Origin of the sequence: Xanthomonas hortorum pv. cynarae (assembly GCF_002939985.1) — a bacterium.
Lineage (GTDB): Bacteria > Pseudomonadota > Gammaproteobacteria > Xanthomonadales > Xanthomonadaceae > Xanthomonas > Xanthomonas hortorum_D.
Map to the genome: position 1 here is coordinate 1 of NZ_MDFM01000037.1, position 41418 is coordinate 41418.

Here is a 41418-nt window from a genome sequence, read left to right on the forward strand (position 1 = left end):
CACTTGGCGGTGAAGTCGCTCAAGTCAGGTCGCCTGGGCCACTTCACAACCGTTGGTGTTGCGAATCGGAGTTGAAGCCGCCGGGCCATTTGTAATGCCGGTTTCTAATGCTCCTATGGTTATGCGGCTTTTTTCATCTTTAAAGTCATATGATTTTTGTAAAATGCAATCAGACGCGACACGATTGCCTGAGGAAAATAGTATTGACATAAGCTCAGGTGTGGAAAAAGCGCCGGCATCATTATCTTTCTCCAGTCCGCTTCAATACCCGGTCTACATGGATTGACCTATAAGTAGGTGTATGTTATACAGCCGCTACAGGGGGAAATTTCCAGGGAGATTAGGATGAAAAATTTGTTCAAAATTGCCTGTTTAAGCTTTAGCTTTATTTCATTTAATTCAACTGCTCAAGTGCGACATGTGACAGCTGAGAGTGAAGAGACTAAAGCTTACTCAAAGAGCGCGATGATATCGACTGCTGAGGCGGCTAGGCGAATTAACATTCAAGAAAACTCGGAGAAAGATTTGGCTGCGCTGACTCGCCGCTACAGCGGACGCCTTGCGGGCGCATATTGGGAGGAGACTCCTGAGTTTCGATTCGTTATTAGATTGAAGGGGAGCGAGAAAGCGTCTCCTGCAAAAATTTCAACGTCCTTTGGCGAAGTGCCTGTAATTATAAGGCTCGGCGCTAGCAAGACTGCAGAAGAAGTGAGGCAAATAATCAGCAGCAATCAGGAGGCCTTGTTTAAAAGCTTACCCGGATTGCAAGGCAATTTATATGATGAGAAAACAGGTCAAATAGTTTTATACGTTTCTGTTCCAGAGTCGGAAAAGGCTGGTATAAAGAAGGAGATTCCAGCTCTCGAGAAGGTACTTGGAAATCCGGTGCGAATTGAGTTCCTGCCCGGACCTTTACGTCAAGCGGCTTATTTACGTGGCGGAAATATACTTCAGGGCTCTGACGGAAGTCAATGTACTAGCGGATTCATGGTCAGAGAAACTGCGACAAAGACGTTAGGTGTATTAACGGCTGGTCATTGCCCAGACACTATGGTTTATTATAATTGGGTTCCAGCTGGGCAGGCTGGACAGGTTGTTGCAATCTTGGATTTTAAAAAAGAGATATACGATGCTGGTCACGATTTGCAGTGGCATGGTTATCCGGGCATTGGTTACACAGCATCTTCATCAATAACTGGTTCGAATGTTTATTCGACAGGCATCCAAGCTATCCAGTATTCAGGCACCGCTAGCGTTGGTCAGCGCCTTTGCCATCGCGGTGTAAATACGGGATTTTCTTGTGGGGTTGTTTCGGCTACAAGTTTTGGATTCCCTCCGAAATCTTGTAATGGTCAAGATTGTGATAGCTCGGCGTACATGGCAATGGTCGGAGACGAATTGGCATGCTTCGGCGGTGACAGTGGTGGTCCTGTTTGGAGTGGATTTACTGCATATGGCATCGTCAAATCCGCTGCTTTTTCTGGTGCTAATCCCGGGCAGTGCGGATTACTCGTATATATGCGGATCGGAAAAATTCTCGACTCTGGACTACGCCTCTTCTAGCAGCATTTGCATTAAATTTTCTATTTTTTTGTCGATCAAAATAGGATCATCATTCGGATAATACAGTGATTTGATCTAAGATTATTTTTTACAAGATCTAAAGTCTGTTGAGCTATAACCCAACAGTACGCGCCTATCGTAACGGATTGTTGGGCCATCTCTTCGCACCCGCTCTTGCAGCCCCTCCTGGTGCACGCGTGCAATGAGTGAGACGCGTCCCACAAATCCAACGCTCGCAGCGCTGGGGTTGGCGCTAACCTTGAAGTACTTGGCCTGGCGCAGCTTGGCAAACATCTTGGCGCATTTGATGCGTCCGGACCTCTGCCGCAGCTGCTGCTTGCGCGGCGCGTATGGCGTGCCATCGGGCGCCTGCTGCTTGCCGATGTGCTGGCTTTGCGAGCGCCTCAACTCCGTTCCGATCTTGCGGGCCAGTATGCGACGTTCGCCCGGCAGTAGTGGCGAGGCCCAGTTCTCCAGCGCGGTCAGCTCATCCATGTGGGATCGATCACCGGCTCGGGCGCATGGGTGATGTCGTAGCCGCCGCCATCCTTCGCGGTCACGACCACGCATTCGGGCAGCGCTACTTGATCGACAGATTCACGGCTCCGGTGCGTGCAGATCGATCCAGCCCTGCAGCGCGCTCAGCTACGCGGCGGTGGCGTGGCAGCTGGTGTAGTGGTCGGCTACGGTACCGGCAATCCCGTGTCGACCAGGACGGTCAGACCGTTGTTTTGCCAGTGCGCCGCTGCACCCGTTGCACTTGGCTAGATCTGCAGTAGCAGACCCGGCTGCTCGTCCACCGGCAAGCCCGGTCTGCACGCCCATTCGGTGCTAGTTGCCCTGGAAAGCGAGTGCTAGCGTCAAGATGCGCGCATCGGCATGGTCGGCGGCGGCGCTCTCCCGCTATGCTCGCCAGCTTCCACTATCGGCGGGACGATCCATGCAGCGCTTATTCGGGCAGTTGCCAGACGGTGTCGAGGTCCACGCGCTTACGCTGCGCAGCGAGGCTGGGCTGGAGGCGGAAGTGCTCACCTATGGCGGCATCCTGCATGCGCTGCGGCTGACCACGGCGCAAGGCGTCGTGCCGCTGCTGCTGGCCTTGCCGGACCTGCCTGCTTACGCCGCCGACGGCGATAGCCTCAACATCCTGGTCGGCCGCTTCGGCAATCGCATCGCCGGGGCGCGTTACACATTGGATGGCGTCACTCACACGCTGGCGGCCAACGAGGGGCGCAACCAGCTGCACGGTGGCCTACGCGGCTTCGGGCGGCGTGTGTGGCGCGTGCTGGAGCAGGCGCCGGATCAGGTGCTGCTCGGCTACGACTCGCCTGATGGCGAAGAAGGCTATCCCGGCAATCTGCAGGTGCGTGCGCGGCTGCAGCTGGAGGGACGCAAGCTGCAGCTGGACTTCGAGGCGCAGTGCGATGCCGCTACCCCGTTGAACCTCACCCATCACCCATATTTCAACCTGTCCGGCGACCCGCATCACCGTGCCGCCCAGCAGGTGCTGCGCGTGCCGGCCGATCGTTATCTGCCGGTGGATGCGGAATCGATTCCAACCGGCGAGATCGCTTCGGTCGCCGGTACGCCGTTCGATTTCCGCATTGCTGCCGCGTTGTCCGACAACACTGATCCATCGCATCCGCAAGTGGTGCTAGGCAAAGGCTACGACCAATGCCTGGTGCTGGCAGCCGACGCCGATTGCGTTGCCGAGCTGTATTCGCCGCACAGTGGCGTGGCGCTACGCATCACCAGCGATGCACCGGCGGTGCAACTCTACGAAGGCCAGCATCTGGACGCACATCATCCCGGCCTGGGCCGCGGCGTGTGTCTGGAGCCGCAGGACTACCCGGATGCGCCCAATCACCCCAACTTCCCGTCGACAATCCTGCGGCCAGGCGAGATCTACCGCCGCCGCATCGCCTATCACTTCGCCAGCGCTGGCCCGGATCAGCCCTGGGCCACGGTGAGCGCTGCGCTGGATGCCTGAGCGCGGGTACCGCAACCACGTTGAGGCCAGGACGCTCCTGAAGCCAACGCCATCAGCGCGGCCCCAGCACCAGCTCGATCACGAACTTGCTGCCGAAGAACGACAGCACCAGCAGCACCATCGCGGTCAGCGTCCAGTGCACCGCCTTAGTGCCGCGCCAGCCATTGCGCCAGCGGCCGATCAGCAGCGCCCCGAACACGATCCACGACAGGATGCTGAGCACGGTCTTGTGCAACAGCCGCTGCGCCAGAAAATCCTGCACGAACAGCAGGCCGGTCAGCAGGGTCAGACTCAGCAGCACGAAGCCCACCGTGATCGTGCGGAACAGCAGCGTCTCCAGCTCGGTCAACGGCGGCAGCGCACGTAGCCAGGTGTGGAAGTCGCGTCGGCGCAGTGCGCGCTCCTGCAACCACAGCATGATCGCCAGCAGCGCAGCGATCCCCAGCGTGGCGTAGGCCAGTAGCGCCATCCACGCGTGCAGCTCCAGGCGCCAGCCCAGATCCGAACTCGGCTCGTGACCGTAAGCGTGATAGCAGGCCAGCAGAATCGCCGACAGCGGAAACACCACCACGCCCACCGCCGCCATGCGCCCGCGCCCGCCGAACACCGCCGTCAGCGCGGCCATGCCCAGCCCGCACAGCGATAGTGCCGCGAAGAAGTGCATGTCCGGCCCGCCGGCGGTGCGGAATGCCACCAGCACGTGGTACCCGGCATGCAGCGCCACTGCCGCCAGCGCCGGTATCAGCCAGCGTGCAGGCGCCTGGTTGCCATCGCGCAGCACCGAACGGGTGAGCAGCGCGGTGGCCAACAGATACAGGGCGAACGCGATGAGAACGATTGTCATCGTGGAAGTTTCGCACACTGGGGGCTGGCGCCGGAATCGGGAATCGGGAATCGGGAATCGGGAATCGGGAATCGGGAATCGGGAATCGGAAGAGCGGGCCTGCCCAGCCGGGCAGGGCGGCCGATTGGCCTGTGCCGCTATAATCGACGCCCGTTTCCCCTCACGCGGTCCTTTGCGCATGTTCGAGTCCCTTACCCAACGTCTCTCCGGCACCATGGAGCGCCTGCGCGGCCGCGGCCGCCTGACCGAGGAGAACATCCGCGAAGCCACCCGTGAAGTGCGCATCGCATTGCTCGAAGCCGACGTGGCGCTGCCGGTGGTACAGGCGCTGATCGAACGCATCAAGGTGCGTGCGGTCGGTCAGGAGGTGCTCAAGTCGCTGACCCCGGGCCAGGCGCTGATCAAGATCGTCCGCGACGAACTGACCGCGGTCATGGGCGCGGCCGCCACCGACCTTAACCTCAACGTGCCGGCGCCGGCGATCATCCTGATGGCGGGCCTGCAGGGTGCGGGCAAGACCACCACGGTCGGCAAGCTCGCCAAGCACCTGAAGGAAAAGCGTAAGAAAAAGGTCATGGTGGTCTCGGCCGACGTCTATCGCCCGGCTGCGATCGAGCAGCTCAAGACCCTGGCCGAACAGGTCGGCGTGCTGTTCTTCGCCTCCGACGCCTCGCAGAAGCCGGTGGACATCGTGCGCGCCGCCATCAGCGACGCGCGCAAGTCCTTCGTCGACGTGCTGCTAGTCGATACCGCCGGTCGCCTGGCGATCGATGCGGCGATGATGGACGAGATCAAGGCGCTGCACGCCGCGGTCAACCCCACCGAAACCCTGTTCGTGGTCGATGCGATGACCGGCCAGGACGCGGCCAACACCGCCAAGGCCTTCGGCGAAGCGCTGCCGCTGACCGGCGTGGTGCTGACCAAGACCGATGGCGACGCCCGTGGCGGTGCCGCGCTGAGCGTGCGCTACATCACCGGCAAGCCGATCAAGTTCGTCGGCACCGGCGAAAAGACCGACGGCCTGGACGTGTTCCATCCCGACCGCGTCGCCAGCCGCATCCTGGACATGGGCGATGTGCTGTCGCTGGTGGAGCAGGTCGAGCAGAGCGTCGATCAGGAAAAGGCTGCCAAGCTCGCCGCCAAGGTCGCCAAGGGCAAGAAGTTCGACCTCAACGACATGAAGGAACAGCTCGAGCAGATGCAGAACATGGGCGGCATCCATGGGCTGATGGACAAACTGCCGGGCATGGGCCAGATCCCGGACAACGTCAAGCAGCAGGTCACCGGCAAGGAAGTGCCGCGCATGATCGCGATCATCAATTCGATGACCAAAAAAGAGCGCCGCAACCCGGCGCTGCTCAACGGCTCGCGCCGCTCGCGCATCGCGCGCGGCTCGGGCATGCAGCCGGCCGACGTCAACAAGCTGATGAAGCAGTATCAGCAGATGGAAAAGATGATGGGCAAGCTGGCCGGCGGCGGCATGAAAGGCCTGATGCGCAACATGAAGGGCATGATGGGCGCCATGGGCGGCCGCGGCGGCATGCCGTTCCGCTGAGTTCAGTAATGCGCTGACGCGGCCGCCGTGCCGCCGCACTGGGCCTGCACTGGCAATGCAGGGCATCGCGCAGATGCAGCTGCGATTGCGTGGATGCAGTCAAACGCCCAGGTCAAACGCTGAGTTGGTCGAGCGCGCGGTGCCCTCACCGCTCGCGGGACACGCCGTGAACCCGTCCCTGGGGGCTCGGTGGCGGCATCCATGCCGCCACACGGTCCCGCAATCGGCGAGGACACCGCACCAGAGAGTGAGTCGGTTGCTTTGAGAACCGACCATCTTGACTGGTCATTGCCCGCCCACCGTCGCGGGACCTTACGCGGCATGGATGCCGCGTAAGAGCCTACATGGACGTACTTGCGGCGTGTCCCGCGATGGTGGGCCGGCAAGGGCCCTGCAGCCATGCCGCAGATCAGCCGGCCTGCATTAGACTGACGTGAAGTAGTTTTGTAGGCGGCTCTTCGTCGAGGTAACCATGACCGATAACCGCATGTATTTCGCAAACGATGAAGACGCTGCACTGCAGGCGGCCTACGCCGCAGCGCGCGACACCTTCAAGTTTTTCTGGCGCGAACTGTCCTGGGAATATCGCCGCATCGTGCCGGGCCTGGAGATGGCGGCAGTGAAACTGCCTTTCGCCACCGATGCTTCCGCGACTGATGCGCCTTCGCACGAGCATATTTGGATCTCCGACGTGCAGTTCGATGGCGAGCAGGTCTCCGGCAGCCTGCTCAACGATCCGGAATGGATCGCAGGACTCACTGCCGGTGACGCCGTGTCTGCACCGATCACCGACCTGGAAGACTGGATGTACGTAGTCGATGGCCAGGTCTACGGCGGCCATACCATTGCAGCGATGCGTCGCACGATGTCGCAGGACGAACGCGCCGAGCACGACGCTGCGTGGGGCCTGGACTTCGGTGAGCCGAGCGTAGTGCGCCTTGTGCCTGCACCTGTGCCGGAGCGCAAAAGCGGCTTGTTCGGCAAGATGTTCGGTAGCAAGCCGGCTCAGGTCGCTGCAACGGAACAGACTCCGTCCGAGCGCGAGCATCCGATGAGCGAGAACATGGGCGCAAAGTTCGGCGAAGGCCTGCGCGATCAGCCGGACATGGTGCATTTCCGCGACGACGCCGGTTGGACGCTGTTGCAGCGCGATGCCTTGGCGGGCAACTATCAACCGGTGTCATTGTTGCTGAAGCACGGCGCGGATGCGTCGCTGCGCACGCCATCGGGCAAGACGGCATTGGATCTGGCTCGACAGATGCAATGGCCCAGAATCGTGCAGCTTCTCGAAGGCGATCACTGAGGTGTCGGTGACACCGTCGCTTGCGTCGGATGGCCCGTACGCAAACGTCGCGCGTTTTTGCCGGCGTTTTGGCTTAGGCGCTCCCATTCTGCTCAGCCCCATGGCCGGCGCCTGCCCGGTGCCGTTGTCGACGGCGGTTGCTGAAGCCGGTGGCATGGGCGCGATGGGTGCGGTGTTGTCGCAGCCGCAGGAGATCATGGCGTGGATGACGGCGTTTCGTGAAGCAAGTGCCGGACCCGCGCAGATCAATCTATGGATTCCCGATCCTGCACCGGTACGCAACGCAGATGCGGAAGCGCGCATGCGGGAATTTCTATCGCAGTGGGGGCCGCCAGTTTCTGCAGCCGCTGGCGACGCAACGCAAGCCGACTTCGACGCACAGTTCGATGCCTTGCTCGCCGCGGGTCCTGCAGTCGCCTCATCGATCATGGGGCTGTTCCGGCCCGATCAGGTTGCGCGTTTGAAGGCTGCCGGCATCGCCTGGTTCGCCTGCGCCACCACACTGGACGAAGCGCTTGCGGCACAGGCAGCAGGTGCCGAGGCGGTGGTCGCACAAGGTGCCGAAGCCGGTGGGCATCGTGGCGCCTTCGATGCCAGTCAGGCCGAGCGCCAGACGACCGGATTGTTCGCCTTGTTACCGCGATTGGTCGATCACCTGCACATCCCGGTGATCGCCGCAGGCGGCATCGCCAGCGCACGCGGCATTGCTGCGGCGCTCACACTGGGCGCAAGTGCAGTGCAGATCGGTACCGGCCTGCTGCGTACGCCCGAGGCTGCGCTGCCGAGCGCCTGGGCCGAGGCACTGACGCAGGCCGAACCGGAACAGACCCAGCCGACCCGTGCATTCTCCGGCCGGCTGGGTCGTGCGCTGATCACGCCATATCTGCGTGCCGCCAGTGCTGCAGATGCGCCGCCGCCAGTGCCGTATCCGGTGCAGCGCGCGCTGACCGCGCCGATGCGCCAGGCCGCCGCGCGCGACAACCGCCTGGATGCCATGCAGGCCTGGGCCGGGCAATCGGCCTGGATGGCGCCCGCGCAGCCCGCCGCGCAGGTGGTAACGCAGTGGTGGGCGAACGCGCAGGCGCTGTTATGTCGGTGATCTTCTGCAATGGCGTGCCCGCCAGCGCGGCGCAGCTCGGGGCTGCCGCGCTGATCAACTACGGCCACTTCACCACGCTACAGGTGCGCAGCAGTGCCGCGCTCGGGCTGGATCTGCATCTGCAGCGCCTACAGCAGGGCAGTAGCGCGCTGTTCGGCATGGAGCTGGCGCAGGAGGCAGTGCGTCTGCAAATGCACGCCGCGCTGGAAGCCTCGGCAATGGCCGATGCCAGCCTGCGCGTCACCGTGTTCGCGCAGGATTACGACTTTCGCGATCCCTTGCGCGAGGTCGCGCTGGACGTGCTGGTTGCGGTGTCGCCGCCAGCGGACATGCCCGAGACCGGGCTGCGTGTGCAGGTGACCAGCTATGTACGCGATCAGCCCGAGCTCAAGCATGTCGGGACATTTCCGCTGTTGCGGCTGCGCCGGCTGGCCATGAATACCGATCACGACGATGTCGTGTTGCAGGATCCGCAGGGCAGGGTGCTGGAAGGCGCGTTCTGGAATCTGGGTTTGTGGGAGCGCGGCGGCGTGGTCTGGCCGCAGGGCCCGGCCTTGCTGGGAACGCGTCAGCAATTGCTGCAGACCGGGCTGGAAACGCTGGGGATCAGCCAGATTCGGCGGCCGGTGCAACTGGACGAACTGGATCGTTTCGATGGCGCCTTCGCCTGCAATGCGCGCGGGCAGCAGGCGATCGTGGCGATGGGGCCGGCCCGCTGGGGCCCTCATGCAGCGCAGCTGCCGTTACTGGAGCAGGCCCTGCAAACCCATGCCTGGCAAGCGATCTGAGACTTGTCGCTGGACGGTCAGCGGGTGGGTTGGCTTCGCCGCCGGGGCCCGCTATAATCGGCGGCTTACCGCGCCACTCTGGCGACTGGGCAACTCAGGAAAACGACACCATGGTCAAGATTCGACTGACCCGCGGCGGCGCCAAGAAGCGTCCGTTCTACCACATCATCGTGACCGACGTGCGCAGCGCGCGCGACGGCCGCAACATCGAGCGTCTGGGTTACTACAACCCGGTTGCCCAGGGCGCAGAACCGCGCGTCGTGCTGGACATCGCGCGCGTCGACCATTGGGTCGGCCAGGGCGCACAGCTGACCGACAAGGTGCGTAACCTGTATCGCGAAGCATCCAAGCCTCAGGCCGCTGCGGCCTGATTTGGGAGGGCCGAGCGCATCGCTCGGCCTAGCTGACGCAGATGAAACAGACCGAGCGCCGTATCCTGCTGGGCAGGGTTGCCGGCGCTTTCGGTGTCAAGGGCGAACTCAAGATCGAGTCCTGGACCGAGCCGCGTAGCGCAATCTTCCGGTACCAACCGTGGATTCTGCGTACGCCCTCGGGTGAGGAGTCGACACTGAGCGGAGCGCGCGGGCGCGATCAGGGCAAGCATCTGGTCGCAACATTCCCAAGTGTTTCCGATCGCGACACCGTCGAAGCCATGCACGGGATCGAGATTTATGTCTCGCGCAGCGTGCTGCCGCCACCCAAGCCCGATGAATATTATTGGGTGGATCTGGAAGAGTTGCAGGTGGAAACCGTCGAGGGCGTCAAGCTCGGCACGGTGTCGCATTTGTTCTCCACCGGTTCCAACGACGTGATGGTGGTGCGCGGCGATCGCGAGCGGCTGGTGCCGTTCGTGCTGCCGGATTTCGTCAAGTCGGTCGACTTTGAAGCCAACTTGATCGTGGTGGACTGGGATCCGGATTTCTGATCGGAATGGCGCATCGCGCCGCTCCGCTCTTGCTTTACCCATTCCCCACTCCCGATTCCCGACTCCCCAGTGCGCATCGACGTCATCAGCCTGTTTCCCGAGTTCATCGCGCAATGCGCGGCGTTCGGCGTGATCGGGCGGGCGCAGGAGCGTGGCTTGCTGGAACTGCAGGGCTGGAATCCGCGCGACCATGCGCAGGGTAACTACCGCCGTGTGGACGATCGTCCGTTCGGTGGTGGGCCCGGCATGGTGATGTTGATCGAGCCGTTGCGGGCCTGTCTGGCTGCGGTGCAAGCTGCAGACACGCGTCCTGCACCGGTGATCTACCTCAGCCCGCAGGGGCGGCCGCTCACCCAGCCGCTCGCCCGCGAGTTGGTGCAGTTGCCACGTATGGTGTTGGTGTGCGGGCGCTACGAAGGCGTGGACGAGCGGTTTCTGGCGCAGGCGGTGGATATGGAAATCTCCATCGGCGACTACGTGTTGTCCGGTGGCGAGTTGGGTGCAGCGGTGCTGGTGGATGTGGTGACGCGGTTGCAGGAAGGCGTGTTGAATGACGCCGAATCTGCGGCCCAGGACAGTTTCGAAGGCCCGCAAGGCTTGCTGGACTGCCCGCACTACAGCCATCCATCGACCCACGACTGGGGCGATGTACCGGACGTGCTGCGCTCGGGCAATCACGCTGCAATTGCGCGCTGGCGTCGGCAGCAGTCGCTGGGCCGGACCTGGCTGCGTCGCCCGGATCTGCTCGACGAGGCCGGGTTGGACAAGAACGATCGCCGCTTGCTGGAGGAGTTTCGTCGCGAACTCGCCTCAGACGACGATAAACCAGGCGACGACAAATAAGGGCTCACCCCTAGCTCTTGCAACATTGATTGGGGTACAATATGCGGCTTGCTGGCCAGCCTTGCGTCTGGCCCTCCTACGAACCTCGAGCAATCGCCGTGCGGCGACTGCCGGTCCAATATCACCAGACACGCGGTGCCCATCATGAGCAAACTCAACAAGACCATCCTGGCTGACTTCGAAGCCGCCCAGATTCAGCGCCAGCTGCCGGAATTCAACCAGGGCGACACCGTTGTGGTGAACGTCAAGGTGAAGGAAGGCAATCGCGAGCGCGTGCAGGCCTATGAGGGCGTCGTGATCGGTACCAAGAATGCCGGCCTGAACTCCGCGTTCACCGTCCGCAAGATCTCGCACGGCTTCGGCGTCGAGCGCGTGTTCCAGACCCACAGCGCCATCATCGACTCGGTCGAAGTGAAGCGCCGCGGTAAGGTCCGCGCCGGCAAGCTGTACTACCTGCGTGGTCTGGAAGGCAAGGCTGCCCGCATCAAGGAAGATCTGGCCGCCGCTGCGCAGGCCAAGGCTGCTCGCCAGGCTGCTGCCAAGGCTCAGTAAGTCACACTGGCAGGTTGTTTCTGCCACTGCCAAACGGCCGCCTTCGGGCGGCCGTTTGCGTTATGGGAATCGGAATTCGGGAATCTGCAGGTGGTGATCCCACAACGTTCGCGGGAACGTGTGGGCGCGCGAGCGTCTGTTCTCCGCACAGCCAGTCGATATCAGCGCTGGCGAGGCCTCGGCAATTCCGTCAACGGTGCCGTATCGGCGACCGGCGAGGCCGGGTGTGCCGGAACCTCCGCAGCGGCCGCTAGCTCCGCCGGATCTGCAGGCGTGGTCAACATGCGCGCCTTGCGCCAGCCGCCCCAGCGGTAATACGCCAGCGACAGCAGCATCGAGCAGACCGAACTGATCGGAAGACTCCACCAGATGCCGTCGGCTCCCAGATGCGGGATCAAGGCGTTCGCCAGCGGCACGCGCACACCCCATAGACCGAATGCCAGGATCAGCAGCGGCGGGATCACCGCGCCGGTCGCGCGCACCACGCCGGAAATGACGAAGCTCACGCCAAACAGCAGGAACGACCAGATGCCGATGTGATTGAGATGCCGCGCCACTTCCAGCGTCGGGCTGTCGGTCGGCAGGAACAGCGCGAGCGTCCAGTGATCGAACAGGATCAGCAGCACGATCAGAATGCCGGTCATCAAAAAGTTGGCGACGATGCCGGTGCGTGCGGTCGCATCGACGCGGTTCCAGAGACCGGCACCCACATTCTGCGCCGCCATCGTGGAGCAGGCAGCGCCCAGTGCCATCGCCGGCATCTGCACATACGTCCATAGCTGCAGCGCTGCGCCGTAAGCGGCTGCAGTGTCGGTGCCGAAGCCGTTGACCAGCGTCATCATCGCGATCATGGACAGCGAGATCAGCACCATCTGCAGGCCCATCGGCACGCCTTTGACGATAAGCGCGCGCAGGATCGTCGGTGAGATCCGAAACAGCTGCAGGTCGCCGCGCCCCAACCACAGAACATGGCGTTTCTTGCGTAAATACAGCAACAAACCGCCGAGTGCGACCACCTGCGCCAGCAGCGTGGCCCAGGCCGCACCAGCAATGCCGAGTGCCGGAAACGGGCCGAGACCGAAAATCAGCAATGGGTTGAACACGATGTCCAGCACCACCGACACCAGCAAGAAGCGGAACGGTGTGCGCGCATCGCCGGTGCCGCGCAGTGCCGCCGACAAAAACGCGAACACATAGATCAGCGGCATCGCCAGGAAGATGACGCGTAGGTACTCCTCGGCCAATGTCTGCGATGCCGGCGGCGTGCCCATTGCGGTCAATAGATGCGGGGCCAGAAACCAGCCGAAGACCGCAATCGCTGCCGACAGGCCGCCGAAGAAACTGGCGCTGGTGCCCATGACCTTGCGTGCCTGCGCGATGTCGCGCGCGCCCATCGCCTGGCCGATCAGGATGGTCGAGGCCATGCCGATGCCGAACACCGAGCCGATCAGGAAGAACATGATGCTGTTGGCGTTGGCTGCGGCAGTCAGTGCCGCCTCGCCGAGGTAGCGGCCCACCCAGATCGCATTGATCGAGCCGTTGAGCGACTGGGCGATATTGCCTGCCAGGATCGGCAGTGCGAACAGCAGCAGATTCTTGCCGATCGGGCCTTCGGTCAGGACAGCGGATTTGGGCATCGCAGACACGCCGTGGTGCGGAAGCTGCGAACACTAGCATTGGCGTGTGTGCCGCGTGCGGTCGCCTGGCGAATCTCAACAGCCGCAGAAGAGCGAGCTCGCCATGCCGATATTACGGGGCACCACACGCGCTATGCAGCTCTGCCTGTATCAGTCAGCCAGGGCCGGGCAGGCGGGCTGGGTCTGGCCGGCGGTGGCGCTTGAGTTCCAGCGCGGTTGCCCAGATATTTCTCGCTCGATGCAGCCGGTTGCACCGCGCCGATGCAGCGAGATGACCACACCGGCATGCATCCCATGTACCCAACGGCAAGCACAACGCGATGACTCAATTGGTGGAACAAGCGACGACGGTCAGGCTGGATGTGTGGCTGTGGGCAGCACGCTTCTTCAAGACCCGCAGCCTGGCCAAGACGGCGGTGGACAACGGCAAGGTGGATGTCGCCGGCCAGCGGCCCAAGCCGTCGCGTGCGGTACGCCAGGGCGAGCAGTTGCGCATCGACCGTGGCGGTGAAATCTTCGAGATCACGGTTGCCGCGCTCAGCGACCTGCGCGGACCGGCACCGGTGGCGCAGGCGCTGTACGTGGAAAGCGATGCCTCACGCGAGGGACGCACCCAGTGGCGGCTGCAGCGCGTGGCCGAACGCACTGGCTATCGTGCACCTATCGGCAAACCGGACAAGCGTGCACGTCGGCTGATCACTGCGTTGGGCGATATCGACGCGTTGTAGCGAGGTGTGGCTGTCGTGCTGTGTCTGGAATGATGGAAACACAAACGCCCCGGTGATTCGGGGCGTTTGTGTTAATGCGGTCATCTACCTGTGTTGCGCTTGACGCGTGGAAACCAACATCGCCGCAACCGCAACCGCAACCGCAATCCGAGATCGAGGGCTTGCTCGATGCAAGCTTCTCGATGCCACGTTGATTGGGCGGCAAAAGTAGCCAGCAATCGTCAGTCGCGCGCGGGTCGCGCATTCGCAATAGCACGCGTGGCAAGTGCCGCCCCGAGCAACGACGGCACCCGCCTGGTGGCGAGTGCTGTCGTCCTTATCGCCGCTGTTACGCCAGATCGAAACGGTCCAGCTGCATCACCTTGGTCCAGGCAGCGACGAAGTCGTGCACGAACTTTTCCTGTGCATCGGCGCTGGCGTAGACCTCGGCGACCGCACGCAGGATGGAGTTGGAGCCGAACACCAAGTCCACACGCGTGCCGGTCCACTTCTGTTCGCCGGTGCTGCGGTCGCGGCCTTCGTAGAGGTCCTTCGCTTCGGAGGTGGCTTTCCACTCGGTGCGCATGTCGAGCAGGTTGGCGAAGAAGTCGTTGCTCAGCACGCCGGGACGGGTGGTGAACACGCCATTCTTCGAGTCGCCGACATTGGCGCCGAGTACGCGCAGGCCGCCGACCAGCACGGTCAACTCGGGCGCGGTCAAAGTGAGCAACTGCGCCTTGTCGATCAGCAGCGCTTCGGCCGGCACCGCGTAGCTGCGCTTGGCGAAGTTGCGGAAGCCATCGGCCACCGGCTCGAGCACGGCAAACGATTCGACATCGGTCTGCTCCTGCGAGGCGTCGGTGCGGCCCGGCGCGAACGGCACGGTGACGCTGTGGCCCGCCGCGTGTGCGGCGCGTTCGACCGCGGCGTTACCGGCCAGCACGATCAGGTCGGCCAGCGAGATCTGCTTGCCGCCGGCATGCGCGCTGTTGAACTCGGCCTGGATGCGCTCCAGCGTGCCCAACACCTGCGCCAGCTGCTCGGGTTGGTTGGCCTGCCAGTCCTTCTGCGGTGCTAGGCGGAGACGCGCACCGTTGGCGCCGCCGCGCTTGTCCGAGCCGCGGAAGGTCGATGCCGATGCCCACGCGGTGGAGACCAGCTGCGCCACGCTCAGGCCGGAGTTGAGAATGGTCTGCTTGAGGGTAGCGGCGTCCTGCGCATCGACCAGCGGGTGGTCGACGGCGGGCACCGGGTCCTGCCACAGCAGTTCTTCGCTCGGCACCTCGGTCCCCAGGTAACGCGAACGCGGACCCATGTCGCGGTGGGTCAGCTTGAACCAGGCGCGGGCGAAGGCGTCGGCGAACTGGTCGGGGTGTTCGTGGAAGCGACGCGAGATCGCTTCGTAGGCCGGGTCGAAGCGCAGCGCCAGATCGGTGGTCAGCATGGTCGGCCGGTGCTTCTTCGAGGCATCGTGCGCATCGGGAATGATGGGGTCGGCATTCTTGGCCACCCACTGGTGCGCGCCGGCCGGGCTCTTGCTCAGTTCCCACTCGAACTTGAACAGGTGATCGAAGAAGTCGTTGCTCCACTGCGCCGGGGTGGTGGTCCAGGTGACTTCCAGGCCGCTGGTGATGGTGTCTGCGCCCTTGCCGGTGCCGTAGCTGTTGTGCCAGCCCAGGCCCTGGCTTTCCAGATCGCTGGCTTCCGGCTCGGCGGCCACGTTGTCGGCCGGGCCGGCGCCGTGGGTCTTGCCGAAGGTATGGCCGCCAGCGATCAGGGCCACGGTCTCTTCGTCGTTCATCGCCATGCGCGCGAAGGTGTCGCGGATGTCGCGCGCGGAGGCCACCGGGTCGGGCTTGCCGTCCGGGCCTTCCGGATTGACGTAGATCAGGCCCATCTGCACGGCGGCCAACGGGTTTTCCAGATCGCGGGTGTGCGGCACTTCGCTGTCGTCGTCCTTCACCAGCACGCCGTGCGCTTCGTCCACGCCCGGCGAGCCGCGCGAGTAGCGGTCGTCGCCGCCCAGCCACTTGGTTTCGCGGCCCCAGTACAGGTCCTGATCTGGCTCCCAGGTGTCTTCGCGGCCGCCGGCAAAACCGAAGGTCTTGAAGCCCATGCTTTCCAGCGCGACGTTGCCGGTGAGGATCATCAGATCGGCCCAGGAAATCGCCTGGCCGTACTTCTGCTTGATCGGCCACAGCAGGCGGCGCGCCTTGTCCAGGCTGACGTTGTCCGGCCAGCTGTTGAGCGGTGCGAAGCGCTGCTGGCCGCGACCACCGCCGCCACGGCCATCGCCGATGCGATAGGTGCCGGCGCTATGCCAGGCCATGCGCACGAACAGCGGACCGTAATGGCCGAAGTCGGCCGGCCACCAGTCCTGCGAATCGGTCATCAGCGCGCGCAGTTCCTGTTTGAGCGCAGCAAGATCGATGCGCTTGAACGCCTCGGCGTAATTGAAGGTCTGGCCCAGCGGGTTGGACTTGCTCGAATGCTGGCTGAGCAGATCCACACGTAGCTGCTTGGGCCACCAATCGCGGTTGGTGGTTCCGGTACCGACGACGGCGTGATTGAACGGGCACTTTGCTTCGGTTGTCATGGCAATACCTGTGTGCGTGAGCACTTGGGGAGCTGTGTGCCGAAACTGCGGACACGTGCTGGTGGAGTCGAAGTGGTGGGCAATGCGTCAGCTATGGTGATCGATCGAAGGCGCACATGCGGCCGTGGGGTCATCGAGCATCGGTGCCGCGTGTGCCGATGCTAGCGCCTGCCCGCAGGGGCCGGTATAGGCCGGTATCCGGAATGTGACTGGCGGAGCTGCGCATCAGGCGGACTCATCGTGGCGGCGTGTGCACACGATAAGGAGCATCGATCGGTTGGGGAATTCGAATTATTCAACCATATCGATAGCGTGCCGCTATGGTTGAGGAGGAGACACCTGGGCGGAACCCAGGCGCACGGCAGCGACCTGTCAGCGCTTGCCGAACAGGCTGCTGCCGAGTTTCATGACATCGCCCAGGCCCAGCTTTCCGTCGCCATCCTGATCCAGCACGCTGCTCAGCAGGCCGCTGACGCCGCTATTGCTGCCGACTTGCTGGCGTTCCTGTGCCAAGGCCGGGCCGAGCTGACTGCTGGCCGTCGTCGTGCCACTGAGGAAGCGCTTGGCCAGATACGCCATCACGATGGGCGCCAACAGTTGCAGCAGTTGGCTGGCCTTGCCGGTTTCCAGTCCAGTGGCCTTGCCCAGGCCCGCAGCCGCTTGCGGTGCCTTGTCGCCGAACAGATGACTCACGATGCCGGCGCCATTGCCCTGCGCACCACTGGCCGAGCCGCCCAGCAGCGAGCCGAGCAGGCTGCCGATGTCCGGGCTGCCGGCGTGGTCGCGCTGCAGGGCGCCCAACAAGGCATCGGTGCCGCCGGGCTGCTGGCTGTTGCGGCCCAGTGCGCCCATCAACAAGGGCAGGGCGGTCTGCACCGCCGATTGCGCCTGCTCGGGCGCGATGCCGAGCCGGCTGGCGAGTTGCTGCAACTGCGGGCCCTGCAGTTGTGCGGCCAGTTGATCGGTCAACGAGGCGGACGTGGTCATCGGTGTGCTCTCCGGTTGGACAAAACGTCGAGGCAGGGTGCGCCTGTCGCGGCAGCAGAGCAAACCGCGGGGCGTGCGTCACCGTGCAGCATGATGTCGCGCGAGCCGGCGCTATTGCAGGGCAGCGTTCAAGCAAATACTCAAACCTGCAACTGTAATGGTTTAGCCGGGCCGCACGCGTCGGTCATGCAGCCATGCCGTTACGAATACCCAATCCCTGCAAAACAGCATTCGACCGACCACCCAACCCTGCCGCCGCAACGGATCCGCAAGCGCCGCTGTTACGAATCCCAAATCCCGACTCTCCAATCCCCGCACTCACAGCAACGCCTTCAGCCGATACAGCGCCTCCAGCGCCTGCTTGGGCGTGAGTTCGTCCGGGTCCAGCGCCTGCAGTGCTTCTTGCGCAGCAGAGGAGGGCGCGGTGAACAGGCCGAACTGCTGCGGCGCATCCAATGCGGCCGGGGCCATCTGCGCGACATGGCTTTCGCCGCCGCGTTGTTCCAGTTCGGCCAGACGATGACGCGCCTGGGTGACCGCAGCCTTGGGCAAGCCGGCCAGCGCAGCGACCTGCAGGCCGAAGCTGCGATTGGCCGGGCCGTCCTTGACCGCATGCATGAACACCAGGCGTTCGCCGTGTTCGACCGCATCCAGATGCACGTTCGCAATGCCGCTGGCGCCGCCGGCATGCGATTCGTCGGCCAGTGCGGTGAGCTCGAAGTAATGCGTGGCAAACAGCGTGTAGCAGCGATTGGTATGCGCCAGGTGGCGCGCAACCGCGTCGGCCAGCGCCAGGCCGTCGTAGGTGGAAGTGCCGCGGCCGATCTCGTCCATCAGCACCAGCGATTGCGGCGTGGCGTGATGCAGGATGTAGCTGGTTTCGGCCATTTCCACCATGAAGGTGGATTGCCCGCGGGCCAGATCGTCGCCGGCACCGATGCGGGTGAGGATGCGGTCGATCGGCCCGATCACTGCACGGCTGGCCGGCACATAGCTGCCGATATGCGCCAGCAACACGATCAACGCGTTCTGGCGCATGTAGGTCGATTTACCGCCCATGTTCGGGCCGGTGATGACCAGCATGCGGCGGTCGGTGTGCAGGTCCAGATCGTTGGGTTCGAACGGTTGGTCGCGCACCGCTTCCACCACCGGGTGGCGACCGCGTTCGATGCGCAGGCACGGTGCGCTGTCCAGTTCCGGTTGCGACCAATCCAGCGCTTGCGCGCGTTCCGCGAACCCGGCCAGCACATCCAGTTCGCTCAATGCGCTGGCGCAGCGCTTGAGGCCTTCAAGCTCGCCACCGAGTGCGTCGAGCAGACCTTCGTAAAGCAGTTTTTCGCGCGACAACGAGCGCTCGCGCGCCGACAGCACCTTGTCCTCGAAGCTCTTGAGTTCTTCGGTGATGTAGCGCTCGGCGTTGGTCAGCGTCTGCCGGCGGCTGTAGTGCAGCGGAGCCTTCTCGGCCTGGCCCTTGCTGATCTCGATGTAGTAGCCATGCACGCGGTTGTAGCCGACCTTGAGCGTGGCGATGCCGCTGCTGGCGCGTTCGCGCTGTTCCAGGTCGATCAGGAATTGATCGGCATTGGTGGACAGCCGGCGCAACTCGTCCAGATCGGCGTCGTAACCGGTGGCGATGACGCCGCCGTCGCTGAGTTTGAGCGGCGGTTGTTCGGCCACTGCGCTGATCAGCAGATGCGCGGTGGCATCGTGTTCGCCGAGTTCTGCGTACAACGTCTGCAGGCGCGGCGAATCCAGTGGCGCGAGGATGGTGCGCACCTTCGGCAGTAGCGCCAGGCCATCGCGCAAGGTGGAAAAATCGCGCGGGCGTGCCGAGCGCAGCGCCACGCGTGTGAGGATGCGTTCCAGATCGCCAAGCGCGCGGAAGGCCTCGCGCACGTCGGCATCGGCGCCGGTGTCGATCAGGCTGCCGACCGCGTGGTGGCGCTGCACCAACACCTCGCGCAGCCGCAGCGGACGGTGCAGCCAACGCCGCAGCAGGCGCCCGCCCATCGGCGTGATCGTGCTGTCCAGCACACCGAGCAAGGTGTTGCGGGTGTCGCCATCGACGCGCGTGTCCAGTTCCAGATGCCGGCGCGTGGCCGCGTTCATCGAGATCGCTTCGCTGGCCACTTCCATCGCGATGGAGGTCAGATGCGGCAGGCGCTGCTTCTGGGTTTCTTCGACATAGCCGAGCAGCGCGCCGGCCGCCGCAGTGGCACACGGTTTGTCGTCGATGCCGAAGCCGGACAGGTCGTGCAACTTGAAGAACGCCAGCAGCTGACGACGGCCGCTATCGGCGTCGAACAACCACGGTGGCCGACGCCGCACGCCGACGCGGCCGCGCAGGAATTCCGGCCAGTTGTCTTCTTCGGGCACCAGCAGCTCGGCCGGTTCCAGGCGCGCGATTTCCGCTTCCAGCGCATCCACGCTGTCCACTTCATTGACCAGAAAACGCCCGCCGGCCAGATCGGCCCAGGCCAGACCGTAGCCTTGCTTGCTGCGCGAGATCGCCATCAACAGCGTGTCGCGGCGCTCGTCCAGCAGCGCCTCGTCGGTGACCGTGCCGGGCGTGACGATGCGCACCACCTTGCGTTCGACCAGGCCCTTGGCCAGCGCCGGGTCGCCGATCTGCTCGCAGATCGCCACCGACTCGCCCAACGCCACCAGCCGCGCCAGATAGCCTTCGTAGGCATGCACCGGCACGCCGGCCATCGGAATCGGCGCACCACCGGAACTGCCGCGCTGGGTCAGCGTGATATCGAGCAGCCGCGCGGCCTTGCGCGCATCGTCGTAGAACAGCTCGTAGAAATCGCCCATACGAAAGAACAGCAGCAGGTCGGGGTAGTCCGACTTGGCGGCGAAGAATTGCTTCATCAGCGGGGTGTGCTCGACTGCTCCGCTGGTGGCCTTGGATTTGTCTTTTGAATCAGTGTTTTGCAAGAAACGTCCTTCCAGGGTGTGCGGTCGATCAGGGCGGTCGCTGCGACAAGCGAGTTCCGTGTTGCGCCGCTGTTGCGGCGCCGTTGACGGCATCAATCGACGGTGCGACGCAGGGGGGGAGAGCCCAGAGCAGCGTGTTGCATTGGAGCGGCAGACTGCGCGGCCCGGATGCAAGTTTAAGCGCACCGGCTTAAAAATCCTCGTGCCCGGCCGACAATGCGCCACGCGCGGTGCGGCGAACGACTCATGGCGGTGGTGTGCGAGCAGAAATTTCGTGTGTTTGCGATAGCGCTGATGCGTGTAGCTGCGCATGGACCGTACGTGTTACTTGGAGTAATTCATGCATCTTCTACGTCCCCTTGCCGTCGGTCTGCTGACGGCCGCGTTGTTCACCGCCTGCAAGCCGGCGCCGCCTGCCGAAAACAAGGCGGCAACCTCAACACTCGGGCAGACGGCTGAACAGGCAGCCAAGGCCTTCGACGTTGCTTGACGCGCAGTGGCAACACCAGCTCAAGCAGGCCCCGGAGTTCGCGAGCACCATCGGCGACAAGCGCTACAACGATCGCTGGAGCGACTACTCGCTACAGGCCGTGCCCGCAGAGCGCAGCGCCGTAGCGAGTCTGCTCAGGCAGTTCGAAGCGGTGGATGCCGCAGCGCTGGACCAACAACGTCAACTCAGCCTGCAGATGATGCTCGGCCAGCTGCGCGACACGCTGGACGGTATCGACCTGAAGACCTACGAGATGCCTCTGGACCGATGCAAGGCATCCATCTCACGCTTGCCGGCTACAGCGACAGCTTTCCCTTCGACACCGCCAAGGACTACCAGGACTACATCAAACGACTGCAGACGCTTCCTGCGGTGGTCGATCAAGTCATCGAAGTCTCGCGGCAGGGCGCCAAGGATGGCCTGATGCCGCCGCGCTATCTGCTTGAGCGCGTGCCCGAGCAGATTGACGGAATCGTGGCTCAGCGTGGCGCGCAGAACCCATTTGCCTCGCCATTGGAAAAACTCGACGGCGTGGTGCCCGCCGATCAGCGCGATGCGCTCAGGAAGCAGCTGCTTGAAGTGATCGACCAGCAGGTTCGCCCGGCCTACGCCAAGCTGTCCGCGTTCGTGCGCAATGAATACGCCCCCCAAGGACGTACGCAGGAGGGGGTGTGGTCGCTTCCTGATGGCGAGAAACTCTACCAATACTTGGTGCGCACCCAGACCACCACCGATCTGACGCCTGAACAAATCCACCAGATCGGGCTGCAGGAGGTTGCGCGCATCGAAGCCGAGATGACCGTCATTGCCAAGGCGCAGGGTTATGCGGACCTGGCCAGCTTCCGCAAGGCGGTGGCAGCCGATAAGCGCCGCTTCGCGACCTCCAGTGAGCAGCTACTGGAGCAATACCGTCACTACGTCGCGGGAATGCAGCGGGAGCTCCCAAACCTATTCGAGCAGGTGCCGAAAAAGCCCCTGGAAGTTGAGCCGATGCCGGCATTCCAGGGCAAATACCCACCCGCCCGCTACCTGCAAAGCAACAAGCCGGGCGTGCTGAGAGTCAATATCAGCGACGTCGCTCACCGTACGCTGATCAACGTTGAAACTATGGCTTATCACGAGGGAGTGCCAGGCCATCACCTGCAGGTCTCGCTTGCACAGACGCTACCATTGCCGCCATTCCGCCAGCAGGGTGGGTATAACGCCTACGGCGAGGGTTGGGCACTGTATGCCGAGCGCTTGGGCAAGGACGTCGGGCTCTACAAAGATCCCTATAGCGACTACGGCCGGCTATCGGCTGATCTATTGCGCGCCAATCGATTGGTGTTGGATACCGGCGTGCACTACAAGCGCTGGAATCGTCAGCAGATGGTGGACTTCTTCCACGCGCATCCATCCGACGACGAGGCGAGCATGCAGTTCGAAATCGACCGCTACATCGTGTGGCCAGGCCAGTCGTTGGGATACAAGGTGGGGCAACTGCAATTCATGGCGCTGCGTGCGGAAGCAGAAAAAGAACTAGGCGATCGTTTCGACTTGCGCGCATTCCATACTGCGGTGCTCGGTGATGGCGACATGCCGCTGGTGATGCTGCAGCAGCATGTGCGCCAATGGATCGCGAAGGTCAAAGCGCATCAGGTGGCAAAATAGGTGAGCCCAGTGTGCTCTTGCGTGGCAGCTTGCGGCACATGCTGATCGCAGTCGCATGGAGGGCGAACGGCGAAATGGTGCAGTTACCTGAGTAAACCAGGGCTGACGTCGGGCCGATATGTACCGACGCAAATCCCAGAGAAATCATTGATTGCTTGAGTCAAAAAGCCGAGCGTGCGGCAGCCGTTGCTTCTTCCACCAGCGCTGCATTCTGCTGCGTGGTTTCGTCCATCCGGGTGACAGTGAGGTTGACCTGTTCGCTACCGGCCGACTGCTCCTGGGATGCGGCGGAAATCTCGCCCATGATGTCGGTGACGCGCTGCACGCTGGCGACGATCTCGGCCATCGTGGTGCCGGCGTTGTGCACCAGTGCTGAGCCTTCGGCGACGCGCTCGACTGAATCGTCGATCAGGCTCTTGATCTCCTTGGCCGCAGCCGCGGAGGGTTGGGCGACCTTGCTGACGATGTCGCCGCTCTGCGAGGCGACGCCGACTGCACAGTGTTCTTGCAGCCGCCACGCTACAGTCACCAACCCACCATTACGTACGACACGCCGCATGGACAACCGCAATCAGGAATGGATGCAGGCCGTCACCGACGCACTCAGCGATCTGCTCGCCGCGCGCGTGGCGCAGGCCACGCTACTGGAAGCCATGCTGGTCTCGCATCCAGATCCGGTCGCCCTGAGAAAAGCATGGGACGAACTGTCGTCTCAGCGCATCGCAGTCGTTGCACAGAACAAGGCAGTCGCCTCGGTGGAACGGCCAATGGATGAATACACGCTGGAACAATTCCAGGCCTGGGAAGAAAAATTTCGCCGCTACTTTCCGCGTGATGTGGATCTGCGATAGGTGCACGATCTAGCGTTTTCGCTGTCGTCAAAAATGAAGGCGAAAGACGGCGCGCCGTGCATTTCCTTGACGCCTGCTTGCTTGCGCCGATGGTGGAAGCTCTACACAACCCGCCAAGATCGTTGAGGTTCAAATGGAACCGCCGAGTTGAAGCGTGTCGTCGGCTTGAGCTTGGTGAAACCACGCAAGGTGGGGATCTCGTGCCGCGCTTTGTCCAGTGCTGGATCGCTCAACGCATACCGCCGCGATAGCAGATGCATCCGCAACATCGCCGCTAGTGCGTACGGCTGCCTGCCTGGGCGTTCTGATACCTGGGGGTGGGGCTCGGGCAGCTCGATCACTTGCTGCTACGCCACGATCTATGGACTCCCAGCAAGTCAGTGCCAGCCAAAATGAGAAGTCTACGGTCAATGTTGATGACAAAACTTGACAGGCGTTAGCCCGCTCAAGCTGTCGTGCGGTCTTTATTGGTTGTCGTTGGCCAGCCATTGTGTGTCTTGTTCGCAGAGCTCGCGTCACGTGCGGAAAATGCATGGACTGCGAGCGCCAACACGACAGACTGGGCCGGGGCACGGCCGTCAAGCCACGAACGCTTGCGGCTTGCTTCGCATGCGCTTCAACGCCGGCCGTGCTGGGGGCAGCCCGTGTGCGTGCACAGCCGTCTATTGCTTTGGAGTGACGACTCTTCGCTGTTGGAAAAGCTAAGATCGAAGCTTGTGCAAAGTCGGAGGCGCTAATGATCGATCGTCGTACTTTTCTTGCCACGGGTGTGGTCGCCGCTACTGCCAGCTTCAGTGCATCGGCAGCTCGCATCGCGCAGGCGCCGCGCGCCAACGGGCCGGCACCGTGGGGTGCGCTGCCCAGCAAGCGACAGCTGCGGTGGCATCGGTTGGAGCAATACGCCTTCGTGCATTTTGCGATGAATACCTTCACCGACAAGGAATGGGGCTACGGCGACGAGGATCCGCGCAAATTCGATCCCAGCGATTTTTCACCCGATCAGATTGTTGCTGCTGCCAAGGCCGGCAATCTGAAAGGGCTTATTTTCACGGCCAAGCACCACGATGGGTTCTGTCTTTGGCCGACGCGCTTGACCGAGCATTGCATTCGCAACTCGCCCTACAAGAACGGCAAGGGTGACATCGTCGGCGAAATGGCAGCGGCGTGTCGACGCGCCGGCCTGGCGTTCGGCATCTACCTCTCGCCCTGGGATCGCAATCACGCCGAGTATGGGCGTCCTGGCTATCTCGACTATTTCCGTAAGCAGATCGTCGAGCTCTGCACCGGCTACGGCGACTTGTTCGAGTTCTGGTTCGACGGCGCCAACGGCGGCGACGGTTACTACGGTGGAGCGCGCGAATCGCGCAAGATCGATGCGCCCGCGTACTACAACTGGCCACGGATGATCGAGCTGGTACATCAGCATCAGCCGATGGCCTGTACCTTCGACCCGCTCGGCGCCGATATCCGCTGGGGCGGCAACGAGGACGGTATCGCCGGCGATCCATCCTGGCCGACCATGCCCAATGCCCCGTATACCCAGGAAAACGGCAATTCCGGCGTGCGCGGGGGGGCGCTGTGGTGGCCGGCCGAAACCAACACCTCGATCCGCCCGGGCTGGTTCTACCACGCCGATGAAGACGGCAAGGTGCGTAGCCCGGAGAATCTGGTGCGCTATTTCGACACCTCCGTCGCGCGCGGCACCAACATGAACCTCAATCTGCCGCCCGACCGACGCGGCCGCATCCCCGACCACGATGTGGCGGTGCTGCAGAGTTTCGGCGACGCGATCCGCGCCAGCTTCGCCATCGATCTGGCCAAGGGCGCCAGGGCCAGTGCCAGCGCATCGCGTGGCCCTGGGTTCGAGCCGGCGCGCGTGCTCGACCGCCAGCCGGACAGCTACTGGTCTACGCCTGACGACGTCACCACGCCGACGCTGACGCTGGAGCTGTCGGCGGTGCACAGCTTCGACTTGATCCGGCTGCGCGAATACCTGCCGCTGGGTGTGCGCGTCACCCGCTTCGCGGTCGAAGCCGAGGTCGATGGGCAATGGCGGCGGCTGGCCGAAGCGCAATGCATCGGTGCACAGCGCATCGTGCGGCTGGATCGCCCGGTTGCCGCACGTCGCGTGCGCCTGGTGGTGCTTGAGGCGCCGGTGTGCCCGGCGATCAGCGAATTCGCGCTGTTCCGTGCCGTTGCGTCAGTGCCGGTCGCGCGGCCGACGGCGAACGCGCCGGATGTGTTGTCCTCCGCTGGCTGGCGCATCGTCGAGGCCAGCGCGCCCGGCGCGGACAAGTTGCTCGACGACGATGCCAGCACGATCTGGATCACGCCCGCGCCCACGCCCGGCCATCCCGCGCAGGCGACCATCGACCTCGGCGCGCTGCGTCAGGTTGCCGGTTTCAGCCTGACGCCCTCGCGAACGGTGATGAACGGTGCGGCGCCACCGAAGGGTTATCGCGCCGAGACCAGCGAAGATGGCCAGCGCTGGCAGCCGGCCGGCGCTGGCGAGTTGTCCAATATCGCCTATGCGCTCTCGACCCAGCGTTTGAATTTCCCTGAGGTGCGCCAGATCCGCTATCTGCGGTTGTCGTTCGCGGAGACGGCGGTGCCTGCCGAGCGGCTGGCTATCGCAGGTATCGGTGCGTTCTCGCGCTTGCGATGAGCGCTTGTGCTCCCGCGCGGCCATGCGCCGCGAGGGGAAGCATCCGGGGTGACGGAGTTTGGCGGGATTGAGACGCGTCAAGCGAAGCGATGGAGCCAGAAATCGCCGCATTCAGACCACGTGGCGAACCTGCATTGTGAACCGCCTTGTCCAGAGCTTCCCAGGCGTGTCCAAATTGCTCGGTTTGCGTTATTGCGCACCGCTTGCATGGTGACGCGCAACCGCGCAGTCGCTTTTGTTGGCCGCTCTAAGTCGGAAGCGCCCACCCTGAGCGCAAGACCTCCAGCAGCACCGGCCGGGCGTCGCTGTCCGCGCCGCCGCTTGCAGCTCCTGCCCATGCAATCGCAAGCGCGGCAAGAAAGATGTCGCGGCCGGTCAACGCTGCCCGCGCCTGACCAGAGCGCTGTGCAGCCTCAAGAAAAACGCTTGAGGCCTCGACCATGGAGGTGCACGTCGGCATCAACACCGAACTGGGTTGGGACCATGCGGCACGGAGCGGTTCCGGGAGGCCTTCGTAGGCGTTCATCCAGGTTCCCAGCGCTTCAATCCATCGCTGCAGCGCACGCCCCGGGTCACGCTCTTCGGCGGTAATGGCGGTGCGCACTTGCTCAAGGTTGGCGTAATGCGTTTCGAGTAGCGCTGCCAGCAGGGCGTCGCGGGTAGGGAAGTGGCGATACAACGTCCCCGGGCCAACGCCTGCTCGCTTGGCAATGCTGTCCATCGATACGTCGATGCCTTCCTCGGCAAAGGCTTCGCCTGCCACCTCAAGAATGTGGGTCTTGTTGCGTTGGGCATCGGCTCGGGGAGGGCGTGGCTGAACGTCGGGGGGCATGGTCGGCAGGTCTGGCGCTTGATATCCGGAGTGTATCTCCATATATTTCTCGCAACAAACGGAGGGGCTCTCCTTTTGCGGGCGCTGTGCAACACAAGGCGTTGCAAACGAAAGATGGCCACGTTCGTCGACTCGCTGGCTAGTCGCCGGCCGACTCACGCACCACAGCCACAGGGTGAGAAACGCATGCGCACGTCCAAGACGATGATCATTGGCCTGCATCTGGGCAATGGGTACGGGTCCCAACCAGGGGCCTGGCGCATGCCGTGGGTCGACCCGACCAACTACATCAGCTTCGATGCCCGCGTGCGCCAGGCGCAAGCCGCCGAGCGGGGGAAATTCCAGTTCATCTTCCTGCCGGATGGCCCGAGTGCCGTTGCCGATATCGACAACGAAGCGCCGCACTTCAATCTGGACGTGATGATGACCCTGGCTGCGGTGGCGCGCGGCACCGAGCGTATCGGTCTGGTGGCCACCGGCTCAACGACGTTCAACGAACCGTTCAATCTTGCACGGCAATTCAAGGCGCTGGACATCATGAGTCATGGGCGTGCCGGCTGGAACGCGGTGACCTCCAGTGGCGAGGATGTCGCTGCGAACTACGGGCGAACACTTCCATCCAGCGCTGAGCGTTACGCACGCGCGCACGAGGTCGTGCAACTGGTGCAGGCCTTGTGGGGCAGTTGGGGAAAGGACGCCTGGCTGCACGACCAGGCCGCTGGGCGGTTTGCCGACGCCGCGCAAATTGCGCCGATCAACCTGCAGGGCAAGTTCGTCGGGTCCCGTGGGCCGTTGTATATCCCACCCTCCGAGCAGGGACAGCCGGTGATCTTCCATGCGGGCGGCGGCCCGAACGCGCTGAAGCTGGCCGGACGCTATGCCAGTGCCGTGATCGGTGCCAGTTTCAGTATCGAAGACGCTCGGGCGCAGCGTGCGGCGTTCCGTCATGCCGCCGAGCAGGCCGGCCGCGATCCGGACGAGATCAAGTTCATTCCAGGGCTGATGACGACAATTGCGCCGGATCGCCGCGCGGCATTGGATCGCCGGATCGCACTGACCGCGCAGACGTTTCCTCAGCGGCTGGGTTACCTGCAACAGATGCTCGGGGTGCGTCTGGATCCCACTGCGCTCGACCGGCCGCTGTCGCCGGCGCAACTGGCTGCGGCACGCCCGTCATCGCAGGATCCTCGCTCGCCAAAGGCGTTGCAGATCGCGCGTGAGGGCTGGAGCCTGCGCGACATTCTGGCGCATGGCGTCATCGATTATCACCCGGTGATTGTGGGCCCGGCGGTCGAGGCGGCCGATCACATGCAGGCCTGGTTCGAGGCAGATGCGGCCGATGGCTTCTGGATTTCGCCGGATATCAACGACGACGGCATCGACGCCTTTGTCGATGGCGTCGTCCCGATCCTGCAAGCGCGCGGTCTGTTTCATCGCGATTACCGGGGCCGCACGCTTCGCGACCATCTGGGCGCATCTGCCCAGTACGGCCGCGATCCACGCATCACTGCTTGAGCAACAAAACCCCATCTATTTTTTTGAATGGAGCGAACATGAAAATCGGCATCATTGGCGCAGGCAACATCGGTGGCACGTTGGCGCGCAAATTCGTAGCAGCAGGGCACATCGTCAAACTGGCTGGATCCAAAGGCCCCGACAGCATTCGCGAATTGGCCGAAAAGATCGGCGCCGAGCCTGTCACCGCTGCAGCGGCGGTCGAGGACGTGGAGGTGATCGTGTTGTCGATCCCGTTTGTCAAGATTCCCGAGGTTGCCGGCCTGTTCTCCACCGTGCCTGCGGAGGTGGTGGTGATCGATACGTCGAACTACTACCCGCAGCTTGGCACCCGGATCCCGGAAGTCGAGGACGGCAAGCTGGAAAGCGTCTGGTCGAGCGAGCAACTCGGCCGGCCCATCATCAAGGCGTTCAATGCCGTGCTCGCCAAGACGCTGGCCGAGCGCGGCAAGCCGGCAGGCACGGAGAACCGGATTGCCATCCCGGTGGCGGGCGACAGCCTGGCCGGCAAGGCGATCGCGCAGCAGCTGCTGGACGATGCCGGGTTCGACTCGGTCGATGCGGGGAATCTCGCAGATTCATGGCGGCTGCAGCCCGGCACGCCTGCGTATTGCACCGAGCTTTCGGTTGCCGCATTGGCGTCAGCGCTCAAGGCTGCGGTAAAAGGCGATGCACCGCGTCATCGCGACGCCTTGATGGCGAAGTTCTTCGGCGGCGACGCACCGCCAAGTCATGAGACGATCGTTGCGCGCAATCGCGCAGTGAGTGCGGCGCGCTGACTCCGATGCGCAGAAGCGGTATCTGCGTCCCAGGCTCACGTTAGAGTTGATGAGCCACTGTCGTCAGCACAGCGGGAGCGCGGTGCTGACGACTCGACCGTTCTGCCACCGTCTTAAAACGTGACCGCAGAAAGCATTCCCAGCATCTCGTCGTAGCTGCCGTTGGCGGCAGCATCGCGAAGGAATTTGGCACGTTCCACGACGATTTCCTTCGGTGTGGGTTCTGCATGCAAAAGCGCCAGTGCTTCGTCGAGGAATTCGTCCAGGGGCATGGCGTGCTCGTCGTTGCCTTGGCCATACAACTTGGTGCGAACGCCCGGCGGTACCAGCTCGATGACTTGCACGTTGCTGTCGGCCAGTTGCACCCGCAAGCCTTCGGTGAAGGAGTGCACGGCGGCCTTGCTGGCGCTGTAGCTCATCGCGGCCGGGAACGGCACAAAGCCCAATGCGGAACTGACGTTGATGATGACGCTGTCAGTGTTGCCGGCAAGTTGCGGCAAGAATGCATAGGTCATGCGGATGGTGCCGAGCAGGTTGATGGCGATCGCCTCTTCGGCGGCCTTCAAGGAGTCTGGCTTGAACACGTTCTCGCTCGGCATGATGCCGGCATTGTTGATCACGACATTCAAGCCGGGATAGCGCTCGGCCGCCACGCGGCTTGCCCGGACCACAGAGTCGGCGTCTGCGACATCGATTTCGAGTGCGTCAAGGCCCGGATGCTCGGCGGTGATCTGATCCAGCAGCGGCTTCTTTCGTCCGGAAACGATGACCCTGTTGCCAGCCTGCTGGAGCCGGAGCGCCAGCCCAAGTCCGATGCCGGAGGTCGAGCCGGTGATGAGGATGGTATTGCCGCTGTTCTTCACGGATGTCTCCTGGTTGCGGAAAGGGGTAAAATCAAAACGGACAGTCATCCGCTTCCCAAAACATTGGCGGACAATTGTCCGTTTGTCAACGAGTTCATTAAAGGGTTGGGGTGTGGAGAAGCTAAAGCGATCTGATGCAGTGCAGAACCGGGAGCGCCTGCTGTCCGTCGCGCTTGCGGAATTGGTGCGCTCTGCCGATGTTCCACTGAGCGCAATTGCCAAGAAGGCGGGTGTCGGGCAGGGGACTTTCTACCGGCACTTCCCGACCCGGGAGGCCTTGGTGATCGAGGTCTATCGCCACGAAATGCTGCAGGTCACCGGTGTAGCCGAGCAACTGCTGAAGACGCTCCCGCCGGAGCAAGCGCTCCGCGAATGGATGAACCGCCTGGCCGAATACGCCATCACCAAGGCGGGTCTGGCGGATGCACTGCGGACAGTTGCCAACGCGAAAGAATGCGCGGGCAACGCAGGCTATGCGCCCGTGATCGCTGCCGCGCAACTGCTGCTCGATGCCAATGAGAAGGCCGGGACGATCCGTCCGGGGATCACCACAGACAAGTTCTTCCTGGCCATTGCGGGGATCTGGCAGATAGACGCCACCGAGAACTGGCAGCCCCGCCTGACCTGGCTGATGGAGACGGTCATGGAGGGGTTGTGCGCGGGAGCGCCGGGCCGGCCCGCAAGCGGATAACGGCGTTAGGCTTGCAGCCTGGAAACGTGCAGCGCCACGTGTGTTAGTGCTCCAACTTGCCCTGCTTGAGCTTTTGCCACATGTCTTCGGCTTGCTGGGACAAGCTGCCGATGTGCCGTATCAGACAGATCTCCATGCTGATATCCCACTGCGTGTGTCCGGGCGCTGCATGGACGAGCCGCCCCTTGGCGATCTCCTCTTCCACCAGCGTGCGCGGCAGCCAGGCCACCCCGCCACCGGAGCGGCACATGGCCAGCAAGGTCGCGGCAAGATCGGAGGTGAGTGCAGGCGTTAGACGTGCTTCCACGTCCTTGAACGCCGGATGCCCGGCGATGATGCGGCCCAGCCCGGAATCTGCGCTGTAAGACAGCAAGGGCATTGTATCGGTGGAATCGAGCGACCAGCGTGGGTGGCCGTCGCCATTTTCCTTCGGTGCACTGAAGGGTTGCAGCACATCGCTGCCCACCACAACTCGCTCGAAGTGTTCGGGATTCAGCCCAAGCGGCATGCGCGGATGATGGTGGCACAGCAGGAATTGCGCTGCCCCTTGCAGCATCAGTTTTTCGCACGCCCTGAGCGTGTCGGAGACCAGCTGAAACGCGCCGATGCCGGTGTTCGATTCGATGCGTCTTACAAAGGCCGGAAAGAAGGTGAAGGAGAGAACATGTGTGGCAAGGAATGCCAACGCAGGCCGCTGTTGTCCCGCGACCTCAAGCGCTTCCTGCCGCGCGGCGTAAATCGCCGCGGCCAATCCGGATGCTTTGCGAACGAAGGCTTCTCCAGCCGGTGTCATCAGCACCTCTTTGCGCGAACGCGTAAACAGCGGCGTGCCCAACCATTCTTCGAGGGAATGAATACGCCGACTGAAGGCCGGCTGGGTGACGAAGCGACGCTGTGCCGCGCGCGAAAAATTGAGGATGTCAGCCAACGCCAGGCAGTCTTCGAGCCATGTCAGTTCCATGATGCCGATTGTGCATCAAGCGCATAAAAAAGGCATTGGCAGCGCTTGGGGAGTGCCCCTTACGCTCTGACTCGAGCTTGCAACGCCTCGACACGCAGGTCGTCCAGCAAGCGGCAAATCCGGTGAATTCGCATGTCGACGGGAGCGGGCGATCATGCAGAAAAGAAGTGGCATGAGAGGGGTGTTGAGCCAACTCTATGTGCAGGTCTTGATCGCCATCGTCATTGGTGGCCTGGTGGGCTATGTCTGGCCGCACCTGGGCGTGGTCATGCAACCTGTTGCAGAGGGTTTCATCAAGCTGATCAAGATGCTGTTGGCACCTATCATCTTTGGAACGGTCGTGGTCGGGATCGCCAAGATGGGAAGTGTCAGAGAGGTCGGAAAAACCGGCATCAAGGCGCTGATTTATTTCGAGGTCGTCTCGACACTGGCGCTGGCGATCGGTCTTGTCGTGGTGAACATCATCCGGCCGGGCGATGGCATGAACATCGATGCCGCCTCGATCGACAGCAGCGCGATTGGCCAGTATGTGGATCGTGCAAAAGACGACGCGGGCATGGTGGATTTTGTGTTGAACATCATTCCCACCACGTTGGTGGATGCCTTTGCCAAGGGCAACATGCTGCAGGTCATTCTGGTGTCGGTGCTGTTTGCAGTAGGGCTGTTGCAGCTGGGCGAGCGTGGCAAGCCGCTGGTCGATCTCATCGATAACGGGCTGCAGGCGCTGTTCAAGATGATCAACATGGTGATGCGGCTCGCGCCGCTGGGTGCCGGGGCAGGCATCGCTTTCACGATCGGCAAGTATGGCCTGGCCACCCTGTGGTCGCTTGGGCATTTGATGTTGGCCGTCTACGTGACCTCGGCACTGTTCGTTTTCGTGGTGCTGGGAGCGATTGCACGGTGGACCGGCTTTCCGCTGCTGCGCCTTCTCCGCTTCATCAAGGACGAACTGCTTGTCACGTTCGGAACCTGTTCGACCGAAGCCGTTCTGCCGCGCATGATGATGAAGCTCGAACTTGCCGGCGTGCGCAAATCGACGGTTGGCCTGGTTCTGCCCACTGGATACACCTTCAATGCGGATGGCACCTGTATCTATCTGACCATGGCGGCCATTTTCGTCGCGCAAGCGACCAATACACCGCTGCCGGTCTATCAACAAATCGCACTGCTTGGGGTGTTGCTACTGACCTCGAAGGGATCCGCTGGTGTCGCTGGCGCGGGTTTTGTCGCGTTGGCCGCAACGCTTTCCACCATCGACACGGTGCCTGTTGCAGGGCTGGTGCTTCTGCTGGGCGTCGATCGCTTCATGAATGAGGCCAGGGCGGTGGTCAATCTGATCGGCAACAGTGTTGCCACGCTTGCGATCGCCAAGTGGGATGGCGCGCTGGATATCTCCAAGACCCGGGAAATCATTCGTCGTCAACAGGCGGGCGAGCCAATGCCTGTCGCGGCCTCTTCAACCGATCCATAACTCACTACACCTCGCGGGAGACTACCCAATGCGTATCATCGATGTCGTCGAAATCACCAAGCCGATTTCCTCGCCGATCCGTAACGCCTACATCGACTTTTCCAAGATGACCGCCAGTCTGGTAGCGGTGGTCACCGATCAGGTGCGCGACGGCCGTCGGGTCGTCGGCTACGGCTTCAACTCCAATGGGCGCTATGGACAGGGCGGACTGATACGCGAGCGGTTTCGCGATCGCATTCTGGAAGCCGAGAGCGCTGCGTTGTGCAACGACGCCGGCGACAATCTGGATCCTTCCAGGGTCTGGACGGCGATGATGTCCAACGAGAAGCCGGGCGGTCATGGCGAGCGCTCCGTGGCGGTGGGCACGCTGGATATGGCGATCTGGGATGCCACCGCCAAGATTGCCGGCATGCCGCTGTTTCGTTATCTGGCGCAGATGAAAGGCCGGCAAGCCAATCCGCGCGTCTTTGTCTATGCAGCCGGTGGCTACTATTACCCTGGCAAGGACAACAGCGCCCTGCGCAAAGAGATGCGTGGCTATCTGGATCGCGGTTACAACGTGGTCAAGATGAAAATCGGTGGCGCCTCCATCGACGAGGACCGCGGCCGGATCGAGTCGGTGCTTGAGGAAATTGGCGGCCAGGCGCGTCTGGCGGTCGATGCGAACGGCCGCTTCGATCTGGAGACCGGCATCGCCTATGCCAAGATGCTGCGCGACTACCCGCTGTTCTGGTACGAAGAAGTCGGTGATCCGCTCGACTATGCGCTACAAGCCAGCCTGAGCGAATTTTATCCAGGGCCGATGGCCACAGGCGAAAACCTGTTCTCCCACCAGGATGCACGCAACTTGCTGCGCTACGGCGGCATGCGCCCGGATCGCGACTATCTGCAGTTCGACTGCGCGCTGTCGTACGGCCTGGTGGAATATCTCCGCACGCTGGAGGTGCTCGAGCAGTTCGGTTGGTCGCCCGCGCGTTGCATCCCGCACGGTGGTCATCAGATGTCGCTCAACATTGCTGCAGGGTTGGGCTTGGGTGGCAACGAGAGTTATCCGGATCTGTTTCAGCCGTATGGCGGGTTTCCGGATGGCGTAAAAGTTCAAGACGGGCACATCGTGATGCCGGAATTGCCGGGCATCGGTTTCGAGGGCAAGTCCGACCTGATCAAGGTCATGCGCGAGCTCGCCGAGTAAGGACTGAGCCAGCCTCGCCCCGTGACCCACGGGGCGAGTTGAGTCAGGTGACTGCTGCGCGTGGTTTGGTCGCTTGGGCAGTCACGCGCAGGGTCGCCGGAGTCAGGCCCTGAGCAGTCGCTTGCAAGATGATGTCGCCGGGCTTTTTAGTTGCCTGTAGCAACGCCATGCACAAGCCATTGAACGCTTTGCGCTGCGGTGCCTTGTCGTCCTCATGGCTACTGGGGTCGCCGTTGCCGACGCCGATCAGTTTGCCTGCGCCGCGTAAAGAGAATTGCACCGGCGTATCGGCGGTGGGAACGACGCGGCCCTGTGCATCGACAATTTCGACCTTTACCACTGCCACATCTTCGGCATCGGCGCGCAATGCCTTGCGATCGCAACTCAAGCGGATCGCAGCCGGCTTGCCGACTGTCTCGCGACGTTCGGTGAGCACCAGCTTGCCGCCGCGATAGCCGCGCGCTTCGATCACGCCCGGTGCGTATGCCACGCGCCATTCCACATGCCCGTAGGCCGGCACGTGTTGCAGGCCCTGGCTGACGCCATTGACCAGCAGTTCCACCGCGTCGAGATTGGTATGGCACCAGACGGCGACGCGGCCCTTGTCGTCGGGCTGCAGCAGGCCGTCCCAGTTCCAGTGCGGAAACAGATGCAGCACTGGTTCGTTGGTCCACTGCGCGCGGTAGTACCAGTAGTTGTCTTTTGGAAACCCGCAGCTGTCTAGCACACCGAATTGCGAGGCGACATTCGGCCAGCGGTTATACGGTGTGGGTTCGCCGCGGTAGTCGAAGCCGGTCCAGATAAAGCCGCCGGCGATGTACGGACGTTGTGCGACGTAGCTCCACCAGGCTTCGGCAGTGCTCGCCCACCACGGGTGGTCCAGGTCGTAGGCGCGGGTATAGCCGCGTGCATCGTCGCGCTGGTAGTTGCCGCGCACCGACACGGTACTGCCGGTTTCGCTGCCGTAGATCGGAATGTTCGGGTATTGCGCGTGGAAGCCGTCCATCTGGCTGGTGCGGTAGTTGAAACCGACCACATCGACGACCTGGCCAACACCATCGCCAAAGCCCTTGTCCATGGCAAAGGTGGTGGGGCGGGTGGGGTCGAGTTGACGCACGCGTTGCTGCATGCGGCTCACGATACGTGCGCCGCGCTCGGTGACCTGTTGCGGTTCTTCGTTGCCGAGCGACCACAGGATCACGCTGGGATGATTGCGCCCGCGCCGTACCATCGTCTCCAGTTCGCCCATCGCTTCAGGGTCGCTGGACATGCGCCGGGTTTCTTCGATCACGAACATGCCCAGGCGATCGCATAGCGCGAGCAGTTCGGGCGTAGCCGGATTGTGCGAGCTGCGATAGGCGTTGCAGCCCATCGATTTGAGTTGGCGCAGGCGCCACTCGTGCAGGCTGTCCGGGATGGCGGTGCCAACGCCGGCGTGATCCTGGTGATTGTTGGTGCCGTGCAGCTTGAGCGGTGCACCGTTCAATAGAAAGCCGCGCTGCGCATCGAAGACAATGCTGCGTACGCCGAACGGCGTCACTAGCGCATCGACCGCGTTGCCGTCGCTGTGCACGCTGGTGGTGAGGCCGTAGAGCTGCGGGGTATCGATCGACCACAGCGCGGCCTGGCCGAGCGGCACGGTTTGTTCGACAACCTGCACCTGGCCCGGTGCAACGGTGACCGCTGCACTGACCGCTTCTGCGACGACGCGCCCATCCGGTGCTGTCACGCGCGCTTGCACGTTGCACTGGCGCGGTGCGGTGCCGTCGTTGCGGACTTCGGTGGACACCTGCGCGGTTGCGTTGTCGCCTTGTACGGTGCTGCGCACGAACACGCCGTCTTGTGGCAGATGCAGCGGGTCGGTCTTTTGCAGCCACAGATGGCGATAGATGCCGGCGCCTTCGTAGAACCAGCCTTCGCCCAGCGTGGCATCTAAGCGCACGGCAATGAGGTTGGGCTTGCCGTAGTCGAGCACTTCGCTGAGGTCGACCTCGAAGCCGCAATAGCCGCTGGCATTGCGCCCGACGATGTGGCCGTTGCAGAACACGATGCAGTCGCGGAACACGCCGTCGAACACCAGGCTGATGCGCTTGCCCAAATCGCTTGCGGGAATCTGCAGCGTGCGGCGATACCAACCCACGCTGTGTTCCGGAAAGCTCGTGCCCAGCGGTTTGTAGCCGTGCGCGGCGGCCGGGTCTTCTTCTGTGATCGTGGCCGAGATGGGTTCCTGGCGGAAGGGCAGGGTGACGGCCCAATCGTGCGGCAGATCCAGCAGTTCCCAGGCACTGTCGTCGAAAGCGAGTTGCGCGGCGGTCGCGGTGTCCTTGCCAGCCTTGGCGAAGGTGCGCTGGAAGGTACCGAACTCGAAGTCGCGCGACGCATCGCTGGCGTGGCCGAGATGAAAGCGCCAACCGAAGTCGAATAGCAGGCGTTCGCGCGGTGCCAGCGTTGCATCGCCAAGCGCGCCAAGCGGCATGGCGTTCTTATCTACGGCTGGCGCTGCACCGGCGATGGCGGGCACTAACGCGCCGGCTGCGCCGACGGGGAGAGCGGCGCTCACACCGCTTGCCAGCATGCCGCGCAGCAGCTCGCGGCGATTGATGCCGGTCATGGCTGCGTCCTCTTGCTGGCGTCGGCAGCTTGGTCTTGTTCGGTCGAAGCAGGCTTGCCTGTTGCCGGCTTGCGCGATGCAGGCACGCCCGTATACGGGTGGCGCATGAAATCGATCGCCGGCAACACCTCGTTGTCATGCTTGAAGTCGAAGAAGCTGGCGTTTTCCCACGACGAGCCGGTGCCCCAGCGCGTCTTGCAGCTGCTGCTGGTCCATGCCGGTTCCCAATACACCACGCCGGCGCCGCCAGTGTCGATGACCAGCTGGGTGAGATCGATCATGTACTTGGACTGGCCTTGCGGTGTGGCCGGGTAACCGGCAATCAGCGAGTCTTGGCCGAGCAGATTGTGCGAGGTGTCTCCGGACTCCAGCGTCCACGGATACGCGGTTTCCACCACCACCACGTCGGCATCAAAGCGGCCGCGCAGGCGCTTGATGGTCTTGCCCAGCTCGGCCATCGATTGGGTCGACCATTTGCGGTAGTAGCTGATGCCGATCAGATCGTAATCGGTAACGCCGGCCTTGGTGGCGGCGGCAAACCACGGTTCCACATTCTCCGGCTGGGCGATATGCAGCATCACCCGTGGCTTGATGGTGGAGCGTACGCTGATATCGCGCACGGCCTTGATGCCGGCATTGAACAGTTTGGCGTTGCGTTGCCAGTCGATGGGGCGCTTCTTGTCCCAGGGAATGCTGTCCATCAGATCGGAATTGCTTTCGTTGCCCACCTGCACCAGTTCCGGCATCAGGCCGGCACGGTCGAGCGCGCTCAGCGTGTCGTAGGTGAAGCCATACAACGTGCGCGCCAGCTCATCGGTGTCGGTGATGCTGGCCCAGGCCTTGGGAATCAGCTGTTTTTCGCCATCGGCCCAATCGTCGGAATAGTGCAGGTCCAGCAAGACCTGCATGCCTTGCGCGCGTGCACGCGCGATGGTCTTCTTGACGTCGGACAGGTCGCTGTAGCGGGTCCAGCGTGCGTCGTTCCACAGCCGCACACGCACCAGATTGGCACCGTGCGCGTGGAAGAGTTCGAACGGGTCTTTGACCACGCCGTTCTCGCGGTATTGCACACCGCACTCTTCCATCTCGTTGACGTAGGACAGGTCCGCACCGAGATACAACGTGGCGGGGGCCGGGGCGGCGTGTGCGAAGGTGGAGATGGCCAGCGCCAGTAGCGCGGGCGTCCAGAGACGGCGTGTAGAGCGCATGCAATTCCTCGACAGAAAAACGTGGAACGGGTGACAGCATGCCGCACGCAGCGGTGCTGACGTGCGGACGGTGCGCGGAATCAGAGCGTCGATAACCGATCCGATTCCACGCACCGACCGCACCTGTGTAACGGTCACGCAGCAAGGGTGTCGGCCGCGCTTAGAACTTGTAGCTGGCCTCCAGCGCATACCGACGACCGAACACCTGGTAGCCACCGTCGTCCTGATTGGCCAGGCGATTGGGCTTGTTGTCGGTGTAGGCGCGCAGCGGTTCGTTGGTGAGATTGCCGGCCTGGAAGCGGAAGCTGAGCTGCTTGCTGTACTGCCAGTTCAGACTCAGATCCACCGTGCCTTCGCTCTGCAAGCGCGCAAGACGCGCCGCATTCCAGCCGTACACCACGGTGTAGGGGCTGTGGTACTTGTAACCCACACGCGCCTCGAAGCTGCCGTTGCTGTACCAAAGATCGAAGGTGCCGGTCTTGCGCGCCAGGCCGCTCAGCGGCAACGGATTGTCGACCGGCGAGAATTCCTTGAGGTTGGAATCGACCAGCGAGAAGTTGGAATAGACGCCGAAGTTTTCCATGTGCGGGATGAAGTAGAACGGCGTCTGGAATGTGAGCTCCACACCGTTGATATGCCCGCCGCCGCCATTGAACGGCGCGCTGACCAGGTAATCCAGGCCGTTGATCACTTCACGGTCGGTGCGGTAGCCGATGCTGGAATCCACTTCCTTGCGGTAGACCGCAATCGCCGCGAGCGCTTCCTTGTGGAAGTACCACTCGTAGGACACATCGACCTGGGTGGCCTTGAACGGATCCAGCTGCGGGTTGCCGCCGCTGCCGGTGAGCTGGCCAACGGTGACGGTGGGGTCGTCCAGGCGACGGCCGGTGCGCAACTCGTCCAGCGGCGGACGCGCGATGACCTTGGCCACTGCGAAACGCAGGATGCGTTGATCGTCGATCAGGAAGTTGACGGTGGCGCTGGGCAGGACGTCGGTGTATTCCTTGCTGTCGGTGCTGGCCTGCACGGTGTTGCCGACCGAATCGAAGCCGTCGCTGGTGGTCTTGGTGTTGACCAGGCGCACGCCGATATTGCCGGTGACATCGGTGCCGAACACCTGCGAGCTGAACACGGCTTTGGCGAAGGCTTCGCGCACGTCTTCCTTGACGTTCCAGTGGTCGAGCAGTTGTTCGTCGAGCGTGCTCGGATCGAAGCCGCCGAAGCCGATCTCGGCGATGGCGTCCATGTTGCCGCCGGTCAGCGTGGGCACGTTCAAGTCCGGCATGGTCACCGGATAGATCAGGCCCTGATACGCCGAAATCGGTTGGTCGTAGCCGGATTGATTGCTGATGAAGCGGCGGTTCTGCTTTTCGCGACGCGCGGCGCGTACGCCGAATTCCAGCGAGGTGAAGGCCGCTGCATCGATCGCGCGGCTGGCGTTGAGCGCGAGTGCGGCAATCTTGTCGCGCAGCGCCTGCGGCTCGGTCTGGCCGGCGATGCCGTATTCGGGCGTGTCCGAGCTGGTGCTGATGGTGGGGGTGACGCTGCGGCGGAAATCGAACGAGACGGTGTCCGGATTGCTGCCGAAGCGCACCGCCTGCCAGGTGTTGTCGCGCTTGGCCTGCGAGAACGACAGGTCGCTGCCCAGCGTCCACACATCGCCGTTCCACTTGGCGTTCAAACCACCGGCGGTGAGCGTCTTGACCTCGTTGTAGTGGCTGACCACATGGTCGACCTGCAGGTTCGAGTTGGCCAGCGTACCGGCGACCACATCGCCATCGACGATGGTGTAGGACGAGCCCGGCGTGGTGTACGGATTGGCACCGGTCGAAAAGGTGCTGAAAGCCAGACCGTTGAACCAGTTCTGCAACTGGTCTTCGTCGATTTCGATCCGCGAATACAGGCCGTCGAACTTCAACTCGAAGTTGCCCGAGCGCCATTGCACGGTGCCCATCGCACCGGTGCGGGTCTGGTCGGTCAGCTTGAGCTGGTCGGCCGCGCCGAATGGCGTGGGATCCACGGTGCCGTCGCCATCCACATCGCGCGAGGTGGTGGCATCGGTGTAGCCCCAGCTGCCGATCGAGGAGTTGGAGTTCTTCTGCTTCTGATAAGTGGCGCCCAGCGCAACCGCCAGGTTGTCGTTGATCTTGTGCACCCAGCTGGCGCCGAATCGGTTGCCCCACGGGGTGTAGCCGTCCACGTCCTTGGCGTGGTCGTAGAACACCGGGCCGGCGGTGCCGACAAAGCCCGGGCCGGTGTAGTCCAGCGGGCTGATGGTGGAGATGTCCACCGTTGCGGCAAGGCCACCGGCCACCAGATCCGCCGACTGGGTCTTGTAGACCTTGACGGTGGAGACGATCTCGGTGGGGAACACTTCCCAGCGCACGGCACGGTTGGGTTCGGAGGAGGCGATTTCGCGCCCGTTGACGGTGCCCATGGTCATGCGCGGGCCCAGGCCGCGCACGGTGGCCAGGCTTTCGTTGCCGCGGTCGCGGGTGCCGTTGACGCCGGGCAGGCGCACCAGCGCTTCGGCCACGGTGACATTGGGCATCTGGCCCATGTTGTCGGCGGAGATCACTTCCATGACGTGATCGGACATCTGTTTGGCCTGCACTGCCTGATTCAGGCTGGCGCGCTGGCCGATCACGGTGATGTTGTCGAGCGTGACCGGCGGCGGCGCGGTCGCGCTGTCGCTGGCCGGCGCTGCGGCAGGCGCAGGCGCGCTGTCCTGTGCGTGCGCACTGAACGCGCTGGCCAGAACGAAGGCGATGGTGGTGCAGAGGACGTCGCGCGCAGGGGTGCGGCGCAGGCGCCGGCTGGCCGAGTGGCCGGTGTGGTGAACGGGCATCGTTTGATCCCTCCCAGGACAAAGTTACCGAATGGAGATGGTGGCCGTTGCTGCGGCCGTCTGGCGCAGGGGCGCTTCTGGCGCATCCGCGCGGGCATGACTGAGGTGGTGCGTTGCTGCGGTTGAAGCCAAGTGTGCGGTTGCGCGACGCTGCAACAATCATCGAGTCGATCATGTTGGCGTCCCCCTGTCCTGCATGTGTCCGCTTCAGGGTAGAAGCGCAAGCCATTCCATTCCAATGAAGCATTTTGCGTGAGCTATCTCACGTTGGAATGCTGCAGTGCAGCGATAGCGAACCGTCCGTCACAGTTGTGGCGTTAGTGGCGACACGGCCACTAAAGGTTGCACTAGAACGCATGCGCAGCCTTGTCTGCTGCCTAGAGCGTGTTATGAACTTTGCCCTTGTCACGATAACGTATACGGATGAAGCCTCGTAAGCCATATCCAACCGATATCTCCGAC

General features: G+C 62.9%; 32 protein-coding genes and 3 pseudogenes. 20 read left to right on the plus strand and 15 right to left on the minus strand.

Features of this window, described 5'->3' with window-relative positions; translation table 11 throughout:
* Positions 1-345 precede the first annotated feature (345 nt).
* Positions 346-1563 carry a S1 family peptidase gene (locus tag XcyCFBP4188_RS19400; RefSeq protein WP_104592675.1) on the plus strand — a complete coding sequence of 406 codons (1218 nt, stop codon included), beginning with the start codon at positions 346-348 and terminating at the stop codon, positions 1561-1563.
* A gap of 81 nt (positions 1564-1644) precedes the next feature.
* On the opposite strand, the gene XcyCFBP4188_RS19405 is transcribed toward XcyCFBP4188_RS19400, so the two are convergent.
* Positions 1645-2058, minus strand: a complete 414-nt coding sequence (locus tag XcyCFBP4188_RS19405) for a phage virion morphogenesis protein (protein WP_104592663.1) — start codon at positions 2056-2058, stop codon at positions 1645-1647.
* Positions 2046-2167 (minus strand): annotated as a pseudogene (locus tag XcyCFBP4188_RS23500) (phage tail protein); the annotation flags it as partial. The gene XcyCFBP4188_RS19405 and the pseudogene XcyCFBP4188_RS23500, both read right to left, overlap by 13 nt.
* Before the next feature lie 336 nt (positions 2168-2503).
* Here XcyCFBP4188_RS23500 and XcyCFBP4188_RS19420 point away from each other — a divergent pair.
* The gene (locus XcyCFBP4188_RS19420) at positions 2504-3553 is read left to right on the plus strand and encodes an aldose epimerase family protein (protein WP_104592664.1); all 1050 of its coding nucleotides are present in this window, start codon (positions 2504-2506) and stop codon (positions 3551-3553) included.
* 52 nt (positions 3554-3605) lie between these two features.
* Here the strand turns inward: XcyCFBP4188_RS19420 and XcyCFBP4188_RS19425 are convergent, their stop codons facing one another.
* Positions 3606-4397, minus strand: coding sequence for a cytochrome C assembly family protein (locus XcyCFBP4188_RS19425; protein WP_074056958.1), 792 nt, complete (start codon positions 4395-4397; stop codon positions 3606-3608).
* A 178-nt stretch (positions 4398-4575) separates the two neighbouring features.
* On the opposite strand from XcyCFBP4188_RS19425, the gene ffh reads away from it, so the two are divergent.
* The 8 genes from ffh (at position 4576) to rplS (ending at position 11462) form a co-directional block, all read left to right on the plus strand.
* Entirely contained in the window at positions 4576-5952 is a 1377-nt protein-coding gene (gene ffh / locus XcyCFBP4188_RS19430) for a signal recognition particle protein (RefSeq protein ID WP_023903200.1), read from the plus strand.
* 472 nt (positions 5953-6424) lie between these two features.
* Entirely contained in the window at positions 6425-7255 is an 831-nt protein-coding gene (locus tag XcyCFBP4188_RS19435) for a DUF2314 domain-containing protein (RefSeq protein WP_006449153.1), read from the plus strand.
* 100 nt (positions 7256-7355) lie between these two features.
* Entirely contained in the window at positions 7356-8354 is a 999-nt protein-coding gene (locus tag XcyCFBP4188_RS19440) for an NAD(P)H-dependent flavin oxidoreductase (RefSeq protein ID WP_006449154.1), read from the plus strand.
* Positions 8345-9142 carry an aminotransferase class IV family protein gene (locus XcyCFBP4188_RS19445; RefSeq protein ID WP_006449155.1) on the plus strand — a complete coding sequence of 266 codons (798 nt, stop codon included), beginning with the start codon at positions 8345-8347 and terminating at the stop codon, positions 9140-9142. The genes XcyCFBP4188_RS19440 and XcyCFBP4188_RS19445 overlap by 10 nt, the downstream gene beginning before the upstream one ends.
* A gap of 110 nt (positions 9143-9252) precedes the next feature.
* Positions 9253-9513: a 30S ribosomal protein S16 gene (gene rpsP / locus XcyCFBP4188_RS19450; RefSeq protein ID WP_006449156.1), complete on the plus strand. Its 261-nt coding sequence runs from the start codon at positions 9253-9255 to the stop codon at positions 9511-9513.
* A 41-nt stretch (positions 9514-9554) separates the two neighbouring features.
* Entirely contained in the window at positions 9555-10067 is a 513-nt protein-coding gene (gene rimM / locus XcyCFBP4188_RS19455) for a ribosome maturation factor RimM (protein WP_006449157.1), read from the plus strand.
* Between the two features lie 69 nt (positions 10068-10136).
* Positions 10137-10910: a tRNA (guanosine(37)-N1)-methyltransferase TrmD gene (gene trmD, locus XcyCFBP4188_RS19460; RefSeq protein ID WP_006449158.1), complete on the plus strand. Its 774-nt coding sequence runs from the start codon at positions 10137-10139 to the stop codon at positions 10908-10910.
* A gap of 144 nt (positions 10911-11054) precedes the next feature.
* On the plus strand, positions 11055-11462 hold the full coding sequence (gene rplS / locus XcyCFBP4188_RS19465) for a 50S ribosomal protein L19 (protein ID WP_006449159.1): 408 nt from the start codon (positions 11055-11057) through the stop codon (positions 11460-11462).
* A 161-nt stretch (positions 11463-11623) separates the two neighbouring features.
* Here the strand turns inward: rplS and XcyCFBP4188_RS19470 are convergent, their stop codons facing one another.
* Positions 11624-13099 (minus strand): MATE family efflux transporter, encoded by a 1476-nt coding sequence (locus XcyCFBP4188_RS19470; protein ID WP_006449160.1) that lies wholly within the window; start codon positions 13097-13099, stop codon positions 11624-11626.
* Positions 13100-13419: 320 nt separating this feature from the next.
* On the opposite strand from XcyCFBP4188_RS19470, the gene XcyCFBP4188_RS19475 reads away from it, so the two are divergent.
* Complete coding sequence (locus XcyCFBP4188_RS19475) at positions 13420-13827, plus strand: RNA-binding S4 domain-containing protein (RefSeq protein ID WP_104592665.1); 408 nt, start codon at positions 13420-13422, stop codon at positions 13825-13827.
* A gap of 328 nt (positions 13828-14155) precedes the next feature.
* On the opposite strand, the gene katG is transcribed toward XcyCFBP4188_RS19475, so the two are convergent.
* From katG to mutS, 3 genes are all read right to left on the minus strand, one after another.
* The gene (katG, locus tag XcyCFBP4188_RS19480; protein ID WP_006449162.1) at positions 14156-16402 is read right to left on the minus strand and encodes a catalase/peroxidase HPI; all 2247 of its coding nucleotides are present in this window, start codon (positions 16400-16402) and stop codon (positions 14156-14158) included.
* Positions 16403-16774: 372 nt separating this feature from the next.
* Positions 16775-17389 (minus strand): DUF937 domain-containing protein, encoded by a 615-nt coding sequence (locus tag XcyCFBP4188_RS19485; RefSeq protein WP_006449163.1) that lies wholly within the window; start codon positions 17387-17389, stop codon positions 16775-16777.
* 318 nt (positions 17390-17707) lie between these two features.
* On the minus strand, positions 17708-20263 hold the full coding sequence (gene mutS, locus XcyCFBP4188_RS19490) for a DNA mismatch repair protein MutS (protein WP_428977250.1): 2556 nt from the start codon (positions 20261-20263) through the stop codon (positions 17708-17710).
* A 406-nt stretch (positions 20264-20669) separates the two neighbouring features.
* On the opposite strand from mutS, the gene XcyCFBP4188_RS22945 reads away from it, so the two are divergent.
* Both XcyCFBP4188_RS22945 and XcyCFBP4188_RS19495 read left to right on the plus strand, forming a co-directional pair.
* On the plus strand, positions 20670-20819 hold the full coding sequence (locus XcyCFBP4188_RS22945) for a hypothetical protein (RefSeq protein WP_160113185.1): 150 nt from the start codon (positions 20670-20672) through the stop codon (positions 20817-20819).
* Between the two features lie 6 nt (positions 20820-20825).
* Entirely contained in the window at positions 20826-22469 is a 1644-nt protein-coding gene (locus tag XcyCFBP4188_RS19495; protein ID WP_104592667.1) for a DUF885 domain-containing protein, read from the plus strand.
* Positions 22470-22638: 169 nt separating this feature from the next.
* Here XcyCFBP4188_RS19495 and XcyCFBP4188_RS19500 read toward each other — a convergent pair.
* Positions 22639-22932 (minus strand): annotated as a pseudogene (locus tag XcyCFBP4188_RS19500) (methyl-accepting chemotaxis protein); the annotation flags it as partial.
* Between the two features lie 94 nt (positions 22933-23026).
* Between XcyCFBP4188_RS19500 and XcyCFBP4188_RS19505 the strand changes: the two are divergent.
* Complete coding sequence (locus XcyCFBP4188_RS19505; protein WP_006449167.1) at positions 23027-23320, plus strand: hypothetical protein; 294 nt, start codon at positions 23027-23029, stop codon at positions 23318-23320.
* Between the two features lie 167 nt (positions 23321-23487).
* Here the strand turns inward: XcyCFBP4188_RS19505 and XcyCFBP4188_RS19510 are convergent.
* A pseudogene (locus XcyCFBP4188_RS19510) lies at positions 23488-23652 on the minus strand (transposase); the annotation flags it as partial.
* A gap of 404 nt (positions 23653-24056) precedes the next feature.
* Between XcyCFBP4188_RS19510 and XcyCFBP4188_RS19515 the strand changes: the two are divergent.
* Positions 24057-25985, plus strand: a complete 1929-nt coding sequence (locus tag XcyCFBP4188_RS19515; RefSeq protein ID WP_104592668.1) for an alpha-L-fucosidase — start codon at positions 24057-24059, stop codon at positions 25983-25985.
* A gap of 247 nt (positions 25986-26232) precedes the next feature.
* On the opposite strand, the gene XcyCFBP4188_RS19520 is transcribed toward XcyCFBP4188_RS19515, so the two are convergent.
* Positions 26233-26859, minus strand: coding sequence for a TetR/AcrR family transcriptional regulator (locus tag XcyCFBP4188_RS19520; RefSeq protein ID WP_006449169.1), 627 nt, complete (start codon positions 26857-26859; stop codon positions 26233-26235).
* Between the two features lie 144 nt (positions 26860-27003).
* On the opposite strand from XcyCFBP4188_RS19520, the gene XcyCFBP4188_RS19525 reads away from it, so the two are divergent.
* Together XcyCFBP4188_RS19525 and XcyCFBP4188_RS19530 are read left to right on the plus strand one after the other, a co-directional pair.
* Positions 27004-28332, plus strand: coding sequence for an NtaA/DmoA family FMN-dependent monooxygenase (locus XcyCFBP4188_RS19525; protein WP_104592669.1), 1329 nt, complete (start codon positions 27004-27006; stop codon positions 28330-28332).
* Between the two features lie 23 nt (positions 28333-28355).
* Positions 28356-29111: an NADPH-dependent F420 reductase gene (locus XcyCFBP4188_RS19530; RefSeq protein WP_428977251.1), complete on the plus strand. Its 756-nt coding sequence runs from the start codon at positions 28356-28358 to the stop codon at positions 29109-29111.
* Positions 29112-29224: 113 nt separating this feature from the next.
* On the opposite strand, the gene XcyCFBP4188_RS19535 is transcribed toward XcyCFBP4188_RS19530, so the two are convergent.
* Entirely contained in the window at positions 29225-29974 is a 750-nt protein-coding gene (locus tag XcyCFBP4188_RS19535; RefSeq protein WP_074056970.1) for an SDR family oxidoreductase, read from the minus strand.
* Here XcyCFBP4188_RS19535 and XcyCFBP4188_RS19540 point away from each other — a divergent pair.
* Entirely contained in the window at positions 29952-30665 is a 714-nt protein-coding gene (locus tag XcyCFBP4188_RS19540; protein WP_282433395.1) for a TetR/AcrR family transcriptional regulator, read from the plus strand. The genes XcyCFBP4188_RS19535 and XcyCFBP4188_RS19540 overlap by 23 nt on opposite strands.
* A 43-nt stretch (positions 30666-30708) precedes the next feature.
* Here XcyCFBP4188_RS19540 and XcyCFBP4188_RS19545 read toward each other — a convergent pair whose 3' ends face one another.
* Positions 30709-31626 (minus strand): LysR family transcriptional regulator, encoded by a 918-nt coding sequence (locus XcyCFBP4188_RS19545; RefSeq protein WP_104592672.1) that lies wholly within the window; start codon positions 31624-31626, stop codon positions 30709-30711.
* Between the two features lie 172 nt (positions 31627-31798).
* On the opposite strand from XcyCFBP4188_RS19545, the gene dctA reads away from it, so the two are divergent.
* Both dctA and XcyCFBP4188_RS19555 read left to right on the plus strand, forming a co-directional pair.
* On the plus strand, positions 31799-33097 hold the full coding sequence (gene dctA, locus XcyCFBP4188_RS19550) for a C4-dicarboxylate transporter DctA (RefSeq protein WP_006449175.1): 1299 nt from the start codon (positions 31799-31801) through the stop codon (positions 33095-33097).
* A 28-nt stretch (positions 33098-33125) separates the two neighbouring features.
* Positions 33126-34289 (plus strand): mandelate racemase/muconate lactonizing enzyme family protein, encoded by a 1164-nt coding sequence (locus tag XcyCFBP4188_RS19555; protein ID WP_006449176.1) that lies wholly within the window; start codon positions 33126-33128, stop codon positions 34287-34289.
* A 43-nt stretch (positions 34290-34332) separates the two neighbouring features.
* Here the strand turns inward: XcyCFBP4188_RS19555 and galA are convergent, their stop codons facing one another.
* The 3 genes from galA to XcyCFBP4188_RS19570 all read right to left on the minus strand — a co-directional run bounded on the left by galA (position 34333) and on the right by XcyCFBP4188_RS19570 (position 40956).
* Positions 34333-36900, minus strand: a complete 2568-nt coding sequence (galA, locus tag XcyCFBP4188_RS19560) for a beta-galactosidase GalA (RefSeq protein ID WP_104592673.1) — start codon at positions 36898-36900, stop codon at positions 34333-34335.
* Positions 36897-38108 carry a glycoside hydrolase family 53 protein gene (locus tag XcyCFBP4188_RS19565; protein WP_006449178.1) on the minus strand — a complete coding sequence of 404 codons (1212 nt, stop codon included), beginning with the start codon at positions 38106-38108 and terminating at the stop codon, positions 36897-36899. Before XcyCFBP4188_RS19565 ends, galA begins: the two co-directional genes overlap by 4 nt.
* 160 nt (positions 38109-38268) lie before the next feature.
* A complete protein-coding gene (locus XcyCFBP4188_RS19570; RefSeq protein WP_104592674.1) occupies positions 38269-40956 on the minus strand; it encodes a TonB-dependent receptor in 2688 nt (895 codons plus the stop codon).
* Between the last annotated feature and the right edge of the window lie 462 nt (positions 40957-41418).

Excerpts from the sequence above, each read along its gene's own strand:
- XcyCFBP4188_RS22945 (WP_160113185.1), top strand. The coding sequence starts at position 20,670 with ATGCATCTTCTACGTCCCCTTGCCGTCGGTCTGCTGACGGCCGCGTTG.
- XcyCFBP4188_RS19445 (WP_006449155.1), top strand. The coding sequence starts at position 8,345 with ATGTCGGTGATCTTCTGCAATGGCGTGCCCGCCAGCGCGGCGCAGCTC.
- XcyCFBP4188_RS19435 (WP_006449153.1), top strand. The coding sequence starts at position 6,425 with ATGACCGATAACCGCATGTATTTCGCAAACGATGAAGACGCTGCACTG.
- rpsP (WP_006449156.1), top strand. The coding sequence starts at position 9,253 with ATGGTCAAGATTCGACTGACCCGCGGCGGCGCCAAGAAGCGTCCGTTC.
- XcyCFBP4188_RS19485 (WP_006449163.1), bottom strand. The coding sequence starts at position 17,389 with ATGACCACGTCCGCCTCGTTGACCGATCAACTGGCCGCACAACTGCAG.
- XcyCFBP4188_RS19405 (WP_104592663.1), bottom strand. The coding sequence starts at position 2,058 with ATGGATGAGCTGACCGCGCTGGAGAACTGGGCCTCGCCACTACTGCCG.
- XcyCFBP4188_RS19545 (WP_104592672.1), bottom strand. The coding sequence starts at position 31,626 with ATGGAACTGACATGGCTCGAAGACTGCCTGGCGTTGGCTGACATCCTC.
- XcyCFBP4188_RS19505 (WP_006449167.1), top strand. The coding sequence starts at position 23,027 with ATGGACAACCGCAATCAGGAATGGATGCAGGCCGTCACCGACGCACTC.
- galA (WP_104592673.1), bottom strand. The coding sequence starts at position 36,900 with ATGACCGGCATCAATCGCCGCGAGCTGCTGCGCGGCATGCTGGCAAGC.
- XcyCFBP4188_RS19515 (WP_104592668.1), top strand. The coding sequence starts at position 24,057 with ATGATCGATCGTCGTACTTTTCTTGCCACGGGTGTGGTCGCCGCTACT.
- ffh (WP_023903200.1), top strand. The coding sequence starts at position 4,576 with ATGTTCGAGTCCCTTACCCAACGTCTCTCCGGCACCATGGAGCGCCTG.
- XcyCFBP4188_RS19440 (WP_006449154.1), top strand. The coding sequence starts at position 7,356 with ATGGCCGGCGCCTGCCCGGTGCCGTTGTCGACGGCGGTTGCTGAAGCC.
- rimM (WP_006449157.1), top strand. The coding sequence starts at position 9,555 with ATGAAACAGACCGAGCGCCGTATCCTGCTGGGCAGGGTTGCCGGCGCT.
- XcyCFBP4188_RS19525 (WP_104592669.1), top strand. The coding sequence starts at position 27,004 with ATGCGCACGTCCAAGACGATGATCATTGGCCTGCATCTGGGCAATGGG.
- XcyCFBP4188_RS19570 (WP_104592674.1), bottom strand. The coding sequence starts at position 40,956 with ATGCCCGTTCACCACACCGGCCACTCGGCCAGCCGGCGCCTGCGCCGC.
- dctA (WP_006449175.1), top strand. The coding sequence starts at position 31,799 with ATGAGAGGGGTGTTGAGCCAACTCTATGTGCAGGTCTTGATCGCCATC.
- katG (WP_006449162.1), bottom strand. The coding sequence starts at position 16,402 with ATGACAACCGAAGCAAAGTGCCCGTTCAATCACGCCGTCGTCGGTACC.
- XcyCFBP4188_RS19470 (WP_006449160.1), bottom strand. The coding sequence starts at position 13,099 with ATGCCCAAATCCGCTGTCCTGACCGAAGGCCCGATCGGCAAGAATCTG.
- XcyCFBP4188_RS19475 (WP_104592665.1), top strand. The coding sequence starts at position 13,420 with ATGACTCAATTGGTGGAACAAGCGACGACGGTCAGGCTGGATGTGTGG.
- XcyCFBP4188_RS19400 (WP_104592675.1), top strand. The coding sequence starts at position 346 with ATGAAAAATTTGTTCAAAATTGCCTGTTTAAGCTTTAGCTTTATTTCA.
- XcyCFBP4188_RS19565 (WP_006449178.1), bottom strand. The coding sequence starts at position 38,108 with ATGCGCTCTACACGCCGTCTCTGGACGCCCGCGCTACTGGCGCTGGCC.
- rplS (WP_006449159.1), top strand. The coding sequence starts at position 11,055 with ATGAGCAAACTCAACAAGACCATCCTGGCTGACTTCGAAGCCGCCCAG.
- XcyCFBP4188_RS19555 (WP_006449176.1), top strand. The coding sequence starts at position 33,126 with ATGCGTATCATCGATGTCGTCGAAATCACCAAGCCGATTTCCTCGCCG.
- mutS (WP_428977250.1), bottom strand. The coding sequence starts at position 20,263 with ATGAAGCAATTCTTCGCCGCCAAGTCGGACTACCCCGACCTGCTGCTG.
- XcyCFBP4188_RS19540 (WP_282433395.1), top strand. The coding sequence starts at position 29,952 with ATGGTATTGCCGCTGTTCTTCACGGATGTCTCCTGGTTGCGGAAAGGG.
- XcyCFBP4188_RS19520 (WP_006449169.1), bottom strand. The coding sequence starts at position 26,859 with ATGGAGATACACTCCGGATATCAAGCGCCAGACCTGCCGACCATGCCC.
- XcyCFBP4188_RS19425 (WP_074056958.1), bottom strand. The coding sequence starts at position 4,397 with ATGACAATCGTTCTCATCGCGTTCGCCCTGTATCTGTTGGCCACCGCG.
- XcyCFBP4188_RS19420 (WP_104592664.1), top strand. The coding sequence starts at position 2,504 with ATGCAGCGCTTATTCGGGCAGTTGCCAGACGGTGTCGAGGTCCACGCG.